Raw genomic sequence first — 57671 nt, 5'->3', positions numbered from 1 at the left:
ATACCACACGGAAGGACGCAATCCGCAATCTGTCACAAGCGATTTCGTGTGTGCAGTCTGGAAAAAATTTTGATGTCCGCGGCATTCAAAAATCAGTGGGAAGTATCATCGACGAAACCTTGAAAAATCGTCGCGTGCTCTTGAATCTGGGAGAAATTCGCACGACCGACAACGCGATGTACATTCATTCTTTGAATGTGTGCATGATGGCGACAGTAATGGGCGTAGGATTAGGCTATAATACGGCTCAATTAAAAGAGCTCGCCATCGGAGCCCTTTTGCATGACATTGGAAAGCTGTCAGTCGACAAGGAAGCACCAGCCTACAAAAAGAACAGCAAAACCAATCATCATACGTGGCTGGGCTTTGATCTGTTGCGAAAAAAACATGAGATGAGCATTGTCTCCGCACACGTTCCTTTGCAGCATCATGAATGGGTGGATGGCAGTGGGCAGCCACGAGGACTGACTGGCGATGAGATTCATGATTTCGCCAAGATTGTTGCGATTTGTAACTACTATGATAATCTCATCTCGCCTTTTTCAGAGGAAGAAGAGACGTTGCCTGCGTATGAGGCTTGCGAAAAAGTTATGGGACTCGCGGAGAAACGCTTTGATCATAAAATGGTCATTCATTTTTTGCGCTCGATTGCCATGTACCCGACAGGAACCTCTCTGAAGCTCTCGACAGGAGAAATCGGTGTGATCATTGATCAAAATAGAGGCTTGCCTTCGCGTCCAGTCGTTCGGGTCATTCGAAGAGACCAGCAGGCGAATCGGCGGATGGTGGATGATCATGAGATCACGGACATTGATTTGAGTGAAAAGCCTACTATTTTTATCACAGCTGTCATGGACTAGGGCATTGAAAGAATAAGACTCCCTATCAGGGAATATCCCTACCAAGATCAGGGAAAACCCCTACATACACGTAGGGCTCACAGGGCTACAATGGACTCAAGGCAGATGGATACATAGAGCTTTACCACATTTGCCAGATGAAAAAGAGGAAGGACGTGTCATTATGTCCCGTATTCTAGTCCCTGTCGATTTCTCAGCGCAGTCCATTCAGGCGGTCCGCTTTGCGTTGGCCTACGCCAAAAATAAGCATGATATCACATTGCTTCATGCCATTTCGCCGTTCCCTTCACGTAATGTTGTCAGAAGGTTGGGACGAGATGTCGTAGAAGATTATCAATTGGATGAAGCAAGAGAAGACCTGAAAAAATTCCTGTCGATCGTTGAAGAAGCCGGTATCACGTATGAACTGGAGATTGAGTTCGGAGAGCCGCATGAAGTCATTGCGAAGCACGCAGCGAATGACTATGCTGCCATCGTAATGGGAACACATGGCTACGGTCGCATCACAGGCTTCCTGTTGCAGAGCGTCAGCTATCCGACACTCCACGATGTCAAAGTCCCGGTATTCCTCATTGCGGAGGAGACAGATGAGAGCCGCTTCCCTTGGAATAAAGTACTCATTGCAGTAGATGGCTCCGACCATTCGATGGAAGCAGCGAAAAAAGCCATCGAGATGGGTCAACACCTCCCGGATGTATCGTATACGCTCCTGTCCGTTGTCATCCCACCAGTCACATACGCAGGTGTATATGGCGTAGGCTGGGATAACATGAATACACTCGAAGGTTGGGGACGTGAAACGTTAAAACCTTGCGAGGAGATGCTTGAAGCTGCATCGCTTCCTTTTGAAAGCAAGGTCGTGGTTGGAGATCCAGCTACTGTGATCCGCCAGACGGCTGAAGAAATCGATGCTGGACTGGTTGTGCTCGGTCATCATGGCCAAGGTGCAGTTGCAGGCACGCTGCTTGGTAGTGTTACATTTAAAACCATTCATCGTACGAAAACACCACTGCTGATTGTGAAAACATAGCATTTTGCCAGAAAAAGCTGTCCGCTTGGTGGACAGCTTTTTCTTGATTGAGCTCCCTCAAGATAAAGGTTGCGCTTGTTTGTGTTCGAGCAGATGGTTAGCCCCAACTTGTGCAACCTCTGGCGAATCCCACTTGATTCGTGCACATCCCCATGCAGCGAGCAAAATGATTACGGATGCTATCAGAAAAACCGTGATCAACGAAGTTATCTGCATGAGTGGACCTGCCAAAAAAGAACCGACCATCATGAGTCCGATCATGAGCGGTGAAATCGTTCCATTCACCCGTCCGATGAACGCTTCATCAACGAGCTTGATCATGAACGTACTGATCACGATCTGTAAAAATGCCATTCCAATTCCGGTGAAAAAGCGCATCGCTGCGGTTACGTATACCCATACAGAGAGAACTTCTACGGCGACGGAGAGAGCGAAGAAGATTAATCCACCTGTAATAACCCAGCGACCATTCAGGCGATCGAGGTAAATGGAAGCCAAAATGCCGCCTAACAGCATCCCCAATCCGTCTAAAGCAGTAAACCATTGAATGGCTTCTTTGGAGAGTAAAAGACGATCCGTGACGACGAATACCTCTAGCGAATTAATAAACCCCGAGGATAACCCCAAACATGCAAAGGTAATCGCTACTCCGCTCAAGGCAGGTCGCTTTTTTACATAGGAGAAGCCTGCTTTAATCTCAGAAAGGAGAGTTCCGCCTTCTTCTGTTGTACTGGCAGTTGAAGGGGGAAGTGTCAAGAGAATCAGTGCCGAGACGAAGAACAGGCCGGCCATCGTTAACAGGGAAGGGTAGATGCCCCAATGTTCAAAGAAGAAAGTACCGACAATCGGGCCAACCAGTAGAAAAATAGAACCCGTACTTTGTGAAATAGACACAGCTGCTGCAACATGCTCATCAGGAACATGACGCTTCATCATCTTGGCAGACGAAGGCTGGGAGAACTGCGACACGACAGCTGAGATAAATGTCGCAAAGAATACAGCGACCCACATCCCTTGCCAGAGCAAATACACGATAACCAGAACAGAGAGAGCGCTTAACAGGTTCCCGGCTATCATCGTTCGCTTCGGATTCCAGCGATCAGCCAGCGCCCCGCCAATGATTGAAAAAACCAAGATCGGCGCAAGTTCGATAGCAGTCAAGAGCGATACGGCGGTCGGATTGTTGCCGCTCGTCTCCATCACATAGTAGAGCAAGGCCATGTTACGAATCCATATACCGATATTTTCTAATGTATCCGTAATAAAAACGGTGAGAAAAACTTTGTTTCCCCAAAGACCTTTCATAGGTCATTTCACTCCCGAAAAAATTGTACCGAACGTCCGGTCTAATTAAAGGTGAAAAAAATGCTACTTGGCAATAATGCCATGCAGCAAAACGTCAATGCTCCTTTTCAACAGAGCATGAAGACGCTCGTCTTCCATCTGATAACCTACGTTAATGATTCCGTTCATGAGACCTTCCAGTATCATCGCCATTTCTTCGGGATCGCATGGGGCGAATTCGCCTCGGTCGATTCCTTCTTGGAAGAGCGAAGTATAGAGGGTATAGGTGGAGCCGAGCATTTCCAGCACTTGTTCCAAAATGACTGGATCGGCGAGCTGGCTGCCGGAGAACTCTTCGCCTGCTTTTTTTAGAGGGTGGGACAAAAAATCCTCCAAGAAAAAAGCAGCTAAGCCGTACAGTTTATCGATGGATGTCTCGTATTCTTTTTCTTTTTCCTGCCACAGATCTACCCATTCGTTGTACTGCTTTTCAAGCAAATGCAGGAACAACTGCTCTTTGTTTTTGAAGTGGTAATAGAGGCTGCCCTTACTCGCTCCAGTTGCTTGGCAAATGTCCTCAATGGAAGTGGCTGAATAGCCTTTCTGAGAAAATAACTCGGTGGCTTTCTCTACGATATGTTGTTTGGTTTTCTCCCCATCGAGACGACGCTTTGACATTTGATAAATGCTCCTTCTTCTAGACTGAACGTTCGGTTTAGTTTTAGTTTATTCGATCTGACAGAGAAGCGCAAGTGTTCGATTGAGAAGAAGGGACAGAGGGAAAAATAATAGGAAGCGAGTGAGGGGAGTGAATACCTTGCAAATCGGTTGTCATGTCAGTATTCGTCATGGGTACGAGGAGGCGGCGAGAACTGCATACAAAGAAGGCGCGTTATCCTTTCAATTTTTCCCGAAAAACCCGCGAAGCTTAGGTGTTAAGCAATTCGATGCCCGGGATGCAGAGCGGTGTCGCGCTTTTTGTCAGCAAAACGGCATGCTGTCGATCGCTCATACGCCATACCCGGTGAATCTTTGCGTCGAGGAGCAGGAGCTATTCGCCGTCACAGTGGGCTCCGTACGAAATGACCTTGAAATTGCCGAAGCTTGTGGAGCGTTGGGCGTGGTCGTTCATTTTGGCCAGTATAAAGGTGATGATGTACTTACTGGTTACAAAATCATGATCCAGATGGTCAATCAAATATTGGATGACTGGAATGGAAAAGCCCAGCTGTTAATCGAAAACAATGCCGGACAAGGCAACCGCATGGGCACGACACTCGAAGAGCTTACGCAGGTTCGACAATTATTTGCGGAGCCACAGAAGGTAGGCTTTTGCCTGGATACGTGTCATGCATTTGCCAGCGGATTGTGGAAAGGGAATGATTGGGGGGAAGTAGCCGATCGGATGCGAGAGCTCGATTATTTTACGAGCTTGCGTGCCGTTCATCTGAACGATTCCGTTTATCCGAGTGGTTCCTTTCGAGACCGGCATGCCTCCATCGGAAAAGGGATGATCGGTGATGCATCCATTGCCGCTTTTTTGCAAACACCTGAATTGCAAGGACTTCCCATCGTTCTGGAAACGGCGAGAGGCTCAGAAGGGGGACATAGCGAAGAGATCAAACATGTTCGTCTGCTTCGAGACAATTGGCAGGGCTGACCATGTTGTGGTAGAGTGTGAAATGATGTGTTCAACACGGGAGGGGTACCTATGAAAAAGCGTATTAAGGTGACAATTGCGGATTTTACTCATCTTACAGAAAACTTGAATAACCCGGAGGAGCTCGCTCTGTACGAAGCGGCGAACGGAAATACATACGATGCTGAAATCGAGCATGATGGATATGCGATTGTGGATGTGACAGACGAGGATTACATCGAGCTGGCTCCGGGGGAATATCAGCTGATGATCGAGGAGTGGACAAACGCCGGACAAATCGGCGAATGGACACTGCAAACCATGTCTGACCCAGCAGATGACAAGGCTTTGCTGTATCGCACAGTGGACAAGGCTGGAACGGAAATACAAGCACCGCAATCATTGCCGAAGCAAGTAGTCGAGCTGGTTGCAAATACGTGGTTTGGCAAAAAAGCGAAGAAGATTGAGGAATAATTCAAGAACGAAAAGGAGCGCTGCGAGGTAGCGCTCCTTTTTTATGCCATTAAGAAATATATACGGATGATAAGCTGTAGCATTGGGCATTGTGAAGTTTTTCCCTCAGTTAATACTGACGAGGATCTTACGTTTAAAAGGTAACGATGAACCGCCAAAGCTGGTGAGAAGAAAAAGCGCAGGACTCGTAGACCTTGACAACGCCTACCCAGTCGGAACTTCAAAAAGGGGACCACGCTTGTCGAACACTTCTTCCCTGAGAAGCATCCGCCCGTAGGGTGGCTTTGGCTCGACGGTCCCCTTTTTGAAGTGGAGACGGACAGCCAATCCCCCTTGCGGGCGTGTCAGAGTCGAAGAGAACTGCGCTTTTTCTTCTCCTCCACTATGCTGACTCACTCGTCCTCAGATTCCAGCTGAATCCCATACTTTTTAATCCGCCGCATAAGCAGGGACTGGGTTATGCCGAGGGACGCTGCTGTTTTGCGAGTCGTTTTATGCGTGCGCAATGCTTGCAAAATAAATTCCATCTCGATTTTCTCCATCCGCTCTGTAAGAGAAAGAGAACCAAGTGAGAGAATACCGTCCTCCAGCTCACGAATACTCCGCAGCTCTTCTGGCAAATCACTGACTTGGATTTCATCCAGCTTCGACGTGATGACAATCCTCTCTACCAAATTTTCCAACTCCCGCACATTCCCAGGCCACTCGTATTGATGCAAAACATCCAGCGCTTCCGGGGAAAAACGTCGTTTCTGGTTATGCTTGCTATTGAATCGTTGTAGATTGTGGTGCAGTAACGGGAAAATATCGTCCTTTCTCTCCCGTAATGGCGGAACATTGATTGGCAAAATATTAAGGCGATAGTACAGGTCGTGTCTGAATTTGCCCAACCGTACGAGTTCCTGGAGGTTGGCATTGGTTGCCGTTATGATGCGGATGTCAGCTGTATATGTTTTCGTGCCGCCGATCGGCATAAACGTTTTGTTTTGCAGGAGCAGCAATAATTTCGATTGCAAGTGATAGGGAAGCTCGCTGATTTCATCCAAGAAAAGCGTCCCTTTGTCCGCCATCTTCACTAATCCGATTTTCCCCGAGTGACTCGCCCCCGTAAATGCCCCTTTGTGGTAGCCGAACAGCTCTGACTCGATCAAGGTTTCGGGAATGGCGCTACAGTTGACGTGGACGAACGGCCCGCTGCTTCGTTCGCTCAACTGGTGGATTTGCTCCGCAAGATAGCTTTTTCCTACGCCTGTTTCACCTGTAATAAACACGGTCGTGTCGACAGGGGCTGCTTTTTTCATTAACTCCAGCAGGGCGAGATAGGAACGGCTGTTGCCAATCAAGGTTTGGGAGGAGCTCTGGCTCGCTTCCCACTTCATGAGCTGGATTTCTTCGCTGTACCGCTTTAGCAAAGCGACAGTCTCTTCCAGTTGCGAACTGGCACGGGCTGCCTCCGTGATATCTCGTGAGTGGGAAACGATCAGCTCTGGTCTCCCATCCTCATCCGGGATGATATGTCCGGTCACCAGAAATTTCCCCTTCTTATTGACGAGCTGAATGGTTGTGGTCGGTTTTCCTGTTTCCAAAACCAAGCGGGTGACAGAAGGACTGAAAATCCCCATTTCTTCGAGGTCGGATACGTTTTGTCCGATGAGTTCGGCTTTTGGTAGACCACACAGGTTTTCACTGGCATTGTTTAACCATAAAGTAGTTCCCTGCGCATCAGCAATGAATATGCCATCTGCAAGTGTGTTCAGGATGTCAATAAAACGATCAACAGAAGACAGTGCTAGTATCTCCGCAGCTTTTTCCATGTTGAGTAGCTCCCCGGTTTTTCAACTGATTGTACAAGATCAAATTGATCGTTGTATAGTGAATCGAAATTAAAAATAGTTGAGTCGAAATAGACTCAAGCAAAAAGTTAGACTTTTCCTACTTTTCGATTCAAATGTGAGTCTACTTCGACTCAGCAATAAGGAATTGCTTTTCGCTTGATTGCGTATTCTTGCCGTTTTGAGGCTTGGCACAAGAGTTGCTATTACATAGTTGGACGTAAGCGATTTACCCAAGAATAAGAGATAAGGAAATGCATGCGATGTTATCAAAACTGGTGACGCACGAACAAGCAGTGGAGCATGTTCTGGATGGCACCCGGCTGATGTATGGCGGATTCGGCACGATTGGCTCCCCGGCACACTTGATTGATGCGATCTTGCACAAAGGCGTGCAAAGCTTGACACTCATCGGAATTGATGCGGGGTATCCGGAAATCGGAATCGGAAAGCTGATCAGTCATGGACGGGTGAGGCAGCTGATTACCACACATATTGGCTCCAATCCCGAGGCAGGTCAACAGATGATGGACGGAAAGCTGGAAGTGACATTCTGTCCACAAGGAATTTTCGCAGAAAAGATTCGGGCAGGAGGTGTTGGTATTCCAGGAATCGTTGTGGACGCGCATGTGGGAGGAGAGCGAATGGAAGGAGCAGAGCCGTTTGCCTTTGCCGGAAGAACTTGTCAGATTGAAGCCGCCCTTACAGCGGAGGTAGGGATCGTCTATGCGAAACAGGCGGACACCTACGGGAATCTCATTTATGACAAGGCGGCAAGAAATCTGAATCCGCTCGTAGCGATGGCCGCAGATATCACGATCGCTGAGGTGGAGGAGATCGTTCCCGCAGGAGAGCTGGACCCGGATAAAATCGTGACGCCTGGCATTTTTGTGGATTATATCGTGGTTCGTGGCGGAGGAAACAGCTAATGGGGTTGGAAATGGATCAGCGAAATATGGTTGCGTGGCGTGCAGCCAAAGAGGTCGCTCCCGGAATGGCAGTGAACTTGGGGATTGGGATACCTGAGCTCGTCGCTGATTTTATCCCGCATGAATGGCAAGTCATGTTTCACTCGGTGAATGGAATCTTGGGAGTCGGACCTACGCCGTTAAAGGGAGAAGAGGACCAGCATATTTCCAATGCGGGTGGAGCACCTGTTACCGTTGTACCGGGGGCATCGTACTTCGACAGCAGCATAGCGTATGGCATGATCCGAAGAAGAAAGCTGGATGCAGCGTTTATCGGGGCTTTGCAGGTGAATCGCCGAGGAGATCTGGCAAACTGGATTGTTCCTGGCTCACGTGTTCATGGAATTGGCGGAGGAGCGGAGCTGGCTTATTACGCCAAGAAAGTGATTGTGCTCATGAGCCATGTCAATCAGGCAGGTGAGCCAAAAATTCGCAGGGAGTGCACATTGCCACTGACGGCGAAGGGCTGCGTCGATCTCATTATCACCGAGAGGGCCGTTATCGAGGTCACACAAAGAGGCTTGCTTTTGACAGAGGTAATGTACCCATACACCTTGGAAAATGTTATTACGAATACCGGGGCACCTCTAATGATTTCAGAAAATTTACAAATGGTAGAGTAATGAAAAATGTAAGCGCGAACATTTAGAACAGGGGGATGGAACAGATGAAGAAGACAATCCAAACAATCGCAGGAGTCGTATTCTCGTTGTCACTACTAGTAAGCGGATGTAGCCAAGGCGCTTCTAATAACAGTGCGGGAGGTCAAGCGGGTGGGGCTACTGCTGGAAATGCATCGTCCATGACAAAAGAGGCAGGCGTATTTGTATACGCGGCTTCCGGTGAATATCAGCCATTCAGCTACTTCAAGGATGGTCAATTGACCGGATTTGATGTCGAGATCGGCAATGAGATCGCCAAGCGCTTGGGGCTTGAGCCAAAGCCAGTCACGTCGCCTTTTTCCGGCATTATCGCAGGAGTAAAGGAAGGCCGCTACGATGCGGCGATTGCCAGCCATGCGATTACAGAAGAGCGGAAGCAGCAGGTTGACTTCGCCGACCCGTACTACTTGTCAGGTGGTCAACTCTTCGTTCGCCCGGATGGGACTATTAGCACGCTGGAAGGATTAAAAGGCAAGGAAGTGGCAGTCGCACTCGGCACTACACACGAAAAGATGGCGAGGGAGTATACGGATAACATCAAAACGTATGACAGCGATGTAACGGCTCTGCGTGCCTTGGAGCAGGGAAAACACGATGTCGTGATTACAGACAGCGTCGTAGGGGAGATTGCCATTGCGCAAGGCTTGAAGCTCAAGAAAAGCGGGTCGCCACTCTCGGAAGTCAAGCATGGAATCGCAGTGCGCAAAGGAAATACGGAATTGCTGAACAAGATCAACGAAGTCCTCAAGCAAATGATGGAAGATGGAACCTACGTCAAATTGAGCGAAAAGTACTTTAATCGCGACATTAGCAAAGCTGAATAGTGAGTTGGTTTGACAGATAAATTCCAATACGAGTGAGGGGTGGCATCAAGTGCCCAGTTTTGCCCATCTGACAGAAGAGTTTTTCCGGACATTGCCGTTTTTTTGGAAGCCGTTGCTGCTGACGTTTCAGCTGACAGTCGCTTCCGTTATCGTAGGATCAATTATCGGATTGTTTGTCGCCTTGTTAAAGGTATCCAAGCTTCCCATTGCACGTTTCGTAGCCAATGCGTACATCATGATCATTCGCGGCACGCCGCTGATCGTGCAGATTTTCGTCTTGTATTTCGGCTTTTACAAAATCATTGACCTCGGTCAATTTTGGTCGGCAGCGCTCGCTCTGGCGATTCACAGCGGAGCCTATATCGCAGAGATTTTCCGGGGCGCTATTCAGTCGATTGATAAAGGACAAATGGAGGCAGGGCTGTCTTTGGGCATGTCCGCCCGTCAGACCATGCGTCGGATTATTTTGCCGCAAGCGATGAAACGATCGATCCCGCCGCTTGGCAACCAGTTTATTTTGTCTTTGAAGGAATCGTCTCTGGCCGCTTTCATTGCCATGGATGAGTTGTTCTCACTGGCTCGCCGCTTGTCTGCGGAAACATTTGATGAAATGACGTACTTTTTGATTGTGGCGCTCTATTACTTGGTGATTGTCATGGCGTTTACGTATGTGGTCCACATCATGGAGAAGCGTCTGGCCAAAGGAGAGGCGTAAAGCGGAGGGGAAAGAAGATGGATAAGCAAAGAGAAATGATACGTGTGCAAAATTTGAAGAAAAGCTTCGGAAAAGTGGAAGTTCTCAAGGATGTTACCCTGCGAGTCGGAAAGGGCGAGGTCGTCGTCTTGATCGGTGCCAGTGGATCGGGGAAAAGCACATTGATTCGATGCATTAATTTTCTGGAGATCAAGGACGGCGGAGAGATCTATATCGAAGGAAAAAGCATCGACCCGAAGAAGGATGACTTGACCAAAGTACGGCAAAAGGTAGGCATGGTGTTCCAGCACTTCAATCTGTTTCCGCATAAAACGGTACTGGAAAACATCATGGAGGCACCGCTGATTGCGAAGAAAGCGGACAAGGAAGAAACGAAGCAGGAAGCGCTCCGGCTGCTGCAGAAGGTAGGTCTTTCTGAAAAAGCGGACGCCTACCCGTCCAGCCTCTCCGGTGGACAAAAGCAACGCGTGGCAATTGCTCGTTCATTGGCGATGAAACCGGAGATCATGCTCTTCGACGAGCCAACCTCAGCGCTTGACCCAGAGCTGGTAGGGGAAGTGCTGGAGACAATGAAGCAGCTCGCGCAAGAAGGAATGACGATGATTATCGTGACGCACGAAATGGGGTTTGCCAAGGAAGTGGCGGATTGGGTAGCGTTTATGAATCAAGGCAAGATCATCGAAATGGCAAGACCCCAAGAAATTTTCAACAACCCGAAAGAAGAGCGCACGAGAGAATTTTTAAACCGTGTACTGTAATGGCGTAAAAACGAAAGGGAGCTGGGGTATGAGAGACGTGGTCATTGTCGCGGGTGTGCGCAGTGCTGTGGGTGCATTTGGGAAAAGCCTGCGTGACGTACCGGCAACAGAGCTGGGGCGGCAAGTATTGGAAGGCTTGATGAATAAGGTTGATCTGCCGAAGGAACAAGTCAATGAAGTGATTTTTGGCAATGGGTACGTACATGGAGGAGGACTCAATGCTGCACGTATCAGCTCGCAGCTGGCGGGATTTCCACGCAATGTCTATGGTCACATCGTCATCAAAGCGTGTGGTTCAGGATTGAAGGCGATTGGCAACGGTGCGCTAGCCATAGCAGCAGGTCAAGAGGACGTGGTGATTGCGGGGGGAGTGGAGTCCATGAGCAGTGTTCCCTACCTCGTGAAGAACCGCTGGGGCAGCAAATTCGGCAATTTGTCCATGGAGGACGCTCTCTTGTCCGATGGCTTGATCTGCTCGCTGACGGGTGAGCATATGGGGATGACCGCAGAACGGCTGGCTGTACAGTACGGTATTTCCCGTGAGGAGCAGGATCGTTTTGCCTACGAGAGCCACGTAAGAGCAGCAGCAGCAATAAAAGCGGGCACATTCGAGAGTGAGATCGTACCGATTGAAATCAAGGATCGTAAAGGTACCCGCGTTTTTGCGCAGGATGAATCCGTGCGCCACGATATCAAGCTGGAGGAGCTCGCCAAGCTGAAAAGTGTTTTTCAAAAAGAAGGGACCATCACTGCTGGAAGTGCGTGTCCGATGAATGACGGCGCAGCCGCTGTATTGATGATGTCTCGTGAAAAGGCGGAGGAAGCGGGTTTGACTCCGCTCGTGAAAATTAAGGCTTTTGCCAGCGCAGGAGTTGAACCTGACGTGATGGGGATCGGACCAGTTCCCGCCACGCAAAAAGCACTGGAGAAAGCGGGATTGACGCAGGGTGACATTGGACTCATCGAATTGAACGAGGCATTTGCCGCCCAGGCTTTGTCTGTGATCAAATGCCTGGAGTTGGATACGAGCAAGGTGAATGTCAATGGAGGCGCGATTGCCTTGGGTCACCCTGTGGGAGCCACTGGTGCCAAACTGACTGTGACGTTGATGAACGAAATGATGCGCAGACGCGAGAAGTATGGCATGGTGACGCTATGCATGGCAGGTGGCATGGGAATGTCAGTGATTTATGAAAATTTGACGATGTAAACTTCACATGTGCAAATGAAAAAGCCCCGAACGTTGATAGGTCGGGGCTTCTTGCCATGAAAGCGTGATCGCTTATTAGGGGGCCTTTTGTTCACGTACGTATTTTCTCAATGTGGCCGCTACTTCTGTTGGGTTTTCCAGCTGTACAATCACATGCTGATATTTGACATGACCCTCTACTTCTAGAATCAACAACGAATCAGTCTGGGTAAAAGAAAGGAAGTACCATTCATTTTTATACTGAAAGCTTCCTTCATATATGTTCAAAGGTGAAAGAGACGTCCCAGGCATGCGCAACATCCATTTTGGCGGAACAAAAGAACCGACCTCGACATGCTTGATCGATTGATACGGTAACGTGATCGTGCTCTTCAAGGCTAAGAACGTATGCAAGCCAGTGAGACGCAAGGTAAAATCCGTCTTGCCGAAATGTACACTTCTTCCCATCGTTGCTCACCTCTTTCATCTGCCATCGCTCCATTATCTCACAGATGATTGATGATGACACGGGACAATCAAAAAAGCCGGCGCTTCCCCAACGAGGAAGGCAACCGGCTTTTCGTATTCTTTCTTACATTTCTTCTGGAGCAGCCAGACCGAGCAGACGCAGACCTTCCTTCAGCACAGCAACGACTGCTGCTACGAGCTGGAGACGGGATGCTTTCACATCTTCTTCCTCAGCCAGGATGCGTACATTCGCATAGAACTTGTTGAACGTTTGCGCCAAGTCGATTACATACTTGCCGATTTGCGACGGATCGAAGTTATCGGCAGCACGTTCGATTACCTCTGGGAACGCGTTCAAGAGGGTAATCACTGCCCAAGCCTCTTTGCTGTCGAGCGCACCGGAAGCCAGGTTCGCCGTCGTTGCTGGCTGGTAGCCACCTCTGCGCAAGAGCGAGCATGCACGCGCGTGTGCGTATTGCACGTATGGTCCCGTTTCCCCTTCGAAGGTCAGCATCTCTTCCCAGGAGAAGTTGACATCATTGAGGCGGTAGTTTTTCAAGTCATGGAAAATAACTGCGCCTACCCCGACTTGACGAGCCACTTCTTCTTTATTGGACAGCGTAGGGTTTTTCTCTTCGATGACTTTTTGGACATCAGAAATGGCTTGTGCCAACACTTCTTCCAAGAGAACAACTTTCCCTTTACGCGTGGACATTTTCTTGCCGTCCTTGAGCATCATGCCGAATGGGATGTGGTGCATATCTGCGGACCACGCATAGCCCATTTTTTCCAACACTTTATAGAGCTGCTGGAAGTGGAGGCGTTGCTCGTTTCCTACGACATAGAGTGCTTTTGCAAAATCGTATGATTCGTGGCGGAAGAGGGCAGCAGCCAAATCACGCGTTGCGTACAGGGTAGCGCCGTCTGATTTTTTGATCAGGCATGGCGGCATGTTGTATTCATCGAGATTCACGACCATCGCACCGTCGGATTCAGTCAAGAGACCTTTTTCCTCGAGCAACGTAACAACGCGATCCATTTTGTCGTTGTAGAATGCTTCACCGTGGGTGGAGTCGAAGGCTACGTTCATCAGGTCGTAGATCTTCATGAATTCCTTGAGGGATTCATCACGGAACCATTTCCACAGGTGTTGTGCTTCTTCGTCGCCATCCTCGAGCTTTTTGAACCATTCACGGCCTTGGTCTTCCAGAGTAGGATCGTTCTCGACTTCTTCGTGGAAGCGAACGTAGAGGCTGAGCAGCTCCTTGATCGGTTCTGCTTTTACCTTTGCTTCGTCACCCCAGAGGCGATACGCAACGATTAATTTACCGAACTGCGTACCCCAGTCCCCCAAGTGATTGATGCGCACTGGCTCGTAGCCTTGCTTTTCCATGATGTTGGCAATCGCGTTTCCGATTACAGTAGAGCGCAGATGACCCATGGAAAATGGCTTCGCGATATTCGGGGAGGAGAGGTCAATTGGTACTTTGCGTCCTTGACCGATGCTGCTGCTTCCGTATGTGCTGCCTTGGGTAAGGATGGTTCCGATTACTTGCTCTGCCACATTTTCTTGATCCAGGAACAGGTTCACGTACGGACCAACTGCCTGCGATTCGCGCAAGGGTGCACCAAAGAGCTGTCCAGCCAGCTCAGCTGCGATCATCGGTGGGGCTTTGCGCAATGCTTTTGCCAATTGGAAGCAAGGGAAAGCCACATCGCCCATTGCAGGGTTTGGTGGTGTTTCCAGCATGCCGTATACGGCTTCTTTTGTCAGTGTGTCTACGCCCATCGAGGAGAGCGCAGCGGCAATCTTTTCAGCGACTTGGTGTTTGTAGCTCATCTAAATTTCTACCCCTTTCAAATAAAAAAACCTCTACGTCTCCTGTGAAAAAGAGACGAGAGGTTATACTCCCGCGGTGCCACTCTTGTTGTTTTTTCCTCCCATGAAACTGGAAGGCAAAAACCGCTTGATCTGCTGTAACGGGCAGTCCCGGCATAGCCCTACACGATCCGTTGCCCATGATGGCTCATTGGATGTTCAGGTCGCATCTCCGAGGGGCGCTTCCTCACATGGCTTGGCATCGGGCTCACACCGTCCCCGACTCGCTTTCGTCCTCGCACAAGGAGTACTTTCCTCATCAACGATTCATTTGTTTCTCTAGAATTATAGCTGTTTATACCGTCATGATGCAAGAGTGCCTCGATCAAGGTTTTTTTAAAATCTTATCTAATTCCGCGAAATATTGCTTGGTCAGCTCTTCTCTTTCTTCCGCGCTGAGGTTATCTGCGTTCATCATTTGCTCTTTGTACTGTTCCAGCTTTTCGAGCATGGCCAGCTCGGCTGCAGCGGCCTCGTCCAGATCGTAATTTTCCGATGGATCGAAGGGGATCAATCGATTGTCATTCCCACTGCGCAAATAAGCGGAGCGCCAGTTCTCCGGGAACTGATACGGCTGTTCGCCAAACATAATCCCTAAAATATCGTCGGATTCAATTGGCAGGAAGTGATCGTAATCGTCTCTTCTGCCTCCCTCGGACAAGTTAATGTGGGACAAAAAATAGTGGAGATAATGTTCCCCCGTTTCGGTATTCTTAACGATGGAATAGGTTTCAAAATCGGATTTGGATAGTTCTTTTATGGTCTCCAAACAGGACAGAAATTTGTCTTTTTCACGTGCTTGCAAGGCATCCATGTCATCTCGTTCCTTTCGCTCTACAATAAGCCTCATGATAGCAAAAGCAGTGTGCGCTGACAATGAAAGTGGGGCAACCGGGTGCAGCAGAGGGGCAGAAAGAAAAAACTTTTGGATAATCCTGTCATAAAAACAAGCCAGCTGGATCAAATACATATCACATCAGGAACAACAAGGGGGTGAACAGTGCGTGAATGCAAGTGCCAAAAGCAGTGAAGCCGACTGGACGCTGCAACTGACCAACGAAGAAAAGCTGACAAGGCTAATGAACGACTATGGGGATAACATCGTGCAGCTCGCATACCTGATCGTCAAAGATCGGGGAATCGCAGAAGACATTACCCAGGAAGTGTTTCTAAAGGCATATCGGGGGCTAGATCAATTCCGCCATCAGAGCAGTGTGAAAACGTGGCTTTATCGAATCGCGATCAACGAGTCCCGCAAATATTTGCGTTCGTGGTCCTTTCGCCAAATTTTTTCTACATACCTCTCCAAAGAGGAAGCACCGCCGGAAAAAGTAGACAAGGCAAATGTTGAATCGGCAGTCATCGGACGAATGAGCAAGGTACAAGTAGCGGAGCAGGTGATGAAGCTCTCGCCGCTGTACCGAAAAGTCATGGTACTTCATTACTATGAAGATTTGTCGATAAAAGAGATTGCGCAAGTGTTGGATATTTCAGAAGATGCCGTACGAACCCAATTGTCCCGGGCCCGAAAACATTTTAAGGCATTGTGTGAAAAGGAGGGATTGGAATGGACGTAGATAAGCAAATGCGTGAAGCGGTACGAAGTGCAAGTGAGGAATCGGTGGAGGAAGTGAGGTTTACAAAGGAGATGGAATTCCGGATCAGAGGTGCGATTGCACAGAATAAACACAAGAATCGAAACAGATTATTTATGGCTGGATCGCTGGCTGCGTGCTTGGCGGTAACAGCTGTGGGCTTGCATCAACAAGGTTGGTCTCCACAGATGCCGAGTGGGAAAAATGGAACGAATGCGGTGGCAACAACTGCAACAGATAAAAAGAATGCAGAGGCCAATCAGAGCAGCGTAAAGGTTTCGCCGGAAGAGGCTATTTTACCATTGAAAAAGGCGATTCCAGCTTTGAGCAACATGAGAATAAGAGTGGATCGTACAAGCCATGGAATCAGTGACCTCATGTTACTGGAAGGCGATAATGCTCGTGCCAATGTTGCTTATGATATACAGACAGGACAAATTGAGAGCTTTACAATCAATGGTGATCGGGGAGAACAGAAGGAAGGGAAATTGCCATCAGCCAAGACTGCGGAGAATGCAGCAAACGCATTTTTACAAGCTTTCCTTGGGGAGGGAAGCAAGTCCTATCAGTACGTCGAGACTCAGATCTATACCGACGAGTATAGGGTAAAAGGCCCATGGATGAGCGTGAATTATCAACGTATGGAAAACGGCCAGCCCGTTCCGTTCGACGTATTGTCGGTTGGAATTGACGAACGTGAGCAAATCGCGTTTTTCGGGCGATTGAACAAGAGCGAACAAGCCTTTTTCACCAAGCTGACAGATGCCATGCCCGATTTGAGCCCATCCCTTCTTCTTTTGGATAAAGAAAAGAACCACGATGGCATGTCATTCATCTTGGGGAAAACGAACAAGGAGGGGCATCAGGTTTCTCTTGTGATCTATGGAAATGGTCAAGCACTGGAATCGTATAGGCTTTTGAATAGGGATGAAAAGGAAGCAGCGAGCCGGAAAGAAGCAGAAGGAGAAAAAGCCTTGCAGCAAGAGCGACAGTTCCTGAACAAACTGCTCGGTGCGGATAGTGATAACTATCGGTTATTGGACGCCAACGATCCAGGGTTGTATCTGCGATATCATAACGAACTGCCAGTGTTGTCTGATGAAATTAGCATAATAACAACTGACTCTGGCCACGTCCAATATTTCAGGATGGAGCCCGAAACATTCGAGCCGTCGCAGTACCCGGATGTATCGACTGCTGTGTCAGTAGAGGAAGCCATCAAAGAGCTGAGTGAGCATATGAAGCTTCGATACGTGCAGAACCCGAGAATACGACCAGAATCAAAACAAGGGGAGAAATGGCAACCTATTCTGGAGTACACACCCGCTGTTTCCTTCATGCAAAGAGGACGTGAAGATGGTACGGAGTGGCATATCGACGCGACCAATGGCAAGATTGTGTATGGAACGGGAGATAACGGGCTTGCTTATGATCAGTTGAATACGAAGGAAGCACATCCGATCGAATCTCCAAAGGAATACGTCAAGGTTCGCTCCAAGGATGAGGCAAAAGCACTGCTGCAAGCGGAATTCGGCATACAAGTGGATGACTCGACCTATAGAGAGAGTGAGAGTAACAGTGACGGACGCAAGGAATACGTCTGGAATGATAAAAATGACAAGTATATCGGCGTAGAAGTCCTTGCAGAAACAGGCAGTGTCGTCGGGCTGGGAACACCGCGTTCTAATACAGCAGTGACAGTCAAACGCGAGCAAGCGGAAGAGGCTGCACTCGCCTTTCTGCATAAATACGTCGATCCAGGCGTAAAAGAAGTGCAGTTGGCACAAGTTATACAGCCAGGCGAAGCGAATTCTGTGTCATCGGGCGAATGGGAATTCAGATATTTCATCAGCAAGGATGGCATTCCTGTACAGGATCGTGCGCAAAAAGCGGCTTATTCGGTAACAGTCGATCCGTCTTCTGGCAAAGTGACAATGTTTCACAACTACAGAGAGACACACAAGGTGGTGGAGCTTCCAGCATCCGACCAGATCGTTTCGAAAGACAAGGCTGTTGAAGAGTATTTACGCGTCATGCCTTTGAAGCTGGTCTATTTGATGAAAGATGTGGATGGGCGAAAATTATCTCAACCAAAGCTGGCGTATGTGCCGTGGAGTGACGAAAAGCTGGCGCTTAAATATATTACTCTGGATGCCGTGACAGGCAAGATCATCACCAAATAACAAGAAAAAAAGGCTATCCCGCAGCCATTCCTCATGGCTTTTGGGATAGCCTTTTTTACACACTTATCTAACAGTCGTCACACGAACACCCAATAATTACCAACAGGATAAACAGCACGAGCACGATTGCGAAGCAGTCACCGAAGAATCCGTTTCCGCAGTAAGATGTACTCATCTTTGTTTCCCCTCCTTTCCGTTATACTCCAGTCTATACACGAATGCCGATATTGGACTGGGCGGATGCCCAGCTTAGGCAAAAATGGGCGCGAAAGAGAAGAGGTTCAGTAAAAAATAGACAATTCACAATTGACGGGGAGACAAAGGGGGTGTTAAGATACTTGCAAACATTCAAGACATTTCGTAAAACAACTAAATGACAAGTGTACGACTCTTATCCAGAGAGGCAGAGGGACTGGCCTGATGAAGCCTCGGCAACCGGTAAAAATCCGGTGCCAATTCCAGCAAAGCTACGTGCTTTGAAAGATAAGAGGATGTCTCAGGCGTTATCGTATCTGCTGACAAATCCTCTTCTTTCAAAGAAGAGGATTTTTTTGTTTACCCAATTACGGAGAATAAGCCGATGCAAGGGAGAAAAGGGGCACGTCAATGAAACCAACTTTTCGCGAACAGCTTTCCCGGAAAATTCTGATTCTGGACGGTGCAATGGGCACCATGCTTCAACAGGCGAACCTGACTGCCGATGATTTCGGCGGTGAAGCCTATGATGGCTGTAATGAACTTCTGAACCTGACAAGACCAGATGTGATCCGTTCGATTCACGAGAAATATTTAGAGGCGGGCGCAGACATCGTCGAGACAAATACGTTTGGTGCTGCTTCCATCGTTTTGGCCGAGTACGATGTGCCGGAGAAAGACCTTGAGATCAATATAGCGGCAGCTCGCTTGGCCAGAGAAGCGGTGGATGCCTATTCCACGGAGGAGTGGCCGCGTTATGTAGCAGGTGCAATGGGACCGACGACCAAAACCCTTTCGTTGACAGGCGGTGTCACTTTCGAAGAACTGGTCGAGGCGTATTATCGTCAGGCAAAAGGTCTGATTATCGGTGGCTCCGATGTTCTTCTTTTGGAAACCTCGCAAGATACGTTGAACGTCAAGGCTGGCGGAATCGGGATTCGCAAAGCTTTTGAAGAGCTTGGGCAGGAGCTCCCCGTGATGCTGTCAGGTACGATTGAGCCGATGGGCACAACGCTGGCGGGCCAAAACATCGAGGCGTTTTACATCTCCTTGGAGCATATAAAGCCAGTCTCTATTGGTCTGAATTGTGCGACAGGACCAGAGTTCATGCGTGATCATCTGCGGACACTGTCTGGAATAGCCCAATGTGCGGTCAGCTGTTATCCGAACGCAGGCTTGCCAGACGAGAACGGCCATTACCATGAAACGCCACAGGGACTCGCTTCGAAAATGCGGGCGTTCGCTGAACAGGGCTGGATAAACGTCGCTGGCGGTTGCTGTGGAACAACACCAGCCCATATTCAAGCGATGGCAGAAGCCTTGAAAGACTGCAAGCCGCGCAGTGCAGATGTAGAACCGCTGAGCGCGGTCTCCGGGATTGAGGTCGTTTACGTCGAAGATGATAATCGTCCCCTGCTGGTAGGGGAGAGGACCAATGTCATCGGTTCCAAAAAATTCCGTGATCTGATTGCAGCTGGTCACTATGAAGAAGCATCTGATATTGCCCGGGCCCAAGTGAAGCGCGGCGCACATGTCATCGATATATGCTTGGCTGACCCCGACCGTGATGAATACGAAGATATGGAAAAATTCCTACAGTTCATCGTGAAAAAAGTAAAAGCGCCCCTCATGATCGACTCGACAGATGCCAAGGTCATGGAGCTGGGACTTCGCTATTCGCAAGGGAAGGCCATTCTCAACTCGATCAACCTGGAAGACGGGTTGGAGCGTTTTGAGGAAGTGGCGCCGCTTATTCACAAATTCGGTGCCGCTGTTGTCGTCGGAACGATCGAGGAAGCGGGTATGGCTGTCACTCGCGAAAAGAAGCTGGAGGTCGCGCAGCGCTCATACGACATTCTCGTCAACCAGTATGGAATTAAGCCACAGGATATTATTTTCGATCCACTCGTCTTTCCAGTAGGGACAGGGGATGAACAATACATTGGCTCTGCAAAGGAAACGGTAGAAGGCATTCGTTTGATCAAACAGGCGATGCCTGCTTGCAAGACGATCCTGGGTGTCAGTAACGTTTCCTTCGGCTTGCCTCCTGCGGGTCGGGAAGTGCTGAATGCGGTCTTCTTGTACCACACCACTCTCGCAGGGCTTGATTACGCCATCGTCAACACGGAAAAGCTGGAGCGCTACGCTTCGATTCCAGAAAACGAGAGAAAGCTGGCAGAAGCCCTACTATTCGAGACAAATGATGAGACATTGGCGGCCTTCACCGAATTTTATCGCCAAAAGAAAAAGGAAGTCCGTGTAGAAGTCTCCTCGTTGACGCTCGAAGAACGCTTGGCTCGTTATGTAGTCGAAGGCTCCAAGGATGGTCTGGTGGAAGACCTGAAGCTGGCTCTGGATAAATACACACCGCTCGAGATCATCAACGGTCCGCTGATGACAGGGATGGAAGAGGTCGGTCGCTTGTTCAACGGCAACCAGCTGATCGTGGCAGAAGTATTGCAAAGCGCGGAAGTTATGAAGGCATCCGTATCGTTTTTAGAGCCATTCATGGAAAAAAGCGATGCCGCTGCCAAGGGGAAAATCTTGCTGGCGACCGTCAAAGGCGATGTGCACGACATCGGAAAAAACCTCGTGGAAATTATTTTGTCAAACAACGGCTACAATGTCGTGAACCTGGGGATCAAGGTACCGCCAGAGCAACTGATTGCCGCATGCAGAGAAGAAAAGCCGGATGCCATCGGTTTGTCTGGACTCTTGGTAAAATCCGCGCAGCAAATGGTCATTACAGCACAAGACCTGCGTGATGCAGGCATTGATATTCCAATGATGGTTGGCGGTGCGGCGTTGACGCGCAAGTTCACATCGAACCGGATCGCACCGGAATACCGCGGAATTGTTTTATACGCAAAAGACGCCATGGATGGTCTGGAGCTCGTGAATCGTCTGCAAAATCCGGAAGAACGTGATCGCTTGGTAGAGGAACAGCAGCATCTGCTGGAAGCAGTCGCAACGGCTCAGCCTGTTGTCGAGGAGAAAAAAGCACCATTGCCAGCGCGCTCAGCCATCAGCAGAACGGTTCCGATCCATCTGCCGCCAGATTGTGAACGACATGTACTGCGACAATACCCGATCAGCCATCTGCAACCGTATTTGAACTTGCGGATGCTCCTCGGGAAACACCTCGGTGTTCGCGGAAATGTAGATAAATTGATCGAGGCAGGCGACGAGAAAGTACTGGAACTGTACGGCATTGTGGAAGAGCTATTAAATGAAGCGAAGCAAAAAGGAACCATTACGACACACGGTGTGTATCAGTTCTTCCCGGCTCAGTCAGATGGCAACGATATTTTGGTCTATGATCCAAAAGACCACAGCAAGCTGCTGGAGCGCTTTTCGTTCCCGCGTCAGCTGGAAGAACCTCATCTTTGCCTGTCCGACTTCTTGCGACCAGTGGAGAGCAAGGAAATGGATTATGTCGGATTCCTGACCGTCACGGCTGGGGGAGGGATACGCGAAAAATCTACAGAGCTCAAAGAGCGTGGTGACTACTTGCGCTCTCATGTCCTCCAAGCTTTGGCATTGGAGCTGGCAGAGGCATTTGCAGAGCGAATTCACCACGTCATGCGAGACGTGTGGGGCATACCGGATCCGGTTGAGATGACGATGCTCGAGCGCTTCGGTGCTAGATATCAGGGCATTCGTGTCTCCTTCGGCTACCCTGCTTGCCCGAACCTGGAGGATCAGGCGCAGTTGTTCCGTCTGTTGCGTCCAGAGGATATCGGCGTTCAGCTGACAGAGGGCTTCATGATGGAGCCAGAAGCTTCCGTATCGGCGATGGTATTTGCTCACCCTGAAGCGCGTTACTTCAACGCAGGTCCATCTATTTTTGAAGTCTAAAAACCGACCACGTATAGATGAAAATAGGAGAGAAGGGATTGAGTTGACGACGAGAAAGAAAGATTTACGAGCCTATTTGAAAGACCACCTGCTTGTCGGAGATGGTGCAATGGCGACCCAGCTGCACGGGCTGGGCGTCCCGGTTGGCGTCAGCTTTGAGGAGCTGTGTTTATCCAACCCTCGTTTGGTGCATGAAGTTCATACCTCTTACTATCAGGCCGGTGCACGTTTCCTGGAGACCAATACGTATTCTGCCAACCGAGATGCGTTGAGTCGTTACGGTCTGGAGCATAAGGTAGCGCGGATTAACCGGCTAGCAGTCGCCATTGCACGGGAAGCCGCACAGGATGATGCTTATGTGGCTGGGAGCATCGGATCGATTTTGGCTGGTCGGGTGAAGAAAAAGGTTTTGGATGAATACCGTGACCAGTATGAGGAACAGGCAATTGCTCTGTTGCATGCTGGGGTAGACGGACTGATTCTGGAGACGTTCCTGGACTTGGAGGAGCTGCTTCTGGCGATCGAGGTAATCCGCCCGCTCACAGATGTGCCTGTAATCGCGCAGTTAGCCACTTTGGAAGTAGGGCGCACACGTGATGGCTACGCTTTGACAGACGCTTTTTCCGAGCTGAAAGCAGCAGGCGCTGACGTGATTGGACTAAACTGTCGCCTTGGTCCCGCAGAATTGCTACGTTCGTTTGAAAATACAGTAATTCCAGAAGATGCACTTTTATCCGTTTTCCCGAATGCGGGGCGTCTGGGGATGACTGACGGAGAATACGCCTTTAAATCATCACCTGAATATTTTGGACAGAGTGCGCTTCGCTTGCGTGAGCAGGGGGTACGGTTGATTGGCGGATGCTGCGGAACCACGCCTGCCCATGTGAAGGCGATTGCGGATGCACTTGAGTCACTTGAGCCACAAGTGCGTGTGAACCCGACCATCGTAGCTGGAGATCGTCCTTCGATTTCTGTGCAGAACACGAGGGAGAGGGAGAAACCAAGCATTGTCGAGCGCGTAAAAACAGCAACGACGATCATTGTTGAGTTTGATCCGCCGCGTGATCTGGATGCAGACCAGTTTCTCCACGGATGCTGCGAGTTGCACAAAGCAGGAGCGGACGCCATTACGTTGGCGGATAACTCGCTGGCGACAGTGCGGATGAGCAACATGGCTCTCGGGGCACTCATGAAGAGCAGACATGGAATCGACCCGCTCTTGCACATTGCCTGCCGGGACCGCAATCTGATTGGGCAGCAATCGCACTTAATGGGGCTGCACGCTTTGGGGATTGACCAAATATTGGTGATTACTGGTGATCCATCGCGCTTTGGTGACTTGCCAGGTGCCAGCTCGGTATTTGATGTGACCTCGTTTGATTTGATTCGCATGGTGAAGCAGTTGAACGAAGGTGTTTCGTTCTCTGGACGTCCGTTAAAGCAAAAAGCCCAGTTTATCGTGGGCGCAGCCTTTAATCCGAATGTCCGAAATATGGATGCTGCCGTTGCCCGCTTGGAAAAGAAGGTCGAGGCAGGCGCCGACTACATTATGACACAGCCCGTGTACGACGCAGAGTCCATTCGGAATGTGTACGAGGCGACGAAGCATATCGGCATTCCTGTCTTTATCGGGATCATGCCGCTTACCAGCTCGCGCAATGCGGAGTTCCTTCATAATGAAGTGCCGGGAATCAAGCTGTCGACAGAAGCTCTGGAACGGATGAAAAAGGTACAGGGAGAGGCCGCCAGACAGGAAGGAATCGCAATCGCGAAGGAATTGGTCGACACGGCCGTTCGTTACTTCAATGGCATCTATTTGATTACACCTTTCAATTATTACGAGATGGCGGCGGAGCTCATTCAATATACGCGCCAGCAAAGCTCATTGGTGAAGATGGCTCAGACGTAACGGTATACCCCAGTTAGATAGGGAAGGCCTATGTGTATAGACAGGCTATAGCCTTGTGTCTAATATACATGGGCCTTCACTTCGTCTAACATAAAGGCGGTTTTGAGGGCTTCCCTATTGCAAAACTGTTGAATCTCAGCAAGGTTCATCTGGGCATACAGCTTCTTGCGTAAAAAACGTTCAATGATATGCGGGAAAGCGAGATCGACAAAGAGCAAATGCAGTTGCTCAATCGATAGGGGATTTTCTTGGAGATAGCCACGCAATATATGAGAAAACAATTCCTCGTTCCACTGGTTGCTTTTTCGCATAGCAAGCGATAGAACACGGGCAATGTCTTTGGACGGAAAATCGTAACGAACGTCCTCCCAGTCAATGATCGCAATTCTTTGATTACTGACGAGCAAATTCCCATTGTTAAAATCTCCGTGACAGAGAAAGTGGTTGGTCAGTGGTTCCCTTTTCCATTTCGAGAAGTATGGAGAGGATATCAAATGTTTCTTGGCTGTCAGCCCTGCTTGTTTAAAAAAAGGAAGGTATTCCGCGATAGTAGCGTATTTTTGATTATTCTTCCCGGCGTGTCGAAGTTCCCACTTCTCAAGGGCAGCTAAATCTGTCTTGTACTCCAGGGACCATTTTTCTGCGCCATTGTAAAGGTTGCCATGCTTGGAGGAAAAACCGAGCGACCTCGCATGAAATTTACCTAAAACCATGCCGACCCGTTCCATTCGAATAGGAGAATTATAAGCAATATTTGACCAGGATAATCTTTGGTGGAGAACGTAAAGATTATCTTTATGAGTTATGTAGCGCTTTTGATTTTTGGTACGTTGAATGTCGGGGATGAGTACGCCGTTTTTGCGCAAATGCGCTTCTGCATTCAGAATGAAATGTAAACGTTCCTTTTGCAGAGGGAAAGATTTTCCGATGAATTTGCCATTGGTTGTTTCCAAGTAAATGACGAGTGATTTGGATGTATCGCGAATGGTTTTGTGATGCAGAACAGTCATGTCGTATTTGTGCTGGATTTTTTTGATGAGGTCGTCCACAGCTGATGCCCCTCCTTGCATACAGAGCTAGAAGTATTGTACGGAAGAAGAGGAGTAGTTGACACTGAAGGATCTACTTAGCAGGGGGGGAAAGAGGGTGCCAATTCATCTCGCGTAAAAAATGACTTAGCTCAGTAAATTTGGCAATCCGTTCCTCACGTGTAAATGATGCGTTAGCCCCACTGGTAGACGGGATGACGAATACATAGCTGCCAGACCAATCTTCTGTCCCAAAGTACCTGATTGGCTGCAGCCCCAGTGAAATTGCCTCTTTTTTTTGTCCGGTTGCGTGACGAAAAGCAGTAATTCCGTTAAAACAAATGACACGAGGCCGGTAGGTCTGGATCATTTGGACGAACAGCTCTGCCCCTGCGGCATAATCCTCGTTACGCAGGTCTGTTGCGGATCGGGTAGGGCGTGAGACCAGATCGGTAATGCCATAGTTGTAGTCCAAGAGAGTAGCGGTCTCCTCGGGCAAGAGCTTGTGAGGTGTCAGGCCGCCTTCGTACAATCCGCGCCAGAACAGGTTGGCTGGATTGGCATAGTGAAAACCCGTCGTAGCCGATATACGTCCTGGATTGATACCGCAAAATAAGACCGCTAAATCGCGGCGAATGTATGTGGGCAACCATTTTTCTGTGAACTCGACCAAAGCGAACCCCTCCTGTTTACCACATTGTAGCACATCAGTGAGCGCTTTCAGAAAGGAGCAAAAAAAGCTGCCAGTTTCGGCAGCTTCAGATTATATTGGATCAAGTATTGGATCTTAGAGCTGGGGATGCGGATACGGCAGCACTTGCTGTGGCTCATTGAACGTGAATTGCTCCATTTCATTCCGGACGTATCTTTTCGTCTCGAATGGAACGACTTCTTGTTCTTCATTCCCCCACAACCAATTCGACAGCATTTGTATCATAAGGATACCCTCCACTTTGTGGAAATGTTTTACATGTTCATCATACTCCAGTTGAGGGCATTTTTGGTTGGGCAGGTGTGAATAAGGCGTGAAGAAATCGTGGATAGAAAGTGAACAAAAAAGAAGCGTTTTCACAGGGCTTCGAAAAAAAGCGAAAAGAAATCCGCGTGTACGAGCGGACTCTTTTCGCTTTATTTTGCCCTGCCATTTCTATGGATTGGTGGACCACAGTCCAGCGGATTTCACAAAAATGCGTTTGTTCAGCTTCAGCTGACTAACTACGAACTCAGCAATATCCTCAGGCTGCATAGTCTTTTCAGGATTTCCGTCGGTCAGACCCAAGTCAATTGCCATATCGGTTGCTACTGTGCTAGGCGTAAGCGCCGTTACGCGAATGTTGTGTTTGCGCACTTCGAGAGCCAACGATTCAGTCAGACCAAGAACACCAAACTTGGACGCACTGTACGCGCTGGTGACAGGAGCTCCTTTTTGCCCAGCAGTGGAGGAGATGTTGATAATGTCACCGGAGTTTTGGTCAATCATGCCCGGGAGTACAGCGCGAGTCACGTAGTATACGCCCATTAGATTGACTTGGATGATTTGCTCCCATTCGCTTGTTTCAAGCTCCAGGAACTTGCCGAATTTAGCGACGCCTGCATTGTTGAGCAGGATATCAATTTGACCCAGTTCGTTTTTGATAGAGGTAACGGCTGTCGTGACATCATCATAGCTGGAGACGTCTGCTGTCGCAATCGCAACCTTCACGCCGTATGCTTCTACTTCCTTGGCTACTTGCTTCAAATTTTCCTCAGAGCGAGCCAAGAGGCCGAGATTCACGCCTTCTTTTGCCAAAGCAATTGCAGTAGCGCGACCAATGCCTTTACCTGCTCCTGTAATGATTGCGGTTTTTCCTTTTAGATCGATAGCCAATCGATAACACTCCTTTTTCAAGACAATAGGAATCTCATGTATATTGTGCAGTGTACTAGCATTTATCCGCGGGGGGAAGGATGCACTTTTATGTACGTAGGTTACGAAAGGTAACTGCATATAATAAAAATGTCCTCCCTGAGCAAGGAGAACATTGGATAGCAAGGGTAGAACTGCTTACAGCTTGTATACGTCTGTATATTTTTTCTCAAGATAATTCATCAAGTAAGTCGCATTTGTGCCTTCGCCAGTAATTGCTTGAACGAGTTCACGAGGACTTTTCATTTTGCCGTATTGATGGATTTTTTCCTTGAGCCATTCACGGATCGGTGCGAAATCGCCTTTTGCGATCAGTTCTTCGTAGCCGTCGATCTCACTCTCCATAACGTGTACGAATTGTGCCGCATACACATTACCCAGCGAGTAAGTCGGGAAGTACCCGATCATTCCGCCTGACCAGTGTACATCCTGAAGCACACCCAATGCATCTGTTGGAGGCTCGACACCCAGGTATTCTTTCATTTTTTCGTTCCAGATTTTTGGCAGATCAGCCACTTGAATCGTTTGATTGATCAAGCCTTTCTCGATTTCGTAGCGGATCATGACATGCAGGTTGTACGTCAACTCATCTGCTTCTGTCCGGATAAAGGAAGGAGTAACAGCGTTAACCGCACGATGCAGGTCTTCGACAGACACGCCTTCAAACTGGGTAGGAAACGCTTTTTGCAAGTCAGCGAAAAAGTGATTCCAGAACGGCAGACTGCGTCCGACCATGTTTTCCCAGTAGCGGGATTGAGATTCGTGAATCCCCATGGAGGTACCATCGCACAGTGGTGTGAACAGCAGGTCTGGATTGATGTTCTGCTCGTACATCGCATGGCCAGCCTCGTGAATACAACTGAAGAGCGCAGAATTGAAATCATTTTCAGCGTAGCGCGTCGTAATGCGGACATCACCAGGGTTGAAGGTGGTGCAGAACGGATGCGCACTGCGATCCATGCGGCCAGATTTGAAGTCGTACCCGATTTTCTCGAGAATATAACGGCTGAAAGCTTCCTGGTCGGCCACAGGGAAGTTTTTCGTCAAGAATGATGTGTCTGGCTTGTTCGGGGAGTCGGAGATCGCTTTTACCAGCTTGACGGTTTTCTCACGTAAGGTGGCGAAGATCGGATCGAGCTGATCGACAGTCATGCCAGGCTCATACATGTCCAAGAGGGTGTTATACTTGTTTTTGCCATCATGTCCCCAATATTCGATGAACTCGAGCTGGAAGTTCACGATTTTCTCCAGATACGGCTGGAACATGGAAAAGTCGTTGTTGGCACGAGCTTCTTCCCACACCGTTTCTGCCTTGGCGGTCAATACGACGTACTCCTGATGCCTGTCAGCAGGAATTTTCTTGTTGCGGTCAAATTCCTTTTTGCATTCCAGCACACTGTGACGGGTAATTTCATCCAATGTTTCGAGAACAGATGGCTCACTCAGCTCCGTCAAAAGCGCTTCCATTTCTTTAGACGTCGCCAGCTTGAATTGCTCGCCAGCCAATGTCCCGATGATTTCGGAACGGGCATCCATCCCATTGCGAGGCGCTTGTGTGGCCTTGTCCCAATAAAGAACGTTCAGTGCTTGCGTGTAGCTGGTTATTTTCTTCACATAGTCCCGGAATTCGGCCGCACGTGTTTCAACAGTCGTTGACATAGGGTTCCTCCTGTAGATTTGTCATATTCTGGCAATTAATATGTAAGTCATGCAGTCAAAAAATTTTTACTACTGAATATTATATCGGTTTTTAGGAAACTTGGCTACGCAAAGCCTTTTGCGTGGCCTTCGTTGCGCTTATACGATCATCTTTGAAATCATTATTTTTGCCGATCCTGCATGAAAAATTACTAGGTGGATGCGGCAAGCATTTGTCGGTATAATCGTAGAGGAAACGAATGTGTTACTTATTTGCGATGACAGGAGAATGAAGATGAGTCAATCCAATCCCCAATGGGAAAATGAGATAGCAAAACGCCGTACCTTCGCCATCATCTCCCACCCGGATGCGGGTAAAACGACAATGACGGAAAAGCTGCTCTACTACGGCGGAGCCATCCGTGAAGCAGGGATGGTCAAAGGGCGCAAAAATTCAAAGCATGCCACCTCTGACTGGATGGAGATCGAGAAAAAGCGTGGAATCTCCGTTACGTCCAGTGCAATGGATTTCGAATACAACGGACATCACATCAACATTTTGGATACACCTGGTCACCAGGACTTCAGTGAAGATACGTATCGTACGCTGACGGCTGCTGATGCTGCTGTGATGATTATCGACGTAGCAAAAGGGGTAGAGGCACAGACGATCAAGCTGTTCAAGGTCTGTCGGATGCGGGGTATTCCGATCTTTACGTTCGTGAACAAGCTGGACCGTCACGGTAAAGATCCATTCGAGCTCTTGGAAGAAATTGAGCGCGTACTGGGTATTCGTTCTTATCCGATGAACTGGCCGATTGGGATGGGCAGTTATTTCAGCGGCGTATTTGACCGCATGAAGTCTCGTGTCGAGCTGTATCAAAGCAATACACAGCACGAGGAAATTTCCTTTTTCCCTGTAGAGGGAGCAGAAGATCCATTGATCGGTGATCGTGTCGGTCAAGACCTGTGGCAGCAATTGCAGGACGAAATCTCCCTGCTGGATGTTGCGGGAGATGAATACGATCCGGAACTGATCAACAAAGGACAACTGACGCCTGTTTTCTTCGGTAGTGCCATCAATAACTTCGGTGTACAAACATTCCTGGACAACTTCCTGCAAATGGCGCCAGCACCTTCTGCGAAGAAGAGTACAGAAGGCTTGATCGATCCATATTCGAACGCGTTCTCCGGCTTCATCTTCAAAATCCAGGCCAATATGAATCCAGCTCACCGAGATCGCATCGCTTTCTTGCGTATTTGCTCCGGCAAGTTTGAGCGGGGAATGTCAGTCAAGCACGTCCGTCTTGGCAAAGACATCAAATTGGCGCAGCCGGTACAGTTTATGGCACAGGATCGCGAAATAGTCGACGAATCGTTCGCGGGAGATGTCATCGGTCTTTTCGACCCGGGCATTTTCCAGATCGGCGATACGCTCTGTGTCGGAAAATCGTTTGAGTACGAAGAAATGCCGCACTTCTCGCCGGAGTTTTTCTCCAAGGTGATGGTGAAGGACGCGATGAAGCACAAGCAATTCCAAAAAGGGATCATGCAATTGACCGAGGAAGGAACGGTACAGTTGTTCCGCACCCATCCGATGGAAGAGCTGATTCTTGGCGTGGTAGGTGTGCTGCAGTTCGAGGTACTGGAATACCGATTGAAAGCCGAGTACGGGGTAGACATCATGCTGACGCGTATGCCGTATCAAATCGCTCGCTGGCTCGAAGGGGAGAAAGCAGACCTCGATGCTGTGAAGAACCGAACCGTTTCCGACCGTTATGGCCGTCCGGTTATGTTGTTTGAGAGCGAGTACCAGCTGCGTGTCGCGATGGATAAGTACTCGAATATCAAGTTCCACGAGAGTTCTCTCGGTTTGAAAACAGTTCATTCTTAATTGAAAAAGGAATTGCAGGGCCTCCCGATCACGGTGAGGCCCTCTTTATCCGTCATGAGGAGGCAAAACGATGCAAATTTTGTTGATTCGGCATGGACAGTCTGAAGCCGATATTTTGAATGTACATGAAGGCAAGGCAGATTTTCCTTTGACAGAAGAAGGGCGTGAACAGGCACGGCGCATGGCAGTGCGCGTTTTGGAGCAGTTTCCTCCCGACTTTATTTGGGCCAGCACACTCAAGCGAGCCAGTGAGACCGCTTCTATTTTGGCTGAGACAGTGGATTGTCCCGTTCAGTACATACCCGAGCTGCAAGAGCACAATAATGGAGACCTGGCAGGCAAGCCCTTAGAGGAAGTCCCGTTTCCATGGGGAATCTTGCCGCACGAAAAGCTGGGCGGAGATGGCGAGAGCAAGATCGAATTCCGCGCACGCGGGGAGCAAATCTATTCTGCAATCAGACATCACAGTACTTCCTATAAAAGAATTGCGATTGTTTCCCACGGCGGCATGATCTCCAGAATCATCGAAAGCTTCTTGCAACTGCCTGTCTTGCACGACATTTACTTTGGCACAGGCGACACAGGTATCCACTTGTTGGAGTATAACGAATACGGACGTCTGATCCATTTCACGAATTCCACGACTCATTTGGACAGCATGGACTAGAACTCGATGGCAAAAACCTTGACCTCCGCCGTATCATTTGGAAGGGTAATCATCCCTTTTTCTTGCAGGCCAATTTTCTTTAGAAGATTGGCAGATGTTGCATTATCGGGGTTGGTGATTGCTACGATGCGCTTTAAACCAACAACTTCTTTTCCGTGGGCAAGAACGGCAGAGGCTGCCTCATACGCGTAGCCTTTGCCCCAATATGCGGGCAGATAGGCGAAGCCGATATCGACATCTTCCAACGAATCTCTCTTGATCAGTCCACATAAGCCGATCGGAACATTGCCTTCCTTTAATGCTACCAAATACAGACCAAAGCCAAGACTCTCGTACATCGCGACAGCACCATTCAAAATATAGTTGCGGGCGTCTTCCGTCGTACGAAGACCACGATCGCCAATAAATCGAATCCAAGAAGGCTCATTCATCAGTTTCAAGACAAAATCAGCGTCTTCCGCAGTTTGCCAGCGGAGGATGAGACGATCTGTTTCCAGCACTTTCAAAGGAACGACACCAGCCTTTTCTTTTATTATTTATCCGATGATTTGCAACTCTTTGGGAAAAGACGTCAATACCTCTACGCCATCCTTCGTGACGAGCACGTTGTCTTCAATGCGGATGCCACCGATCTGCGTGTTATAAATGCCCGGTTCAATCGTGAAGACCATGCCTGGGATGAGTTCTCCTTCTGCCTGGCTATGAACGTACGGGGCCTCATGAAGCTCCAATCCGATTCCGTGCCCGACACGATTGATAAAAAATTCTCCATAGCCCCGGTCCGCAATGACAGCTCGTGCAGCTAGGTCAACATCTGCAATCGGAGTGCCTGGTCGAACGGCTTTTATCCCGGCCAGATTCGCTTGCAAGACCGTATCGTACATGTCAAGCAATTCTGTACTCAGTTGCCTAACTGCAAAAGTACGAGTCAGGTCCGATACATACCCATCGACATACACCCCTGCGTCAATCAACAAAACTTCTCCTGCCGCAATCAGCCGATCCCCTGGGTCACCATGGGGCAGTGCTGCTTTTTCTCCAGCCAGTACAATCGTTGAAAAGGAAGGGCCGTGGGCTTTTAGCTTCTTCATCTGGTATTCCAGCTCTGCGACGACGTCCAGTTCCGTTATCCCTACGGATATCAGAGGGAGCGTACGGCGCAGGGATTCCTCCATCACCCAAATAGCACGTTTGATCGTAGCGATTTCAGATTCATCCTTAGCCACGCGTATACTGCACAGCAATTCTCCGACATCCACTGCTTCTGTAGCGTGCACCATCGATACGAGTGCCTCATATGTTTTTGCTGTCAAATGGTTCTTCTCCACACCAATGTGAGAGAGGGGAGTCGGCAGCAGATGCTGAAGCACGGTTAGTGCATTCTGTGAATCGTCATGCGTGTAAATCATAATGGCAGGACAAGCCTCCCGGGCTTTTTCACCGTCCAGCAGAGGAACGAAGAGGAAGGGGGATTCGCCTCTCACTAAGACGAGGCTCATAAAACGTTCATGTGGCTCTGTCAAAAATCCGGTAAAATAGTACACGTTTTTGGGATGCGTAATAAACAATACGTCCAGTTTCCTGCTTTCCATATACGCGTGCAGTTTTTCCAGTCTTTCTTGCATCCAGATCACCCTTTTTTATTGGTAGACAAGGTTAGGTTCTAAAAATGACAGGCGTCAAAACGGACAGAATCTCGGCTTCTTCAAGAGTGGAAGGATTGTACCACGTATGAAGGAGAGAGGAAGGGAAGTGGATCGTGTCTCCTTGCTCGAGATGGTATTCCGTTCCGTCGACGACGATGGTGACACATCCTTTTACCACGTAGTAAAACTCTTCACCGGGATGCTGAAAGGCGACATGCTTTATCTGTCCGGGCGGCAGCACGTTGAGGAGGGGTTCAAGCGCCCTGTCGGGGAAATTCCCACCAATTCGAATGTACTTCACTGGTGAACCTTCTATCTGCAACGTTTGACGCTTTTCAATGGGTGTGTGGTACGTGACATCTTCTTTTACTTCAAAGAAGTACGTAATGGGGACACCCAGACATTCCGCAATTTTTTGCAGAGAGGTAATCGCGAGCGAGCTGTTGCCACGCTCTACTTGTGATAAAAAACTGACGGAGAATCCTGATTTCTCGCTTAAATCCTTTAAAGTAAGCTCCTGCTGTATACGAAGTGCTCGTATTTTTTTGTAAACGTGCTCCAAAAAGTCACCTCCTGATCAAAAATGATTACAGTATTACAGTAAATATTACGGTAATACAAAATTAAATGCTACATTTATTCTGAATCTTCCCTCTTATTTAGCTATCCTACTTGTACCATTCCCTTCATATACTGGGACAAAGACAGGCCGTTAGAGAGGAAGGGAATGCTTTGAGGGCTCTCCTGTTAGTGGTTTTGTTTCTTGTATCCTTTGACATGCACGCGCAGACGCCTCTTCTTGCGCCGTATTTAAACGTATTGGGTGTATCCGCTGCGATGATCGGCTTCGTGCTCGGCGGGTATGCGATCAGTAATTTGACAGGCAACCTGATCGCTGGCCCTTTTCTCGATCGCTATCCGAAAAAATGGTTTATTGCAGGTGGATTGATTTTGGCTGGCGTGATGCTGATTGGTCAAGGCATCGTGCAAAATACCGCGGGTTTCTTCACTTTTCGGCTGATGCTCGGGTTTTTGATGGCGTTTGTCTCTCCTGCTTGTTCTGCCTTGCTCGGAGAAACAGGAAAGACGGCACTTGAGCAGAGCGAGATCATGGGTAAAAAGGGATTGGTCCTTACCTCGGCAGGTATCGTATCCCCGGCAGTCGGTAGCTTTTTGGCGGTGCAGTTCGGCTATGGTCAATCATTCGTGATTCTCGGCTACATGATGATTATTGCTGGCGTTTTTGCTTGGATGATGTTGCCCCAGAGAGTAGAGGGAAGCGCGCCGTCTACGCCACGGATCAAAGGTGGAGGCAAGCAGAGCCTTACCGCCATCCTGGAAAATCGAATGCTGTACCCTGCGTTTCTTGGGGGATTTGCGATCATTTACGCCCAAGGAACGATCATCTATGAAGTGCCTTTGCTCATCCAAAAACAAGGGATGTCCCCGGCAGTTACCGGTATATTGTTCAGCTTGAAAGGGTTGGGGGCACTTGCGATTCTGTGCCAGTTTTGGCTGCATCGCGTCCCGGTCGAGACGAGAACGTTTGCTGGATTGGGTGTGCTCAGCCTTCTTCTGTACGCTCTCGCAATCGGGCTGGCGATTCCGATTCACGTCATGATGTTTTTCTTCGGTGCGTGCTTTGGGATGCTGTTCCCAGCTTTTGCGACCATTTTGACGGTACATTCACCCCGAGAGCTATACGGGAGCGTGTTTAGTATTTACTCAGCCGTATTGTCGATCGGAGCGGTATTGAGCCCAGTATTGGCAGGCTTGCTGGGGAATTGGCACCATTCCTACTTCATTGCATTTTTTGTAACAGCTGGCGTATGTCTGATCGGGGGACTGCATCGATTCTTGTTAAGCGGGGTTCCACGCTAAGAGGATAAAAAGTAGGGAGAAGAAGGACTTGCTGCTTAGTAAGTAAGCAGGGGGTCTTTTTTCGTTTCCATGAACAAAATGTTGAGCATTTTGCCATAATCCGCTATAATACCCATTGTGATTTTGATAATTATTCTCAATGGAAATGCGGTCGAGTTGGCAATTGTCGCTGCTTGATGGCATGACTCAGATGGAGGAACGCACCAATGAAAAAAACAGCCAAACTTTCGATAGCCAGCGTCGTATTGGCAAGCCTAGTTACAATCGTGAGTGCTTGCTCTGGCCAGCCGAACGCTGCGAATCCAGAGACACAGACGGGCAACAGCCAGACTGCGACACCAGCGGCTGAATCTCCACGGGTACTGAAGGATGCGATGGGAAATGAAGTAACAGTCCCAGCCCAACCGCAGCGCGTAATCGCTTCTTATCTGGAGGATCATTTAGTAGCGTTGGGTGTCAAGCCAGTTGCTCAATGGTCAGTAGGGAACAGCCAGGTACAAGGCTACCTGCAAAAAGAGCTGGCGGGTATTCCAGCGATTCCTTATGATTTGCCACCAGAGGTCGTGATGAGTCACAGCCCTGACCTGATTATTTTGGATAGCGCGACCCTGATCCAAGGGGACAAGTATAGCCAGTACTCCAAAATCGCACCTACTTATACCATTGGAAAAGAAAAGAACAGCGATTGGCGAAAAGAGCTCCTGACAGTAGGAGAAGTCCTCAACAAGGGGGAAGAAGCGAAGAAAGTGCTGGCGGATTATGAGACATTTGCAGCCGAGTCCAAACAAAAGCTGCAGCAAGCGATCGGGGAAAAATCAGCGGCAGCACTGTGGATGACGGGGAAAAATGTGTACGTAGCACGTCAGGACTTGTCTAGCGGGGATGTGCTCTACAAGGACCTCGGGTTTAAGGTTCCTGCCATCGTTCAGGAAATCTCCAAGTCAGGAGAAGCAAACTGGAACGCGATTTCCATGGAGAAATTGGCTGAACTCGATGCCGAGTACTTGTTTATCGTAACCAATAATCCAACTACTGTGGAACAGCTGCAAAAGGATCCAGTATGGGCGAATATCCCTGCTGTGAAGAATGGAAATGCCTATTCGTTTGCGAAAGATTCCAGCTGGCTTTACACAGGTGTCATTGCCAACCGCCAAATGATTGAGAATGTATTGAGCAACGTAATCAAATAAGAAGAAAAAGAGAAAGCCTATCCACCCTTTGACGTTCCGTACGAAAGAGTAGATAGGCTTTTTACATGTATTTCTTGCTATCGTGGGATTGAGATCTTCTGGCTTTTACATGCTTCAATTCCGCCACGATAATAAAGCTCACGATGACAAGTAAAAACCACGAGCTGATTTTACTGAGATGCACGAGTTCCCAGCCTGCTCTTTGATTCGGATAATTCCAGGCGCCGAGGAACGTCGCTATATTTTCCGCAATCCAAATGAAAAAGCCGATCAAAAAGTAACCAAGAGGGATAGGCATGAAAAATCGCTCGTTCGCGACGCTAAAATAAACACGTGTTTTCCAGAAGACAATGAAAATAGCTGCCATCAGCACCCAACGCAAATCCCAAATATAATGGTGGGTGAAAAAGTTCAGATAGATCATTGCGCCCAAAGTGGTAGCGATAATCTGATTCGGCCAGCCGGAAAGTGAGACCTCTAGTCGGCGCCACGCTTGACACAAGTAGCTCGCGACACTGGCGTACATGAAGCCGCTGTAAAGAGGAACGCCAAACACCTTGCTGTACGCATCCTCTGGATAGCTCCAAGATCCCATATGCACCTTGAATATTTCCAAGCACAGCCCGATCACGTGAAAGACCGTGATGACCTTCAATTCGTCCCGAGACTCCAAGCCGCTTTTCACCATGAAGATCTGGAAGAGCAGGCAGAGCAAAAGCAGGAGGTCATACCTCGGCAAACCAGGAATGGTGACGAACTTGGATAAGGCCAGCGAAGCAAATATAAAGACCGGAAACAAGCAAGACATCGCTTCTTGATAGCCGAAATGAAGCAATAGACGCATAAATCGTATCATTTGTCTGTCCTTTACGTTTACGAAAGTAGTTTCAGAGGGCTAATCCGTAAGCACAAACCGCACCAGTCTATTAATAGCGGAAGGCAGCACGCTTACGTGGCCCTCATCTTCGAATTTGATGTAGCTTACTTGAACACCTTTGGTAGCGAGTGGTTCCATGCGCTCGACGACCCGTTGTGCACCCTCGACCATGAAGGTGAGCTCATCGCCGCCAACAATGACAAGAAGTTTAAGTTCGTGTTCCCCTTTCCATTGGGCGATAAAGCGCTCTTGCTCCCTCAATACCTCGTCGTTGCCCCACCAGACGGAAGGGCTGCCTGATACGACGTGTGAGAAAAGCTTCGGACGCGAGAACATCGTATAGAGTGTGAAATGCCCACCTAAGGAGTGGCCGAAAATGGCCTGTTTGTTCGGATTTATTTGCCATTCGGAAGAAATAGCTGGCATCAGCTGCTGTTCAAGGAAATCGAGGAACGAATCAACTCCGCCATGCTCTGGCCAAGGCTGCCCATTTGGTCGTTCAGGAAGTGTAGCCGCCTCCACAGGCATGGTCAGATCGTAACAACGGCGGTCCATGTCAAATGGCAGACGTGATGGATAGCCGATTCCTACAACAATGGCTGGGTTGAAGCCCTTCGGCTTACGAGTTTGTACCTTCACTGTCTCGGCAATCGTTCCGAATATCGCATCGCCATCCACGGCATAAATAACCGCATACCCTTCAGGAGGAGCTTCAGCTTCCGGAATCGCAATCATAATCCGATAGTCACGACCTTGGCTTGATTGCAGTGTCCACTCTACACAATTACGAGGGGAGTAGCCGTTTTTCTCGATAATTCTCATTTTGCAATCAATCCTTTCACATCGTCAATGACTTTCATATGTGCGATCAGACCGCCACTTAACCAGTGATCTCCCTCTACTTTAAACGTACGACCGTTCTTCACAGCCTCCATGCTCTTCCAAACAGCACTTTCTGTCAATTCTTTCTCGAATGCATCCCCCGTACCAGCGTCATTAATGAGGAAAATATAGTCCGCATCCAAATCAGGCAAGCTCTCTAGTGAAAAATGAATGCCACCGCCGGATACAACCTGGCTCGGCAAAAAGCCTAACTCATTGGTTAGTACATATCCACTGAAGAAATCATACTTGATGAAGAACATCCCTCTGCCATTGAAGCGGATGATTGCTGCTTTTTTGCCCTGGATATGGGGGGCCAGCACCTTTTTGGCTGACCCGACATGCTCCTTATACTTCTGCAAAGCTTGTTCAGCTTCCGCCGACTTGCCCAGCAGGTCGCCAACCACGCGTACGGAAGATTCAAGTTCAGCATTTGCTTGCTTGAACACATACGTTGGAGCAATCATCTTATATTTATCGTACACACCGCTTTCGATATGGTTGGCATTGTGCAAGAGGATGAGATCTGGCTCATGGGCCATAACCGCTTCCGGCTCTGGAGGCAACCCACCTGCGAAGGTAATGGACGGCACATCCTTTAGCTTATCTTGCAAATACATTTTTGGTCTTGAGCCAGTTGACCACTGCACGACCGGAGCAACGCCTAGTGCGACCAATGTATCTTCCAGATTGGGAGCGAATATTTTGGCAGGTGAGGAAGGCAAAGTCACCTCGTTACCCATTTCATCTTTTAGTACCCGCGGGTAGGCAGGCTGGTCAGAAGAGCTCTTTGCCAATCCTTCGGCACTCTCAGTCGCGGACGAATCGACCTTCTGCGTCAATGCCTCATTGCTTGCGTTGTTCCCGCAGCCTGCTGCAAGTCCTGCAACGAGCATCGTCGTGGTCAGCATCAGCGCCAGGCTAGTTTTCTTTGCCATACATGTGGAATCCCCTCTCGTTGATAATGTTTCTCACTACGAAACATTATAATTCACCCAAGATAGGGGCTCCATGGACAAGACCTTGAATCGCATTTGGACTTTTCCCCGTTACCATTAACAGCATTTCATCCAGCATCCGGTTCATGGCAACCGGTGAATACTCGTACCACGGATTGGAAGGCAAGGGATAGAGGTATCCATGTTGAACAGCGAGAAGTCCTCGCCAAAGCGAATGATGCTGCAGCGTCAGCCAGCTTAGGCGTGTCGACTCATCCAGACAAATGAACAACAGGATTCGCTCCGGGTCTAAGCTCGCAAGCTGCTCAAGCGTGATTGGCCGATTGCAAGTTTCCGTTTCCTCTTCCACAAGAGAAAGCTGCAAATCATCACACAGAAGCTCCTTCATCCCCTTGTTGCTGTAGAGATGGATGCCATCCCGATAAAGTCGAATGATCGCAAATTTATCTTGTTTGAGCACGGACTGCAAGTCTGCGCGAACGGCAGCAGCTTTCGCTTCATAAAAAGCGATCCAGGAGTCACAAGCTGCTTCTTTTCCCGTATAACTGGCAACTTCACGTAATTGCTCTCTCCAGCCAGTAGATTGGAGCGTCAAGAGGTCTATGCCGTGTGCGTACAAGCGTTGCCTGGTAGTTTCGGGAAGCTCTATGTGGCTAATGACAACATCCGGCTTGGCAGCCATAAGCATGATTTCCTGATCGTCATCGTTCCACGGTGTTTCGACCGCTTTGAGATGAACCGCGATCTGTTGCTGATACTGCTGATAGTAATAGGGGGTCCACTTCGCATCCAAAGGAGCAGCGACTGGTATAATCCCCAGTACCACTAAATGTCCCAGCAGGGAAGGGGAATAGACGGCTACTTTGCGCTCGGAAGCTCTTTCATACGCGGAGGGGGACACACCCACTTCCTTCTTGAATTTCCGGCTAAAGTAAAACTCATCGTTATACCCGATTGTTTTCGCAATATCCCGCAGCTTCATATCCGTCTCGCGTAGCAATCGCTTGGCGTGATTTATTCGCAGACTCGTAACATAGTCCATGACACTTTGTCCGTAAGCCTTCTTGAACGAATCCCCAAAATAGCTCGGACTCAGGTTCGCCATCGCTGCCAACGTAGTTACGTTTAACGGACGATCGAAGTTACAGATCATATAGGCTCGAACCTCGCTAAGTGACATTTGACGTCTAGGCTCGTATTCTTCGTTATGCTTCATGAATCCATCCACCTTTTCAGGCAAGTACACAAGTTTGTGATAATGATAATTATTATCTATGAATGATAACGAAAATGATAGAGGAAGAAAAAATAAGGCGACCGCTCCTCAGTAACATAGGGAAACGATCGCCGCCAATCCAAATATGGAATTACTCTTCGCGAATTGCCTAATTACTGTGCCTGAGATTAGACACACGAAACTGCAGGAAAAACGTACCACTAGGATAACACTACGAAAGTGGACGGGATGAAGGCTTTGTAGCTTGTTTGAGTTTCGTTTAGAAGTAAGTCCTTATATTTGATTATTGAGATAAATAAGGAAGAGCCAACATGGCAAGTACAATGACAATAATAATGGGTATATAAAAGAGTCGCAGTGTTTTTGAAAAGCAAACGACAATCCACGATGAAACATTACCCTTATGTTCTGATGTATCCATTGTGAAGTCAATTACTTCTTCTTTTTGCTTTCTTACATGATTGTACAACTCGATGAATAGTTTTTCTTGGTGAAGAAAGAACCCATCTAGCAACCAAAAGATTACAGTCGGAAATATTGAGAGTATTATAAACGTAGAGTCCATATCTTGAGTGTTCGCGAATGCGAATAAACCCACTATTATAGTCACTGTCCACCCCTTGAGGAGAAATGAATTTGATGCCATGCGAGTAATTGTATTTTGTATAAACTCCAAGTGTTTAATCTTACTTTCCATAATATCCTCCAGGAGTGAATTATTAATTTACTGAAGACAGAATTTTCATCTCGTATAGGCTATCTAAAGGAAAAATATCATTACCATATTTTTGTTTATTGGTAGTATGGCGAGCAACCCACGCTTTAAGGTCAACATCACTTAGTGGTTCTAGATGCTCAAGAGGAGCATGATAATTAATACGCAAAGCTTTTTCACTTTTTTCAAGAGCATATTGCTCCAGGATAACTTTTGATCTATGTTGCTCTATATTTTTTTTTCTGATCAACTCCGTTATCGCTAGCTCATGATAAATCCAAGGTGACTTTGTTATTCCACCTACCACATCAGAAGCAGAAACGCTACTTGGAGTATTAAGAAAGAATACACATTCGGTTTTATCAATCATTTTTGTCAATGCAGTTGAAAGCATCATATGTACATGACTGGTGGAATGATTCCTTTTATCGTAGTCATATGTGGCTCCATTTTCATTTTTACAATATTCATTATCTATAATTTTTAATAGTCTATCTGAATAGCCCCAGACACAAGAATCAATGAACACAGTCAATTCAAAATTACTATATAACCAGCCTGCTAATGCCAGTGCTTTGTCTCGATCTTTATGTGAGTGCGATATAAAAATGTTGGCGTTAAATTCTGGGAACCAATCACTTTGCATTGCTGAACCGTCAATGCTTCCATCTTTATTTATATATTTATCAAGACTTTCCTCAATGTTACTTTTATATTGATTGTAAAAGCCTTCTCCGATAGATTTATAAGCATCGAAATTTTCAGTAGATTCAAGTTGAAATCCTGCAAACATTTTTTTCCCTCCAATCTTTTTATTAGCACTCATTGTTGTTGAGTGCTAATGATGTGGATTATATCATATGTTCAATATTAGAAATAGTATATTTGGTTAACAATCGTTCGACATTGTTCGACTGATCATCCCCTTCACAACTTTGTTGTCTATTGTATCCATTTTTTGGTACAAAGAGAAAAGAATGAACATTCTCCATTAAAAATCTAAGCCCTATAGTTGTTATTAACTTTCGATTAATATCTTTCTTAGGCATTAAAAGCTGGTTAAATTGACACAGTTTGTCGACGCAAACGACCATTGACGTTAATAAATACTAAATTATGACGCTTGCTTGAAACTGCAGGCGAATAGGGTTGGTAAAAAACATTATTGCGTTGGCAAATCACTAAAGTTATCAAAAAAAAGAGGTTTGACAAAAGAAGTAGACTGATGTAAACGAACAGTTGCTTTAGGTTGCAAAGAGCAGTCAGTTCGCCTCATCTTTAAGCTGGCAGCGATTACTGGGATGAGGAGCAGTGTAGCTGATGAATCCATTTAGGAAAGAATTGACCTGACAACGGGAAGGATATCTTTCCAGAGGTCTAATAATTGCGGAGGTTTTCGGACAATTTTTTATGAACGGAAGACGGCAGCAGCAATTCTAATGATGGTTATACCACAGCAACAATAGAGGTACTCAAGAAGCGCCGCCTTGTGGTTAGGGGGGAAAGCATAAAAATAGGGGACTAAGTACAACGAGTATGGATTGATAGTACAGATTAAGAATGGGTTTCCAGTTTGCCTATATTTCTTTGAATAGGCTATGGCTGTCCTGCAGCAATTTGGGGTAGACATAATAAGCCAGTAAAGCAGCAGTTATAGAACGGATTGTTTTCAAAACTCTTTAACATCAATTTTTAAAAGCCTCAACCTTCCTGCTTCATTTGAAAATAGGGAAGCTTGAGGCTTTTCACATTATTTTAATTGACTTATGTCTAGCCCTCTATCCATTTTAATCGCCGTAAGTGCAGTGAAAGTGGCATCCATGATCTTATCAGTAAAACCTCTTGAGCCTAGTTTGATTCCCTTTTCCTTTAGAACACTATTGTGATTAGAAGTGTCGTCTAATAACTTTATTACTGTATCAATTCTTTTACTTGCATGAACAGACATTAAAGAATTCCATTGTCTTCTTATTTCAAGCAAATAGTGTTTGAAAGCAGAGGGTTCTTTCCACAAAACTATTGCGGGGTTAAGTGCGGTTAGTAGTGGCTCGCAATATTCACATGAAGGACCAAACACTTTAATATTTCTTTTATATGCTAAAGAAAGTTGCTCTTTTTTAAACTCACTTAAAGAATTACCATCATAGTACCAAGTACCTCGTCGAAGTATTTCATCCTCTTCATCATCCACTTCTGCAAAAATGTCTGGATTAAACGATCTTACATTTCTAAAGTTTCCACTAGCAATAAAATCAACACCTACGGCAGAATAAATCAAAGATTGTTGATTTGCATAACCAAGAATAATTTGTTTTCCGGCAAGCTTCAAACTTAGAAAAGCATCAAGAAGAGAGTAGATGTAGGCTTCATTGTCAATTAAGTATAGATTGCTTGGTGATTTTAAAACTATATAAAATCCATCTACATTGTAGTTCACACAATTTCCAATAAGTTCATCGAAAGTATCAGTATTTAAGACAACATCTGGTCCCAAAGCGAGTGTTAAGTATGTTTTTTTGTTACCTTTCACATGTAGTGAACTTTCTATAAATATTTCTTGCATTTCAAGCCATTCTGTAGTAATTGCATTAATATAGCGGTTAGGTAAAATAATGTCATCTACTAACATCTTATTTACTTGATAATCAATTACTTCCTCACAGAATTTAACAGCATGATTTTTGTTAAATTCTATGGTTTGAAATGCGAGGTTTTTGAAATAAGGGAATTTTATGATTTTTTCCAAATTTGTGCCCGGAACATAGAATTGAGGATCAAATAATATTCTAGTACCATTTTTCTTAAGTTGCTTTGAATGGTTTTCTAATCTACTAATATCAGTCGAAACTTGAAGTGCTCTTGGAGCAAGAATTACGCCGAGATTGTCCTTGTATTTTTTTGAGAATTCCTGATTGATCTGGGTCATACCATACCCCTGCTGTAGATAGAAGCTCATGAAGATATCCCCCTTATTTTTAAAGTTTCTAAAATGTGACCTGCTGAGGGAGGTCGTCTATGAATTGCTTTGTTCAGACAAGTATGTACAATATGAGAGAAATCTTGATGGTCACACGACAAAAGGGGAGGGTTATATGTAATAGTATCTTTTAAAATAATTTCACTACTATCTGAATTTATTCTGAAAGGATTTACCCCCATTAAACATTCGTACATAATTATTCCCCACGTAAATAAATCCGTTCTATTGCAAATTTGCCTCTTTTGATTTTTTATTTGTTCCGGTGCAGCGTAACCAATTGTCATTGGACCGAAAAATGCAAGATCTGCAGTTAATGATTGTTTTTCCAAATCTCGAGCTATACCAAAATCGATTACTACTATTTTCTCGGTAGACAGAATAATATTTTCGGGCTTTAAATCTCTGTGCACTAAATTTTCACTATGAATAGTTTTTAATGCCTCCAGTAAGCTACATCCAAGTTTTAGAACTTCTGTAAAGTTCATTTTACCAACCATAATAAGATGTTTTCTTAAGTTGATTCCATCAATATACTCTTCAATTATGTACATAAACTCCTGATTTCCCAGAGTAAACGATCCATAACCATAAACTTTTGCAAAATTGTTTCCGACAAGTTTAGAGGCAATCTCCATTTCCCGAAGGGCACGTTTACCCGAAGAATCAGAGTTGATCTCTATAAGTTTAAGGACAACGGAACCATGAATGACATGATTCCCTAAAAAAACAACTTTTTGTCCGCCAGAGTCAAATCTTTGTAGCCCCTGAATTTCGGGTAGAAAAGATTCACAATGTTGGATGAGTTTTTCTATCATTGTATGCCTCCTGCACTACCTGTTCATTTATTTGCCATAATAAAGGTGTGTTTATTACACTTTTGTTTTGTGGCTTCAAAATTGTTGTGACAGTGTTTTGATCTAACATCAGTGTTAAACTTAGTCCTTTGCTATTACATTCATTTATTGTCTTATTAAGTATTGAAGGAGATACATTAGGAAGGAGTACAGCCGAATATCCAGTGAACCATAAATGCCTTTCTGCTTGTTCTATTGCATATTTCCACTTGGATAACTTTGCTTCGTAAGCTTGAATGTTTGTTACTACTAGTATTTCACTCCGTTTTTTCAGTTTGACCAAACCTGAATCTTCTTTGTAATCAACTAATCCTAGTTCGCTAAGATTATGAATTGTTTTTTCAACCTTAACTTCACTTGTGAAGAACGATTTCTTTATTGTTTGGGTTTTCACCCATCTTTTATCCGATAAATAAGCCAATAAGTAACCCATTATTTTTGTGAATTCAAATGTTTCTTTGTGTTCAGATAGCCTTTGTTCAAGTATTTTTTGATTATACTCGACCAATAAAATATCGGGTCTTCCAAAGTTTGTTTCTACTTCACGCATAATTTTTATAGATTTGTCTTTTGAAATTAATTTTATAAAGTGATCAACAAGTGATTGTTCACTTTCCCATATCATAAATTGCCCCATCCTTACTAATTATCTATAAATAATTTCTAGTCAAATCGTCCTATTTAATTACATTGTTCGACAAGTGGAACTATTTCCCTTTTTTTATGGAAAATTTTTATCTGGGTAACAGAAGCAGGTCAATGCATTGGTCACCCAAAGGATTGAAAACTCAAAAGGGGCTATACATCAGTCCACCTCGGGGTAACCTGTATAGCCCACAAATCCACATCTGGCAAGGCTTCCTTATCTATTATTCAACATCTGTTGCTACCGGATTATCAGGATACGAGCTCCAGTCACTCCAGCTGCCCAGATACAATTTCACATCTGTTCGACCGGCAGCATGGAAAGCGAGCAAATTGGAGCAAGCTGTCACACCTGAGCCGCAATAGACGATCAATTCTTTATCAGCGTATGGAGCCAGACGCTTTTGCAGCTCGTCTGCCGGAAGCATCGTCTGATCAGGAGTGAGGTTGTCCTTGTAAAAGAAATTGTGTGCCCCGGGTATGTGACCTGCTTTTGCGTCAATGGGTTCGTTCTCGCCGCGGTAGCGTTCTGGCGCACGAGAATCGAGCAAAACAGTATGCTCGCTGCGTTTTTTGACACCTTCCATGTCAATCAGCATGTCGTGGCGGACATGGGGGACGAACTGACGAGCTTGTACAGTAGGGACTTCTGCTGTTACCTCATAGCCAGCCTTTTTCCAAGCAGCGTATCCGCCGTCGAGTACAGCTACCTGATCGTGACCAAGGTATCGCAGCAGCCACCATAGCCGTCCTGCCATCGCCATTTCCTGATCATCGTAGGCGATGACAGTTGTGTTGGCATCGATTCCCGCATTTGAAAAATGGGCTGCCAGCAGATCCGTATCTGGTAGAGGATGCCGTCCACCATGCTCGCTTTTGGAGCCAGAAAGGTCACGATTCAGATGAAAGTAGAGGGCTCCCGGGATATGATCCTTCGTGTATTCCTCTGCACCTGCTTCAGAAGCACTTAAAGCAAAACGACAATCGACGATCACCAAATTTTCATCGTTCAGATGATCCTTGAGCCATTGAGGTGTGACAAGTGCTTGCATGAATTTCCCTACTTTCTCTTTTTTTCTTCATCATAGCAGATGGCAATCCAATCAGGTACAATAATTACGGTAAGGTGGTTAGGAGAGAGGAGAAGAGAGATGAAGCGTTTCATTCGCTATTTCTTAGAGGGGTTATTGTTTGTCATTCCTTTGGCAGTGACGATTTATATTTTATACTGGATTTTCACGACCGTGGATAACTGGTTCTATCTGCTGGTCCACAACTGGTTTAATTTACAAATTCCAGGACTTGGCTTCCTTTTGACCATACTCGGCATCACGATTGTAGGTTTCCTTGCATCCAATGTGCTGACACGCGGAGTGCTTTCGCTCGTGTCCACCGTTTTTGAGAAAGTGCCGTTTATCAAACTCATTTATACATCCATCAAGGATTTGATCGGTGCGTTTGTAGGGGAGAAGAAGAGCTTCGACAAGCCGGTGCTCGTGACGCTGTCCAAGGATGGAAATGCGAAGGCCATTGGGTTTATTACAAAGGAAAGCCTCGATTCTTTCGGTCTCACAGACCATGTAGCGGTCTATTTGCCACAGTCGTACAATTTTGCAGGAAATCTCCTGTTGTTTCCGAACGATCAGGTACAGCTGCTTGATACGGAAAGCTCTGAAGTCATGGCATTCCTGGTATCGGGTGGAGTATCTGGAGGGCCGCAAAACGTAAACAAAAAAAGCAGTGATGCTTAAATAATACAAACCTCCAGCGCCACGAGTCTTGTGGTTTTGGAGGTTTGTTGCTTTTTTGGGGGAACTTCCTTAGTGTTCTCTCAATTCAATCCTGTAGTTACTATAGCGATCATTGTCAGAGGTGGTATTTCCATAAACTTTGAACCACACCTTCGTTCCCGGATTGATCCCAAATATCATCCATTCTTGCCCGCCATTTCCTGAACTCGCTAAGTCAGTCGTGTATTCGTATCCTTGGGCATCTCTTTGAATGACCAATAAATTATAATTCTCGTTTGGCGGGGATTGCAAAATGATCGCAGCCGATTTTTGAGAACCTGAATTGTTTTGATGATAGTACCAGTCGACATCATTATAGTCCTGAAGTGTATCACTGTAACTTGCACCAAGACCTAAGTGAATGGCTTGCTCTCTCGTATCACCCCATCCATCAGAGGCGAATGCTGCTTGCGAACCAAAAGTTAACGCGCAAACAGCTGTACCTAGGCAAACCCATTTTTTTAGCTGATTTTTCAACATTTCTCCCACTCCTTGATTTACATTTAATTACAGTTTAGTGTATCGTTCAATTTGTTTTTTAGAACAGTTGTTTTAAAAAATCCGAACTTCGATTTTTCCACACAAAAAAGACACTCAAACGAGTTTGAGTGCCTTCTCAATTTAATACCGTTAGCTGCTAAAAAATCCACTATGGCTGGAATATTTGCGACGATAGTGACGATGCCCGTATGTTCGATGCCCCATCTTCCATAAAGGCCGATATCGGTAATCACTGCTGCTATACTTGCGATAGCCACGTCCGGTCATTTTCCACAAGAACCGGGCGCCTTTCTTAAAGAGGACCGCCACAATAACAATCGCAACGATCAAAATAACGAAACCGATCCCCAAAATCGTGAGTAGGACTGACATCCACATCGTCTCCTTGCCAAAAAGGTCTTACCTTTTTTACGGATGACCCCACAGGAAGTTTCAATTACCCCTCGGCATTCAAATATTTCTCATAAGGCGTGTAGTCGATTTCTTTGGATTTCAGGTGGGCAATGAGCCATTTGTGGTCACGTTTGGGGGTTGCTACGATGTACCCTTTTACAATCAAATCTGTTGTAATGATGGTTGCTTTCTCTTCCAGCGCGATCTGGCCGATTTTCGCTGCGATGGAACGTCTCGCAACATCACGAAACAACTGTGGCACAGGATCAACCAATTCATTGAGCAAAGTCAGACCCTCATCTGTCCAGAGTGAACGTGTCTGATCAATGTAATGATCCTGCCAATCCAAGTCAGATTTTCCGTCTTGCTTGGGCATGGACTTGAGAAATTTGCGGAACATGAAATACCCGCCAATCGCCATAAGACTTACGAGAACAATGGTCCAGCCAACGATAAACAGGGAAAACCCTGTAGACATTTCACCCATACCTTGTACACCTCATTACCAATATCCATTCACTAGTAAAAATTGTACCTTATTTTGGTTCGGGCAACAAACTTTTTGTGCGTTTGCCTATCCTTGGGGTTTGCTCTTCCCAAGAACACATACAATTTAGTATGATTAGAATTAATCTTTATTGGGAGTTGACGCTCATGTTCAAGCTTGGACAACGCGTCGTCATTGTAGCCGACTCCTTCGAGCAAGGTTTGCCTTTGGGTGAATACGGTTACCTGATTGCTCGTGACCGCAATCCGGACAGCGCATTTTCCTGGGTTTTACGCATACCGAAAATTGATAAGCATATCGCTGTTGTAGAAGAGGATATTGCCTTGGAGGAGCAATTGCTGGAGGAAGAAGCAAATCGCATCTCGCATGAGGCTTTACTTGATTTTGCATTGGCGACAAGGAACGAAGCACTGTTTCGACAACTGATGGGCATGGAAGATGCAGAAGAGGCAAATGACGAACCCGCGAAGGAATCAATGGAGGAATTTATCCGTAAAGTAAATATCAAAGCATGGATCTAATTGGCGGTTTTCTTTGTGTGGAGAATCGTTCTTTTGAAACTTTTGTGAGGAAATGAAAGCGAGGCTGTTTCATGTCTGAATTTGTGACGTTTACCAATGAGCTTGGTCAAACCATCGATATGTCCCGAGAGGATTACCAGAAAAAAATAATTCCGCAAAATCTGGATAAGTACTGGGATGAAAAAGATAAGCTTCGCGATTTTGCGATGGAGTTGGTGAAGGGTCAATTTCATGAGCAAGCCGCTGTCGCTGCCGACAGGCTTCTCGAATTATACGGTCCAATCGAGTCTGCTCTCATTTTTCGTGCAGTGGTTCACATGCAGGCGAGAGAGTTTGAAAGCGCTAAAAAAATCCTGACAGATTGTCTGGAACGATTCCCGTCCTCAGGTACGGCTTGCACCAATTTGGCAAAAATCTTCGCGTTTGAGGGAGATGAGCCAAAAGCGTTCGAGACCCTACATACAGGTCTGCACAAAGACCCGAATCAAGAAAATGGCTTGAACATGTTTGTCGAGAGCTTCTTGCAAAGAGGGAAAAAGGATGAACTGAAAGGGCAGCTGGAGGCGCTGGCAAGTAAAGAAGGCGCTTGGAGACCACAGCTACAGCTGGCTCGTCTTGCTTTGACGGAGGAGGACCTCCTGAATGCGATGAAATGGTACACAGTAGCGATTGAAGGAGCGAAAGACCGCTTTGAGGTCGTCATGACTGTGACAGGTGAATTGGGACAAGCGGGTTATGTGTATCAGTTGATTCAGATTTGTGAAAAGTTCTGGACGCCGCATTTCCCGTATCCGTATGCAGGCTTCAACTATGCCAACGCTCTGTTGGCGACCGATCAAATGGAAAAGGCAATCCTCATCCTGCGAAATATGCAAGAGCATTTGCCAGACAACTACAAGCCTATGGTTGATCACTTCCTGAATCGAGTACCTGGAGCGCTCGAAGCAGAAGCAGCCGCTCAACAGAAAGTCGTAGAGAGCCAAATGGACGATCCGACGACGAAAAAGAGCAAGTGGAAGTTTTGGAAGTAAATCGATAGCTAGAGCGCCCGGCAATTCGCTGTCGGGCGTTTTTCTTCTGTAAAAAGGGGGACTGTGCGATGCTGCATCATGTGGAAGTGTATGTCTCTAATCTGGCGCGCTCCAAAGATTTTTGGGGCTGGTTGCTGGAGGGGGAGCTGGGCTATACGCGATATCAAGAATGGGCGAGTGGGGTAAGCTGGAAACAGAACGGTACCTATCTGGTTTTTGTCCAGGCAGAAGAGCGATTCCTCGACATTCCGTATCATCGTTGTCGTGTCGGTTTGAATCATTTGGCATTCTACGCACGGGATCGAGAACATGTGGAAAAGCTGCGGGAAGAAGCTGCTCGTCGCGGAATCTCTTTGCTTTATCAGGATCGGCATCCGCATGCTGGAGGCGAAGGGCATTACGCTTTGTTTTTCGAGGACCCAGATAGAATTAAGGTCGAGATCGTCGCCCCCTAACCTCGTCAAAACATGTTGGTCCACGAAAAAACGATGCAATCATCCCCGGTTGATGGTTGGCACCGTTTTTTAGAAGCTATCTATTTGAACTGGCTGGTGAGCCGCCGCTCTATATAGGCTACGCCTTGATACATCAGGGTAGCGATAACCGCGATAATGGCTAAGCTCATCATGACCAGGGTGAAATTAAACACTTGAAAGCCGTATATGATCAAATACCCCAAGCCTTGCTGGGATACGAGAAACTCTCCGACGATGACGCCCACCCACGAAAGTCCGACATTCACCTTCAGCGTTGCGAGAAGGGTTGGGATGGTAGCAGGCAAAATGACGAGCGTAAAGATTTGCCGTTTGCTCCCCCCGAGTGTTTGCACGACTTTGACGTAGTTTTGATTGACTTCCTTGAAGCTGGTGTAGACGTTGATCGTGGTGATAATGACCGAGATCGCGCACCCCATCGCTATGACAGAGAGCAAACCTGGACCAAAGCCGACGATGAAAACCGGACCGAGCGCTACCTTTGGCATACTGTTGGCAATAACCAGATAAGGCTCTAGTACGCGGGAGAGAAAAGGGGACCACCATATGATCGTTGCCATGACGGTTCCTAGAATCGTTCCTAAGAGAAAGCCGATAATTGTTTCCCATACGGTCAAGCCGACATGCGGGAGAAGACTGCCATCTTGCAGCTGCAACCAAAATTGAGCCCAAATCTTGGAGGGATAGCTGAAGATGAGTGCATTAATGGTGTTTGTTCGAGCCAAGAGCTCCCATAAGCCGAGAAAAACGAGAAAGAGGAACAGTTGTGTGGAAAAGACCGAAAAGCTCATACGCTTTTCTAGCTGCAAGTAGCGACGATGGACGGATTCAATTTCCTTTGGCTGCATCAGATACTACCTCCATCTCTTTCCACACACGATGGAATAAGTCTTGGAATCCATCATGATTTCTGGCGTCGAATGGCAGAGCATCCCGAATCGGGCTGGGTACGACAATCTCGCTGTTGATGCGTCCCGGATTGCGTGAAAAGATATAAACGCGATCACCCATCGCGATTGATTCGGAAAGATCATGTGTCACAAGGACTGCCGTTTTTTTATGCCGACGCAACGTTGAAAAGATCAAGTCTTCGAGCTTGAGTTTGGTCTGGTAGTCCAATGCCGAAAATGGTTCGTCAAGCAACAGCACATCAGGTTGACAGGCGAGTGTTCGGACGAGTGCAACCCGTTGCCGCATGCCGCCTGACAGCTGCATGGGAGAGGATTTGCGCACATCAGACAATTCCATTTCATCCAGCAGATGCAGGGCGTACTCTTCTGTTTCTTTCGTACGGATGCCTTGGATATCGAGTCCGAGAAACACGTTGTCTTCGATGGAGCGCCAGTTGAACAAATAATCCTGCTGAAGCATGTAGCCTACTTGCCTAGACGTTCCGTTGACTTCTTTTCCGTCGATCCACACCTTGCCTGCTGTCGGTTTCTCAAGCCCTGCAATGAGTGAGAGCAGCGTCGTCTTTCCACAACCGCTGGGACCAACCAGACAAATGAATTCGCCTTCCTCCACGCGCAGGTTAATGTCTTGGACCGCCATGAACGCCCTGGTCGTGGATAAATAAAGATGGGTCACGTGGCCGAGTTCTATTTTTGCCGGCGTAGAAGAAATCTGCTTCATGACGGCCTATTTCCCTTCCTTGGATTGGGTAGCAAAAGTGGTGTTTACGAGCTTGGTGTAATCAGCGCGTTGCTTTAACTCACCAGCGGAATCCATAATATCTTGTAGCTGGTTCCATTCCTTTTCGTCCAGAATGGGATCTGTCGCATAGGAGCCTTGTTCCAGGTAACGCTGTACAGCAGTTTCCAGAATCTTTGGTTCGATTTGCTCGAAGTACTTGCCAATCACATCAGCCGTTTCTTTTGCACTGTGGCTGGCAACCCACTGTTGCCCTTTGTAGACCGCATTGGTAAACTTTTGGATAGCTGCTGCGTTACTGTCTATATAGCTTTGTTTTGTCATAAAGACGGTGTAGGGAACGGTTCCGCTCTCTTTGCCAAAAGAGGCGACGACATGGCCGATTCCTTCCTGTTCAAAGCGGGAGGCTTCCGGTTCAAACAGCTGTACATACTCTCCAGTACCAGATGCGAAGGAAGACGCAATATTTTTGAATTCGATATTCTGAATCAGTTCCAGGTCGCCTTGCGGATTGATATTGTGCTTTTTGAGTACATACTCTCCGACCATTTGCGGCATGCCGCCTTTGCGTTGACCCAAGAAGACACTGCCCTTTAGCTTGTCGAAAGTAAAGTCATCCATTTTGGTGCGGGAAACGAGGAAGGTACCGTCCGTCTGCGTGAGCTGCGCAAAGTTGACAACTGGATCAGCAGCACCTTGCTGAGAGACGTATATGCTGGTCTCGGAGCCGACGAGCGCGACCTCGATACCGCCAGATAACAGAGCCGACATCACTTTATCTCCGCCGGGAATGGTTGAGAGCTCCACTTCCAGTCCTTCTTCCTTGAAAAATCCTTTTTCAAGTGCGACATATTGCGGGGCGTAAAACAAAGAACGAGTCACTTCACCAATTCTTATTTTTTCGGGAGTGCTGGAGCAGCCAGTCAATACAGCCGTCATAGCGAGAAAAGCGGCCAGCCCCAGCGCCAAAAATCGTTTCATGATTAGGAGTCCCTCCTTGCTAGGCTTTGTATGTTGTAGGCTATGCGCCCAGACAAAAAAGGGTGAATGCCTAGAGATAGAGACAGGCACATGATGAGGGAAGGCCACAAAGGAGATGGACATAGCGTGATCGTTACATTTTTAGGCACCGGATCAGGTGCACCCACTACGCGAAGAAACGTAAGTGGGATAGGCTTGCGATTTATACAGGCAGGCAAATGGTGGTTGTTTGACTGCGGTGAGGGGACTCAACACCAGCTACTCCGAGCACCGATGAAAATTAGTCAATTGGATAAAATCTTTATCACCCATCTGCATGGGGATCATCTGTACGGACTGATCGGACTGCTTGCGAGCCGGTCTTTGCGCAATACCGAACCGACTCCGTTAGAGCTGTACGGACCACCGGGACTCGACCGATATTTTCGAGCTGTCATGGAGGCAAGTCCGGTTCATTTGCAATATCCATTGGAAATAAAAATCGTCAGTGAGGGCGTAATCTACGAGGACGAAGAGATCGTGGTGAGCTGTCGAATGGCGAAGCATCGCGTGCCTTCGTTTGCTTATGCCGTGATGGAAAAGGAAAAGACAGGAGCATTTCAAGTAGAACTGGCAAAGCAGGCCGGGGTGCCGTCAGGGCCGTTATTTGGAGTCTTGAAGAGAGGAGAACAGGTCACGCTCGAGGATGGTCGTGTTCTGGACGGGAAGGACTTCGTTGGAGAGCCGCAGCCAGGACGCAAAATCGTCTTCAGTGGAGATACGGAGCCGAGCCAAGCTGTTTTGGAGCTGGCAAAAGGGGCAGATTTGCTCGTTCACGAAGCGACCTACGCCCATCACGACAAGGAGCTGGCGATCAGAAGCGGACATTCCACAGCACGCGAGGCGGCTCAAATTGCCAAAGAAGCGGGCGTGAAAGAACTGTGTCTGACTCACTTCAGTCCGCGTTATGAAGATGAAGAGGGAGATTTTTCGATGGAGGATTTGTTGGCAGAGGCGCAGCAAATTTTTCCGGCGACTCAATTGGCAGATGATCTTGGCAGCATTTCTGTAAAGCGAGAGAGAAACAATGGGAGATAGCCATAATCCCTGCTATAATGAATGATTACGATGGAGGAGGTGGGGGAGCATGAAGAGGATTACCTTTGCTACACCAGAAGAACTTATTCAACATTGTCAATCGGAAGAAGTCAGTCTCGTCGTCGAATATCGAGACGATGTGAACAAGCAGCGCCAGGTCATTTTGACGGGAGAGCAGCTTGCAGATGCACAGACCTACCTGAACTTCTCCAAATCCGAAGCGTATTACCGGAAGGACGGGCTTTTTTACGAAGTCATTGCAGGCTGGAAGTAAAAACACATCGTCAGGAGATGAGTAGTCGTGTCTGGCAGAGGGTTCAACAGGTCGATCGCAGTACGCTACATGATGTTTGTACTAGGCTTGTTCGTCGGTGCATTTGGTACGGTACTGGCCATTAAAGCAAACCTCGGCGTAGCGCCTTGGGAAACCTTTCACATTGGCTTGCAAAAAACATTTGGATTAACGATTGGCCTATGGTCTCAGATCGTAGGAGTCGTTGTCATTTTCGCCACTTATTTGGTGGCAAAAATGAAGCCTAATTTTGGAATGTTCTTAAATATGATTTGCTTTGGCGTTTTTCTCGATCTTATTTTATGGTTGGATTTTATTCCTGAGCTGCAATCAATCTGGGCGAGGCTCTTGATGTTTCTCGCAGGTGTTGTTGTTTTGGGTGTCGGGATCGGGATGTATTTGTCTCCTTCTCTTGGGGCAGGTCCGCGCGACAGCTTCATGCTGGCGATGAACGAGCGACTTGGCTGGAGTATCCAGCGAGTCCGACTCATCATAGAAGTAACCGTACTGCTTGCAGGCGCCGCTTTGGGTGGACCTGTGTCAATCGGTACGATATTGATAGCGCTGTTAACGGGACCGATGATTCAACGGACGATTCCGTTTTGGCGTCAAGTCATGAAAAAGCAGTATGGACTGCCAGCGCCAGTGGAAAGACAAGCGAGCTAATCTCCTTTCAATTTGCCAGTAATTGTGTAAAAAACCGGGAAAAACGGTCTTGTATAGGCGATGGTCCAATCAACCTTGAGCATTCGCACATACAGTATGACTAGTTGCTGGCAAAGGAGGGAAAGCGAATGAGTCTGTTCAACGGAGGATTTGACGACTTTGCTTTAATACTGGTGTTGTTCGTATTGCTCGTTATCGTTGCTTGCGCTTGCGATTAACGAAAATACCAAGCATTAGCTTCGCCAGGAGGGAGAGCGATTTTTCGCTCTCTTTTTTGTTTTGTAAAAAAGGCTTCGCCAAAGAGGGCGAAGCCAAAAGGATACCTATCTTATCCGAGGCGATCATGCACTTGTTTTTTTACACTGGACATTTGCTGGTCGGATAATTTGACGCCGACGGCCTTGCTGACTTTTTTAATCAGCTCGCTTAATTTCTTGTCATCCTTCAAGTCTTTCATGGAGAAGTTTTTTGCCAGCGATCGAACATCGCCCATTGTCCATTTTTTCTTGCTTTTCTTGTTGATGGATTTCAACAAGTCACGCGGACTGCCCTTCGCTTTGAGCTTGACTTTTGAACTTGCTTTTCCTTTTGCTTTTGCCATGATGATTCGCTCCTTTCAAAGGAATACGCCTGCCCTATGCAGTTATATGGAAAAGCAAGGGAGTTCGCTTGGACAGATTCACACGGCTATTCGCCTATTTTGCTCAACGTTGTGCAATGGCCCAAACCCATAGAGGGAGCCGTGACATAGGATGAGTCAGAACGACGCATGACAGGAGGCTAGTGGGTTGAAAATTGTCAGCTTTCATCGGGATACGCCGTTTACCGAGATACTGTCAGATTTGAAAACCAAGGTTCTGACCAAAACCGAGAGACTTCCATGGCGATGCTATGATGACCTTTCTTGCTTGTGTGTCAAACAAAAGATTTTTGAGCAGCATGAGGAGCTTTTTCGAAGATATAAAGCGATGGTGGAAGAGAACATTACCGTAAGCGTCCATGCGGAAGGCGAGGATGAAATCCCGTGGGGCGTGCGATATGTAGGGGCACAAAGATTGTGGCGAAAGGGGCGTGGAGCAGGCGTCAAGGTCGCTGTCATCGATACGGGAATCTCCCGCGATCATTTTGATTTGAGGGACCAAATTAAGGGTGGCATCCAGCTAGTGGGCGGCAAACAAAATGGACACGGTACGCATGTCGCGGGGATCATCGTTGCCGAGATGAACCAAAGAGGAATTGTCGGAGTTTCTCCAGAGGCCCATTTGTATGACGTCCGTGCTTTTGATCATGAGGGGAAATCATCTTTGTCGACTATTTTGCAGGCCTTGCAATGGTCGATTGCCAATAAGATGGATGTTATCAATATGAGCTTTGGCATGCCTCAATATAGTGAAGCAATGGCGAGAGCAGTTGATCGGGCCCATAAGCAAGGAATCGTGTTGGTAGCTTCTGCAGGCAACGGAGGGGGAGAAGCGGAGTATCCAGCGCGGTACGATGGTGTCTTAGGTGTCAGTGCGATTGATCAAACGGGAAAATTGGCATCATTCAGTGCGAGAGGGAAGGGCGTAAATATGAAGGCACCCGGGGTTGATATTTTGTCTACGTGGCCGGGGAATCAGTTTAAAAAGCTGAATGGCACTTCGATGGCCGCCCCGCATGTAGCAGGGCTGAAGGCGTTAGAAATTGGTCGCAAGCGAAAAAAAGCATAGCGTTCCTACGAAAAAACAGCTCCGAGGCTAAACATGAAGCCAAGGAGCTGTTGCTTTTTATAAACGAATTATTGATGGGTTTTGGAGTCATGGTCTTGCTGGACACGGAACCATATATTAAGATCATTAATAACACTGGCCAATTCGTGGATCTCGCTGTTCAATTCGCAAGATCTTACGAAATTTTCTTCTTCGGACATTTGTTTGGTTTTCTCAATGATAACCTTCTCTACCCGGTGTATTTGATCCGGAATGGTCGCGCGGATTTCTTCCCATTCCAGCAACATGTCCGCTCTTTCTACATTCGAATAATCTTCCCATTCCAGATGCAGCACGGGAAGTCGTATACCTAGACGTTCATCATGGATAAATTGATAGCGCAAAGGTGAACTCACTCCTCTCCACCTCCATCATACCAAAAATGAATCGGTACGGGGAGAGAAATACACACGAAAGGAGCAACCATGTCAAAAGGACGTGTTCTTATCGATGCGGATGCTTGTCCGCGCCAGGCTCTCTTAACTGCCCAAGCATTGTGCAAAGAGCTAGACTGGATCTGTTTGACCTTTGCCAGCTATAATCATCAAATCGGCAACGCAAATCATGTTACGGTAGATGCCGGACCACAAGCGGTAGATATGAAGCTGGCGAACGAAACGAGTTCAGGGGATGTCGTGGTGACGCAGGATATTGGTCTGGCAGCTCTCATTCTCGGGAAGAGAGCCTATGCTCTGACA

General features: G+C 47.3%; 60 protein-coding genes and 1 riboswitch (2 of these 61 cut by a window edge). Of the genes, 28 read left to right on the top strand and 32 right to left on the bottom strand.

The window, feature by feature from the left end:
• On the top strand, positions 1-860 hold the 3' portion of the coding sequence (locus tag EL268_RS18520; RefSeq protein ID WP_106652797.1) for an HD-GYP domain-containing protein. The gene continues 202 nt to the left of window position 1, outside the view; only the last 860 of its 1062 coding nucleotides appear in the window; the start codon falls outside the window, past its left edge; its stop codon occupies positions 858-860.
• A gap of 163 nt (positions 861-1023) precedes the next feature.
• On the top strand, positions 1024-1890 hold the full coding sequence (locus tag EL268_RS18515; protein WP_106653143.1) for a universal stress protein: 867 nt from the start codon (positions 1024-1026) through the stop codon (positions 1888-1890).
• A gap of 57 nt (positions 1891-1947) precedes the next feature.
• Here the strand turns inward: EL268_RS18515 and EL268_RS18510 are convergent, their stop codons facing one another.
• Together EL268_RS18510 and EL268_RS18505 are read right to left on the bottom strand one after the other, a co-directional pair.
• Positions 1948-3195, bottom strand: a complete 1248-nt coding sequence (locus tag EL268_RS18510) for an MFS transporter (protein WP_106652798.1) — start codon at positions 3193-3195, stop codon at positions 1948-1950.
• A gap of 63 nt (positions 3196-3258) precedes the next feature.
• The gene (locus EL268_RS18505; protein WP_106652799.1) at positions 3259-3852 is read right to left on the bottom strand and encodes a TetR/AcrR family transcriptional regulator; all 594 of its coding nucleotides are present in this window, start codon (positions 3850-3852) and stop codon (positions 3259-3261) included.
• A 139-nt stretch (positions 3853-3991) separates the two neighbouring features.
• Between EL268_RS18505 and EL268_RS18500 the strand changes: the two genes are divergently transcribed.
• Positions 3992-4834 carry a deoxyribonuclease IV gene (locus tag EL268_RS18500; protein ID WP_106652800.1) on the top strand — a complete coding sequence of 281 codons (843 nt, stop codon included), beginning with the start codon at positions 3992-3994 and terminating at the stop codon, positions 4832-4834.
• Positions 4835-4885: 51 nt separating this feature from the next.
• Positions 4886-5287, top strand: a complete 402-nt coding sequence (locus EL268_RS18495; RefSeq protein ID WP_017247868.1) for a hypothetical protein — start codon at positions 4886-4888, stop codon at positions 5285-5287.
• Positions 5288-5679: 392 nt separating this feature from the next.
• Here the strand turns inward: EL268_RS18495 and EL268_RS18485 are convergent, their stop codons facing one another.
• A complete protein-coding gene (locus tag EL268_RS18485) occupies positions 5680-7101 on the bottom strand; it encodes a sigma-54 interaction domain-containing protein (RefSeq protein ID WP_106652802.1) in 1422 nt (473 codons plus the stop codon).
• Between the two features lie 281 nt (positions 7102-7382).
• Here EL268_RS18485 and EL268_RS18480 point away from each other — a divergent pair, with 281 nt between their 5' ends.
• Genes EL268_RS18480 through EL268_RS18455 form a run of 6 tightly spaced genes read left to right on the top strand, consistent with a single transcriptional unit; the run spans position 7383 to position 12256 of the window.
• Positions 7383-8048, top strand: coding sequence for a CoA transferase subunit A (locus tag EL268_RS18480; protein WP_106653144.1), 666 nt, complete (start codon positions 7383-7385; stop codon positions 8046-8048).
• Entirely contained in the window at positions 8048-8710 is a 663-nt protein-coding gene (locus tag EL268_RS18475) for a 3-oxoacid CoA-transferase subunit B (protein WP_106652803.1), read from the top strand. Before EL268_RS18480 ends, EL268_RS18475 begins: the two co-directional genes overlap by 1 nt.
• A 44-nt stretch (positions 8711-8754) precedes the next feature.
• Positions 8755-9573 (top strand): ABC transporter substrate-binding protein, encoded by an 819-nt coding sequence (locus tag EL268_RS18470; protein ID WP_106652804.1) that lies wholly within the window; start codon positions 8755-8757, stop codon positions 9571-9573.
• A gap of 49 nt (positions 9574-9622) precedes the next feature.
• Positions 9623-10288: an amino acid ABC transporter permease gene (locus EL268_RS18465; RefSeq protein ID WP_106652805.1), complete on the top strand. Its 666-nt coding sequence runs from the start codon at positions 9623-9625 to the stop codon at positions 10286-10288.
• Between the two features lie 17 nt (positions 10289-10305).
• A complete protein-coding gene (locus EL268_RS18460; RefSeq protein ID WP_106652806.1) occupies positions 10306-11046 on the top strand; it encodes an amino acid ABC transporter ATP-binding protein in 741 nt (246 codons plus the stop codon).
• Positions 11047-11074: 28 nt separating this feature from the next.
• Positions 11075-12256 (top strand): thiolase family protein, encoded by a 1182-nt coding sequence (locus EL268_RS18455; protein ID WP_106652807.1) that lies wholly within the window; start codon positions 11075-11077, stop codon positions 12254-12256.
• Positions 12257-12331: 75 nt separating this feature from the next.
• On the opposite strand, the gene EL268_RS18450 is transcribed toward EL268_RS18455, so the two are convergent.
• The 3 genes from EL268_RS18450 to EL268_RS18435 form a co-directional block, all read right to left on the bottom strand.
• Positions 12332-12703, bottom strand: a complete 372-nt coding sequence (locus EL268_RS18450; protein ID WP_106652808.1) for a hypothetical protein — start codon at positions 12701-12703, stop codon at positions 12332-12334.
• A 124-nt stretch (positions 12704-12827) separates the two neighbouring features.
• The gene (gene argS / locus EL268_RS18445; protein ID WP_106652809.1) at positions 12828-14543 is read right to left on the bottom strand and encodes an arginine--tRNA ligase; all 1716 of its coding nucleotides are present in this window, start codon (positions 14541-14543) and stop codon (positions 12828-12830) included.
• A 364-nt stretch (positions 14544-14907) separates the two neighbouring features.
• Entirely contained in the window at positions 14908-15396 is a 489-nt protein-coding gene (locus EL268_RS18435) for a hypothetical protein (RefSeq protein ID WP_106653145.1), read from the bottom strand.
• Between the two features lie 190 nt (positions 15397-15586).
• Here EL268_RS18435 and EL268_RS18430 point away from each other — a divergent pair, with 190 nt between their 5' ends.
• Positions 15587-16159: a sigma-70 family RNA polymerase sigma factor gene (locus EL268_RS18430; RefSeq protein ID WP_106652810.1), complete on the top strand. Its 573-nt coding sequence runs from the start codon at positions 15587-15589 to the stop codon at positions 16157-16159.
• Positions 16150-18360: a YcdB/YcdC domain-containing protein gene (locus EL268_RS18425; RefSeq protein WP_106652811.1), complete on the top strand. Its 2211-nt coding sequence runs from the start codon at positions 16150-16152 to the stop codon at positions 18358-18360. The genes EL268_RS18430 and EL268_RS18425 overlap by 10 nt, the downstream gene beginning before the upstream one ends.
• 67 nt (positions 18361-18427) lie before the next feature.
• Here the strand turns inward: EL268_RS18425 and EL268_RS18420 are convergent, their stop codons facing one another.
• Positions 18428-18535, bottom strand: coding sequence for a YjcZ family sporulation protein (locus EL268_RS18420; protein ID WP_083995026.1), 108 nt, complete (start codon positions 18533-18535; stop codon positions 18428-18430).
• 213 nt (positions 18536-18748) lie between these two features.
• Positions 18749-18850, top strand: a riboswitch (SAM riboswitch).
• A gap of 116 nt (positions 18851-18966) precedes the next feature.
• Between EL268_RS18420 and metH the strand changes: the two genes are divergently transcribed.
• Complete coding sequence (metH, locus tag EL268_RS18415; RefSeq protein WP_106652812.1) at positions 18967-22413, top strand: methionine synthase; 3447 nt, start codon at positions 18967-18969, stop codon at positions 22411-22413.
• Positions 22414-22456: 43 nt separating this feature from the next.
• Complete coding sequence (locus EL268_RS18410; protein WP_106652813.1) at positions 22457-24322, top strand: bifunctional homocysteine S-methyltransferase/methylenetetrahydrofolate reductase; 1866 nt, start codon at positions 22457-22459, stop codon at positions 24320-24322.
• 59 nt (positions 24323-24381) lie between these two features.
• Here EL268_RS18410 and EL268_RS18405 read toward each other — a convergent pair whose 3' ends face one another.
• From EL268_RS18405 to EL268_RS18390, 5 genes are all read right to left on the bottom strand, one after another.
• Positions 24382-25371 (bottom strand): phosphotransferase, encoded by a 990-nt coding sequence (locus tag EL268_RS18405; protein ID WP_106652814.1) that lies wholly within the window; start codon positions 25369-25371, stop codon positions 24382-24384.
• Positions 25372-25444: 73 nt separating this feature from the next.
• Positions 25445-26023, bottom strand: a complete 579-nt coding sequence (locus EL268_RS18400; protein ID WP_106652815.1) for a mismatch-specific DNA-glycosylase — start codon at positions 26021-26023, stop codon at positions 25445-25447.
• Positions 26024-26137: 114 nt separating this feature from the next.
• Positions 26138-26287, bottom strand: coding sequence for a hypothetical protein (locus EL268_RS32855; protein WP_162837744.1), 150 nt, complete (start codon positions 26285-26287; stop codon positions 26138-26140).
• Between the two features lie 210 nt (positions 26288-26497).
• Positions 26498-27217: a 3-ketoacyl-ACP reductase gene (locus tag EL268_RS18395; RefSeq protein ID WP_106652816.1), complete on the bottom strand. Its 720-nt coding sequence runs from the start codon at positions 27215-27217 to the stop codon at positions 26498-26500.
• Between the two features lie 177 nt (positions 27218-27394).
• Positions 27395-28915, bottom strand: a complete 1521-nt coding sequence (locus tag EL268_RS18390) for a carboxypeptidase M32 (protein WP_106652817.1) — start codon at positions 28913-28915, stop codon at positions 27395-27397.
• 274 nt (positions 28916-29189) lie between these two features.
• Between EL268_RS18390 and EL268_RS18385 the strand changes: the two genes are divergently transcribed.
• Entirely contained in the window at positions 29190-30788 is a 1599-nt protein-coding gene (locus EL268_RS18385) for a peptide chain release factor 3 (protein ID WP_106652818.1), read from the top strand.
• Positions 30789-30858: 70 nt separating this feature from the next.
• Positions 30859-31455, top strand: coding sequence for a histidine phosphatase family protein (locus EL268_RS18380; protein ID WP_106652819.1), 597 nt, complete (start codon positions 30859-30861; stop codon positions 31453-31455).
• Here EL268_RS18380 and EL268_RS18375 read toward each other — a convergent pair.
• From EL268_RS18375 to EL268_RS18365, 3 genes are read right to left on the bottom strand one after another with little or no spacing between them, the layout of a single operon-like run.
• Positions 31452-31961, bottom strand: a complete 510-nt coding sequence (locus EL268_RS18375) for a GNAT family N-acetyltransferase (protein ID WP_164724489.1) — start codon at positions 31959-31961, stop codon at positions 31452-31454. The genes EL268_RS18380 and EL268_RS18375 overlap by 4 nt on opposite strands.
• A 30-nt stretch (positions 31962-31991) precedes the next feature.
• Positions 31992-33080 carry a M24 family metallopeptidase gene (locus EL268_RS18370; RefSeq protein WP_106652821.1) on the bottom strand — a complete coding sequence of 363 codons (1089 nt, stop codon included), beginning with the start codon at positions 33078-33080 and terminating at the stop codon, positions 31992-31994.
• A 31-nt stretch (positions 33081-33111) separates the two neighbouring features.
• Positions 33112-33663: a helix-turn-helix domain-containing protein gene (locus EL268_RS18365; protein WP_106652822.1), complete on the bottom strand. Its 552-nt coding sequence runs from the start codon at positions 33661-33663 to the stop codon at positions 33112-33114.
• 170 nt (positions 33664-33833) lie between these two features.
• On the opposite strand from EL268_RS18365, the gene EL268_RS18360 reads away from it, so the two are divergent.
• Complete coding sequence (locus EL268_RS18360; RefSeq protein ID WP_106652823.1) at positions 33834-34982, top strand: MFS transporter; 1149 nt, start codon at positions 33834-33836, stop codon at positions 34980-34982.
• A gap of 206 nt (positions 34983-35188) precedes the next feature.
• Positions 35189-36172 carry an ABC transporter substrate-binding protein gene (locus tag EL268_RS18355; protein WP_106652824.1) on the top strand — a complete coding sequence of 328 codons (984 nt, stop codon included), beginning with the start codon at positions 35189-35191 and terminating at the stop codon, positions 36170-36172.
• Between the two features lie 61 nt (positions 36173-36233).
• On the opposite strand, the gene EL268_RS18350 is transcribed toward EL268_RS18355, so the two are convergent.
• The 9 genes from EL268_RS18350 to EL268_RS18305 all read right to left on the bottom strand — a co-directional run bounded on the left by EL268_RS18350 (position 36234) and on the right by EL268_RS18305 (position 46373).
• Complete coding sequence (locus EL268_RS18350) at positions 36234-37028, bottom strand: DUF817 domain-containing protein (protein ID WP_106652825.1); 795 nt, start codon at positions 37026-37028, stop codon at positions 36234-36236.
• A 39-nt stretch (positions 37029-37067) separates the two neighbouring features.
• On the bottom strand, positions 37068-37871 hold the full coding sequence (locus tag EL268_RS18345) for an alpha/beta hydrolase (protein WP_106652826.1): 804 nt from the start codon (positions 37869-37871) through the stop codon (positions 37068-37070).
• Positions 37868-38869, bottom strand: a complete 1002-nt coding sequence (locus EL268_RS18340) for an ABC transporter substrate-binding protein (protein ID WP_106652827.1) — start codon at positions 38867-38869, stop codon at positions 37868-37870. The genes EL268_RS18345 and EL268_RS18340 overlap by 4 nt, the downstream gene beginning before the upstream one ends.
• A 46-nt stretch (positions 38870-38915) precedes the next feature.
• On the bottom strand, positions 38916-40106 hold the full coding sequence (locus EL268_RS18335; RefSeq protein ID WP_106652828.1) for a helix-turn-helix domain-containing protein: 1191 nt from the start codon (positions 40104-40106) through the stop codon (positions 38916-38918).
• Between the two features lie 740 nt (positions 40107-40846).
• Positions 40847-41635 (bottom strand): toll/interleukin-1 receptor domain-containing protein, encoded by a 789-nt coding sequence (locus tag EL268_RS18325; RefSeq protein ID WP_106652830.1) that lies wholly within the window; start codon positions 41633-41635, stop codon positions 40847-40849.
• 957 nt (positions 41636-42592) lie between these two features.
• Positions 42593-43798: a hypothetical protein gene (locus EL268_RS18320; RefSeq protein ID WP_197724030.1), complete on the bottom strand. Its 1206-nt coding sequence runs from the start codon at positions 43796-43798 to the stop codon at positions 42593-42595.
• On the bottom strand, positions 43795-44637 hold the full coding sequence (locus EL268_RS18315) for a serine/threonine-protein kinase (RefSeq protein WP_106652831.1): 843 nt from the start codon (positions 44635-44637) through the stop codon (positions 43795-43797). Before EL268_RS18315 ends, EL268_RS18320 begins: the two co-directional genes overlap by 4 nt.
• Positions 44609-45301 carry a hypothetical protein gene (locus EL268_RS18310; RefSeq protein WP_106652832.1) on the bottom strand — a complete coding sequence of 231 codons (693 nt, stop codon included), beginning with the start codon at positions 45299-45301 and terminating at the stop codon, positions 44609-44611. Before EL268_RS18310 ends, EL268_RS18315 begins: the two co-directional genes overlap by 29 nt.
• Before the next feature lie 244 nt (positions 45302-45545).
• The gene (locus EL268_RS18305; protein ID WP_106652833.1) at positions 45546-46373 is read right to left on the bottom strand and encodes a sulfurtransferase; all 828 of its coding nucleotides are present in this window, start codon (positions 46371-46373) and stop codon (positions 45546-45548) included.
• Positions 46374-46472: 99 nt separating this feature from the next.
• Here EL268_RS18305 and EL268_RS18300 point away from each other — a divergent pair, with 99 nt between their 5' ends.
• Positions 46473-47072, top strand: coding sequence for a DUF502 domain-containing protein (locus tag EL268_RS18300; RefSeq protein ID WP_106652834.1), 600 nt, complete (start codon positions 46473-46475; stop codon positions 47070-47072).
• A 69-nt stretch (positions 47073-47141) separates the two neighbouring features.
• On the opposite strand, the gene EL268_RS18295 is transcribed toward EL268_RS18300, so the two are convergent.
• From EL268_RS18295 to EL268_RS18285, 3 genes are all read right to left on the bottom strand, one after another.
• Positions 47142-47591, bottom strand: a complete 450-nt coding sequence (locus tag EL268_RS18295) for a hypothetical protein (protein ID WP_106652835.1) — start codon at positions 47589-47591, stop codon at positions 47142-47144.
• Between the two features lie 150 nt (positions 47592-47741).
• Positions 47742-47984 (bottom strand): hypothetical protein, encoded by a 243-nt coding sequence (locus tag EL268_RS18290; RefSeq protein ID WP_106652836.1) that lies wholly within the window; start codon positions 47982-47984, stop codon positions 47742-47744.
• Between the two features lie 64 nt (positions 47985-48048).
• On the bottom strand, positions 48049-48492 hold the full coding sequence (locus EL268_RS18285) for a DUF2621 domain-containing protein (protein WP_106652837.1): 444 nt from the start codon (positions 48490-48492) through the stop codon (positions 48049-48051).
• A 167-nt stretch (positions 48493-48659) separates the two neighbouring features.
• Here EL268_RS18285 and EL268_RS18280 point away from each other — a divergent pair, with 167 nt between their 5' ends.
• From EL268_RS18280 to EL268_RS18270, 3 genes are all read left to right on the top strand, one after another.
• Entirely contained in the window at positions 48660-49034 is a 375-nt protein-coding gene (locus tag EL268_RS18280; protein ID WP_012685928.1) for a hypothetical protein, read from the top strand.
• 71 nt (positions 49035-49105) lie between these two features.
• A complete protein-coding gene (locus tag EL268_RS18275; protein ID WP_106652838.1) occupies positions 49106-50065 on the top strand; it encodes a tetratricopeptide repeat protein in 960 nt (319 codons plus the stop codon).
• 68 nt (positions 50066-50133) lie between these two features.
• Entirely contained in the window at positions 50134-50520 is a 387-nt protein-coding gene (locus EL268_RS18270) for a VOC family protein (RefSeq protein WP_106652839.1), read from the top strand.
• An 80-nt stretch (positions 50521-50600) separates the two neighbouring features.
• Here the strand turns inward: EL268_RS18270 and EL268_RS18265 are convergent, their stop codons facing one another.
• Genes EL268_RS18265 through EL268_RS18255 form a run of 3 tightly spaced genes read right to left on the bottom strand, consistent with a single transcriptional unit; the run spans position 50601 to position 53190 of the window.
• Positions 50601-51407 carry an ABC transporter permease gene (locus EL268_RS18265; RefSeq protein ID WP_106652840.1) on the bottom strand — a complete coding sequence of 269 codons (807 nt, stop codon included), beginning with the start codon at positions 51405-51407 and terminating at the stop codon, positions 50601-50603.
• Positions 51388-52191, bottom strand: a complete 804-nt coding sequence (locus EL268_RS18260) for an ABC transporter ATP-binding protein (protein ID WP_106652841.1) — start codon at positions 52189-52191, stop codon at positions 51388-51390. The genes EL268_RS18265 and EL268_RS18260 overlap by 20 nt, the downstream gene beginning before the upstream one ends.
• A 6-nt stretch (positions 52192-52197) precedes the next feature.
• The gene (locus tag EL268_RS18255) at positions 52198-53190 is read right to left on the bottom strand and encodes an ABC transporter substrate-binding protein (protein ID WP_106652842.1); all 993 of its coding nucleotides are present in this window, start codon (positions 53188-53190) and stop codon (positions 52198-52200) included.
• A gap of 126 nt (positions 53191-53316) precedes the next feature.
• Here EL268_RS18255 and rnz point away from each other — a divergent pair, with 126 nt between their 5' ends.
• The 4 genes from rnz to EL268_RS18235 all read left to right on the top strand — a co-directional run bounded on the left by rnz (position 53317) and on the right by EL268_RS18235 (position 55443).
• Positions 53317-54267 (top strand): ribonuclease Z, encoded by a 951-nt coding sequence (gene rnz, locus EL268_RS18250; RefSeq protein WP_106652843.1) that lies wholly within the window; start codon positions 53317-53319, stop codon positions 54265-54267.
• A 49-nt stretch (positions 54268-54316) separates the two neighbouring features.
• The gene (locus EL268_RS18245; protein WP_106652844.1) at positions 54317-54541 is read left to right on the top strand and encodes a hypothetical protein; all 225 of its coding nucleotides are present in this window, start codon (positions 54317-54319) and stop codon (positions 54539-54541) included.
• 27 nt (positions 54542-54568) lie between these two features.
• Positions 54569-55225 carry a YczE/YyaS/YitT family protein gene (locus tag EL268_RS18240; RefSeq protein WP_106652845.1) on the top strand — a complete coding sequence of 219 codons (657 nt, stop codon included), beginning with the start codon at positions 54569-54571 and terminating at the stop codon, positions 55223-55225.
• Between the two features lie 128 nt (positions 55226-55353).
• Positions 55354-55443 carry a YjcZ family sporulation protein gene (locus EL268_RS18235; RefSeq protein ID WP_106652846.1) on the top strand — a complete coding sequence of 30 codons (90 nt, stop codon included), beginning with the start codon at positions 55354-55356 and terminating at the stop codon, positions 55441-55443.
• A 110-nt stretch (positions 55444-55553) separates the two neighbouring features.
• Here EL268_RS18235 and EL268_RS18230 read toward each other — a convergent pair whose 3' ends face one another.
• Positions 55554-55826 (bottom strand): stage VI sporulation protein F, encoded by a 273-nt coding sequence (locus EL268_RS18230; RefSeq protein ID WP_106652847.1) that lies wholly within the window; start codon positions 55824-55826, stop codon positions 55554-55556.
• Positions 55827-56013: 187 nt separating this feature from the next.
• Here EL268_RS18230 and EL268_RS18225 point away from each other — a divergent pair, with 187 nt between their 5' ends.
• The gene (locus EL268_RS18225; RefSeq protein ID WP_106652848.1) at positions 56014-56934 is read left to right on the top strand and encodes a S8 family peptidase; all 921 of its coding nucleotides are present in this window, start codon (positions 56014-56016) and stop codon (positions 56932-56934) included.
• A gap of 68 nt (positions 56935-57002) precedes the next feature.
• Here the strand turns inward: EL268_RS18225 and EL268_RS18220 are convergent, their stop codons facing one another.
• Positions 57003-57329, bottom strand: a complete 327-nt coding sequence (locus EL268_RS18220; RefSeq protein WP_106652849.1) for a hypothetical protein — start codon at positions 57327-57329, stop codon at positions 57003-57005.
• Between the two features lie 69 nt (positions 57330-57398).
• Here EL268_RS18220 and EL268_RS18215 point away from each other — a divergent pair, with 69 nt between their 5' ends.
• On the top strand, positions 57399-57671 hold the 5' portion of the coding sequence (locus EL268_RS18215) for a YaiI/YqxD family protein (protein ID WP_106652850.1). Its footprint extends 180 nt past the window's final position; only the first 273 of its 453 coding nucleotides appear in the window; its start codon is at positions 57399-57401; its stop codon lies off the right edge, out of view.

The sequence above is a fragment of the Brevibacillus brevis genome (assembly GCF_900637055.1).
Lineage (GTDB): Bacteria > Bacillota > Bacilli > Brevibacillales > Brevibacillaceae > Brevibacillus > Brevibacillus brevis.
Note: the sequence above shows the minus strand (reverse complement) of the source record. Positions and strands in the feature narration are given on the sequence as shown.

Excerpts from the sequence above, each read along its gene's own strand:
- EL268_RS18325 (WP_106652830.1), bottom strand. The coding sequence starts at position 41,635 with ATGTTTGCAGGATTTCAACTTGAATCTACTGAAAATTTCGATGCTTAT.
- EL268_RS18505 (WP_106652799.1), bottom strand. The coding sequence starts at position 3,852 with ATGTCAAAGCGTCGTCTCGATGGGGAGAAAACCAAACAACATATCGTA.
- EL268_RS18475 (WP_106652803.1), top strand. The coding sequence starts at position 8,048 with ATGGGGTTGGAAATGGATCAGCGAAATATGGTTGCGTGGCGTGCAGCC.
- EL268_RS18295 (WP_106652835.1), bottom strand. The coding sequence starts at position 47,591 with ATGTTGAAAAATCAGCTAAAAAAATGGGTTTGCCTAGGTACAGCTGTT.
- EL268_RS18335 (WP_106652828.1), bottom strand. The coding sequence starts at position 40,106 with ATGAAGCATAACGAAGAATACGAGCCTAGACGTCAAATGTCACTTAGC.
- EL268_RS18420 (WP_083995026.1), bottom strand. The coding sequence starts at position 18,535 with ATGAGTACATCTTACTGCGGAAACGGATTCTTCGGTGACTGCTTCGCA.
- EL268_RS18260 (WP_106652841.1), bottom strand. The coding sequence starts at position 52,191 with ATGAAGCAGATTTCTTCTACGCCGGCAAAAATAGAACTCGGCCACGTG.
- EL268_RS18270 (WP_106652839.1), top strand. The coding sequence starts at position 50,134 with ATGCTGCATCATGTGGAAGTGTATGTCTCTAATCTGGCGCGCTCCAAA.
- EL268_RS18480 (WP_106653144.1), top strand. The coding sequence starts at position 7,383 with ATGTTATCAAAACTGGTGACGCACGAACAAGCAGTGGAGCATGTTCTG.
- EL268_RS18510 (WP_106652798.1), bottom strand. The coding sequence starts at position 3,195 with ATGAAAGGTCTTTGGGGAAACAAAGTTTTTCTCACCGTTTTTATTACG.
- EL268_RS18255 (WP_106652842.1), bottom strand. The coding sequence starts at position 53,190 with ATGAAACGATTTTTGGCGCTGGGGCTGGCCGCTTTTCTCGCTATGACG.
- EL268_RS18370 (WP_106652821.1), bottom strand. The coding sequence starts at position 33,080 with ATGCAAGAAAGACTGGAAAAACTGCACGCGTATATGGAAAGCAGGAAA.
- EL268_RS18285 (WP_106652837.1), bottom strand. The coding sequence starts at position 48,492 with ATGGGTGAAATGTCTACAGGGTTTTCCCTGTTTATCGTTGGCTGGACC.
- EL268_RS18425 (WP_106652811.1), top strand. The coding sequence starts at position 16,150 with ATGGACGTAGATAAGCAAATGCGTGAAGCGGTACGAAGTGCAAGTGAG.
- EL268_RS18380 (WP_106652819.1), top strand. The coding sequence starts at position 30,859 with ATGCAAATTTTGTTGATTCGGCATGGACAGTCTGAAGCCGATATTTTG.
- EL268_RS18340 (WP_106652827.1), bottom strand. The coding sequence starts at position 38,869 with ATGGCAAAGAAAACTAGCCTGGCGCTGATGCTGACCACGACGATGCTC.
- EL268_RS18485 (WP_106652802.1), bottom strand. The coding sequence starts at position 7,101 with ATGGAAAAAGCTGCGGAGATACTAGCACTGTCTTCTGTTGATCGTTTT.
- EL268_RS18275 (WP_106652838.1), top strand. The coding sequence starts at position 49,106 with ATGTCTGAATTTGTGACGTTTACCAATGAGCTTGGTCAAACCATCGAT.
- EL268_RS18235 (WP_106652846.1), top strand. The coding sequence starts at position 55,354 with ATGAGTCTGTTCAACGGAGGATTTGACGACTTTGCTTTAATACTGGTG.
- EL268_RS18495 (WP_017247868.1), top strand. The coding sequence starts at position 4,886 with ATGAAAAAGCGTATTAAGGTGACAATTGCGGATTTTACTCATCTTACA.
- EL268_RS32855 (WP_162837744.1), bottom strand. The coding sequence starts at position 26,287 with ATGATACAAATGCTGTCGAATTGGTTGTGGGGGAATGAAGAACAAGAA.
- EL268_RS18450 (WP_106652808.1), bottom strand. The coding sequence starts at position 12,703 with ATGGGAAGAAGTGTACATTTCGGCAAGACGGATTTTACCTTGCGTCTC.
- EL268_RS18245 (WP_106652844.1), top strand. The coding sequence starts at position 54,317 with ATGAAGAGGATTACCTTTGCTACACCAGAAGAACTTATTCAACATTGT.
- EL268_RS18385 (WP_106652818.1), top strand. The coding sequence starts at position 29,190 with ATGAGTCAATCCAATCCCCAATGGGAAAATGAGATAGCAAAACGCCGT.
- EL268_RS18345 (WP_106652826.1), bottom strand. The coding sequence starts at position 37,871 with ATGAGAATTATCGAGAAAAACGGCTACTCCCCTCGTAATTGTGTAGAG.
- EL268_RS18300 (WP_106652834.1), top strand. The coding sequence starts at position 46,473 with ATGAAGCGTTTCATTCGCTATTTCTTAGAGGGGTTATTGTTTGTCATT.
- EL268_RS18280 (WP_012685928.1), top strand. The coding sequence starts at position 48,660 with ATGTTCAAGCTTGGACAACGCGTCGTCATTGTAGCCGACTCCTTCGAG.
- EL268_RS18320 (WP_197724030.1), bottom strand. The coding sequence starts at position 43,798 with ATGAGCTTCTATCTACAGCAGGGGTATGGTATGACCCAGATCAATCAG.
- EL268_RS18290 (WP_106652836.1), bottom strand. The coding sequence starts at position 47,984 with ATGTCAGTCCTACTCACGATTTTGGGGATCGGTTTCGTTATTTTGATC.
- EL268_RS18455 (WP_106652807.1), top strand. The coding sequence starts at position 11,075 with ATGAGAGACGTGGTCATTGTCGCGGGTGTGCGCAGTGCTGTGGGTGCA.
- EL268_RS18355 (WP_106652824.1), top strand. The coding sequence starts at position 35,189 with ATGAAAAAAACAGCCAAACTTTCGATAGCCAGCGTCGTATTGGCAAGC.
- EL268_RS18350 (WP_106652825.1), bottom strand. The coding sequence starts at position 37,028 with ATGATACGATTTATGCGTCTATTGCTTCATTTCGGCTATCAAGAAGCG.
- EL268_RS18305 (WP_106652833.1), bottom strand. The coding sequence starts at position 46,373 with ATGCAAGCACTTGTCACACCTCAATGGCTCAAGGATCATCTGAACGAT.
- EL268_RS18435 (WP_106653145.1), bottom strand. The coding sequence starts at position 15,396 with ATGGATGCCTTGCAAGCACGTGAAAAAGACAAATTTCTGTCCTGTTTG.
- EL268_RS18460 (WP_106652806.1), top strand. The coding sequence starts at position 10,306 with ATGGATAAGCAAAGAGAAATGATACGTGTGCAAAATTTGAAGAAAAGC.
- argS (WP_106652809.1), bottom strand. The coding sequence starts at position 14,543 with ATGAGCTACAAACACCAAGTCGCTGAAAAGATTGCCGCTGCGCTCTCC.
- EL268_RS18390 (WP_106652817.1), bottom strand. The coding sequence starts at position 28,915 with ATGTCAACGACTGTTGAAACACGTGCGGCCGAATTCCGGGACTATGTG.
- EL268_RS18310 (WP_106652832.1), bottom strand. The coding sequence starts at position 45,301 with ATGATATGGGAAAGTGAACAATCACTTGTTGATCACTTTATAAAATTA.
- EL268_RS18515 (WP_106653143.1), top strand. The coding sequence starts at position 1,024 with ATGTCCCGTATTCTAGTCCCTGTCGATTTCTCAGCGCAGTCCATTCAG.
- metH (WP_106652812.1), top strand. The coding sequence starts at position 18,967 with ATGAAACCAACTTTTCGCGAACAGCTTTCCCGGAAAATTCTGATTCTG.
- EL268_RS18230 (WP_106652847.1), bottom strand. The coding sequence starts at position 55,826 with ATGGCAAAAGCAAAAGGAAAAGCAAGTTCAAAAGTCAAGCTCAAAGCG.
- EL268_RS18315 (WP_106652831.1), bottom strand. The coding sequence starts at position 44,637 with ATGATAGAAAAACTCATCCAACATTGTGAATCTTTTCTACCCGAAATT.
- EL268_RS18470 (WP_106652804.1), top strand. The coding sequence starts at position 8,755 with ATGAAGAAGACAATCCAAACAATCGCAGGAGTCGTATTCTCGTTGTCA.
- EL268_RS18265 (WP_106652840.1), bottom strand. The coding sequence starts at position 51,407 with ATGCAGCCAAAGGAAATTGAATCCGTCCATCGTCGCTACTTGCAGCTA.